Raw genomic sequence first — 56,111 nt, 5'->3', positions numbered from 1 at the left:
CGGGCGAGGCGCACGACCCGGACGCGCCCAAGCGCCGCCAGATGCTCCCGCCCGGCGTGCCGGACCCGAACGACTGGGGCCCCCTCAAGGGCCAGCTGCCCCCCGCCCCCGCCCGGCCCGCCCGCACCCCGCGCGCCGCCGGGGCCGGCCCGGCCCGCACCCCGCGCGAGGGCGCCCCGGTGCGCCGCGCCCGCTCGGTGACGGAGGGCTCGGCCACCCAGGCCGCGGCCCCCGACGCCCCGGAGACCCCGCCGCGCCCCGCCCGCCGTACCCGCTCGGTGGCGGACGGCTCCGCCAGCCAGGCCGCCCCGGCCCCGACCCCGGCCCCGGCGGCCGACGCGGCGGACGCCCCGGAGACCCCGCCGCGTGCCGCCCGCCGCACCCGCTCGGCCTCCGACGGCTCCGCCGGCCAGGCGGCCCCGGCGGAGTCGGGCACTCCGGATGCCCCAGCCGATGCCCCCGACGCCCCGCGCCCCGCCCGGCGCACCCGCTCCGCCGCGGCCGGCTCGGCGAGCCAGGCCGTCCCGGCGGGCGAAGGCGCCGGACAGCAGGACCCCGCGCCGGAGCCGCAGGCTCCCGGGCGCCCGGCACCGCGCAGCGCCGACGCCCCCTGGCACAACCCGAAGCCCGCCTTCGAGGAGCCCCCGGCCGCCACCCCGCCGCAGCCGGACCCCCAGCCTGAACCCAAGCCCAAGCCCAAGCCCCAGTCCCAGCCCGAGACCGAACCCGACACCACCGGAGGCGACGCGTGAACGACGTCCTCGACGTCGCCCTGCGACTGATCGTCGTCTTCGCCGTCTTCCTCGTGCTCCCGCTCGTCATCGGGCAGACCGAGCACAAGGTGATGGCGCACATGCAGGGCCGGCTCGGCCCCATGTACGCCGGCGGCTTCCACGGCTGGGCCCAGCTCGTCGCCGACGGCGTGAAGTTCGCGCAGAAGGAGGACATCGTCCCGGCCAACGCCGACCGGCGGATCTTCCAGCTCGCCCCCGCCGTCGCGCTGCTGCCGTACCTCCTCGTCCTGATCGCCATCCCCATCGGCCCGGGCGACAGCTGGATCGGCCAGGTCATCGACGCCGGCCTCTTCTACGCGCTTGCCGTCATGGGCGTCGGCGTGCTCGGCAGCCTCATGGGCGGCTGGGCCTCCGCCAACAAGTTCTCCCTGCTCGGCGGCCTGCGCACCGCGGCCCAGCTGCTCGCGTACGAGCTGCCCATGCTGCTCGCCGCCGCCTCGGTCGCGATGGCCGCAGGGACCGTGTCCCTGCCGGGCATCGTCGGAGCCTTCGAGTGGTGGTGGCTGCCCTGGCAGATCATCGGCGCTGTCGTCTTCTTCACCGCAGGCCTCGCCGAGCTCCAGCGGCCCCCGTTCGACATGCCCGTCGCCGACTCCGAGATCATCTTCGGCGCGTACACGGAGTACACGGGCCTGCGCTTCGCGCTGTTCCTGCTCGCCGAGTACGCCGGCATCGTCGTCCTGTGCGGCCTCACCACCGTCCTCTTCCTCGGCGGCTGGCACGGCCCCTTCGGCGGTGACGGCCTCGGCTGGTTCTGGACCCTCCTCAAGACCGCCGTCCTCGCCTTCGTCGTCATCTGGCTCCGGGTGAGCTACCCGCGCCTGCGCGAGGACCAGCTCCAGAAGCTCGCCTGGACCGTACTCATCCCGCTCGCGCTCGCCCAGATCGCGCTCACCGGCATCGTGAAGGTGGCGATCCAGTAATGCCCCCGATTCCCGGATCCGGCCTCGCCAAGGGCCTGGCCGTCACCCTGCGCACGATGACCAAGCGCGCGCACACCGCCCAGTACCCCGAGGTGCAGCCCGAGCTCCCGCCCCGCAGCCGCGGGGTCATCGGCCTGTTCGAGGAGAACTGCACGGTCTGCATGCTCTGCGCCCGCGAGTGCCCCGACTGGTGCATCTACATCGACTCCCACAAGGAGACGGTGCCCGCCGCCACCCCCGGCGGCCGCGAGCGCAGCCGCAACGTCCTCGACCGCTTCGCCATCGACTTCTCCCTCTGCATGTACTGCGGCATCTGCATCGAGGTGTGCCCCTTCGACGCCCTCTTCTGGTCGCCGGAGTTCGAGTACGCGGAGACCGACATCCACGAGCTCACCCACGAGCGCGACAAGCTGCGCGAATGGATGTGGACCGTGCCGGCCCCGCCCGCCCTCGACCCCGCGGCGGAGGAGCCCAAGGAGATCGCGGCCGCCCGCAAGGCCGTGGAGAAGGCGGAAGCCACCGCGGCGGCGGCCGCCGCCGCGGCCCAGGCCGAAGCGGCCCCGCCCGCCGACGGCACCCCCGCCGACGGCACCCCCGACACCCCGGCGGGAGGCACCGCCTGATGTACCCCGCCCACCTCGCAGCCGCCGCGGCCGCAGGCGCCCCGGTGCCCGGCCCCGGCTTCCTCTCGCCGACCGGCGTCGAGATCGCCTTCCTCCTCGTCGGCCTCGCCACCCTCGGCGCGGCCGTCATCACGGTCACCACCAAGCAGCTCGTGCACGCCGCCCTCTGGCTGGTCGTCGCGCTCGGCGGGATCGCCGTCGAGTACCTGCTGCTGACCGCCGAGTTCATCGCCTGGGTCCAGGTCCTGATCTACCTCGGCTCCGTGGTCGTCCTCCTCCTCTTCGGGCTGATGCTCACCAAGGCCCCCATCGGGCGCTCCCCGGACGCCGACTCCGGCAACCGCTGGGTCGCGCTCGGCGTCGCGGGTGCCGCCGGGGCCGCGCTCGTCTGGGTGGTCGTCGACGCCTTCCGCACCACCTGGATCGACCTCGACGGCCCCGCCCAGGGCTCCACCAAGGTCTCCGGAGAGATCCTCTTCCAGCACTGGGTGCTCCCCTTCGAGGCGCTCTCCGTGCTCCTCCTCGCCGCCCTGATCGGCGCCATCGTGCTCTCCCGCCGCAACACCCCCGCCGAGGACGCCGCCGACGCGGCCCACGCCGCCGCCCGCACGGGCGGCCAGGAGGGACAGCGCTGATGCACCTCGCCTACCCCGCGGTCCTCGCGGCCCTCCTCTTCGCCACCGGCCTCTACGGAGTGCTCGCCCGCCGCAACGCCATCCTGGTCCTGATGTCCGTCGAGCTGATGCTCAACGCCGTCAACCTCAACCTGGTGGCCTTCGACGTCTGGCTGCGCGACACCCTGCACGCCGGCCAGGCCCTCACCCTCTTCACGATCGCCATCGCCGCCGCCGAGATCGGCATCGGCCTCGCCATCGTGCTGATGGTGTACCGCAACCGCGGCACCTCGGACGTCGACAAGCTGCGCGACACCGCCGAGGGCCACGAGAGCGGCCGACCCGATGACACCGCTGCCCCCACTGCCCGGCCGGAGGTCGCCGCGTGAGCACCACGACCCTCGCGGTCCTCGTCCCCGTCCTCCCCTTCCTCGGCGCCGTCGCCGGCCTGCTCCTGGGCCGCACCGCCCCCGGCTTCGTCAGGCCGCTCGCCGTCCTGCCGACGCTGGCCACCGCCGTCCTGGCCGTGCTCGTCGCCGTCCGCCACGGAGGCGGCCCGGCCATCGACACCGCGACCGAACTCACCCCGACCGGCTCGGTCCCGATCGAGCTGTCGCTCCACCTGGACGGCTTCGCCGTACTGGTCGCCGTCCTCGTCGGGGTCGTCGCCACCTGCGTACAGCTCTACTCGACGGCGTACCTGCGCGAGGACCCGCGCTACCCGTCCTACGCCGCCCTCGTCTCCCTGTTCACCTCCGCCATGCTGCTCGTGGTCTACTCCGGCGACCTGATGGTGCTGCTGGTCGGCTGGGAGATCATGGGCATCTGCTCGTACTTCCTCGTCGGCCACTACTGGGAGACCGAGGCGGCCCGCTCCGCCTCCCTCAAGGCCTTCCTCGTCACCAAGCTCGGCGACGTCCCCTTCCTCATCGGACTGTTCGCGCTCGCCGCCGACGCCGGCTCCTTCCGGATCACCAAGATCCTCGGCACCGTCGCCGCGGGCGGACTCGACCACCCGACGCTCATCGCGCTGCTCCTGCTCGCCGGCGTCGCCGGCAAGTCCGCGCAGTTCCCGCTCCACACCTGGCTCCCCGACGCCATGGCCGGCCCCACCCCGGTCTCCGCGCTGATCCACGCCGCGACGATGGTCGCCGCCGGCGTCTACTTCATCGCCCGCCTGCTGCCGGTCTTCGCGGCCTCCCGGGCCGCACTCGTGGTCATGGCCGTCATGGCCGCCGTCACGATGATCGGCTCCGGCCTCGCCGCCCTCGCCCAGGACGACATCAAGCGCGTACTCGCCTACTCCACGGTCGGCCAGCTCGGCTACATGACCGGCGCCCTCGCCGTCGGCGACCGCGGCGCCGCCGTCTTCCACCTCCTGTCCCACGGCGCCTTCAAGGCGCTCCTCTTCCTCGGCGCGGGCGTCATCATCCACGCCGCCGGAACGAACTCCCTGGCCGCCATGTCCCGCATGGACGGCCTGGCCAAGCGCATCCCCGACGCCTTCTGGACGATGACGATCGCGCTGCTCGCGCTCGCCGCCATCCCGCCCTTCGCCGGCTTCTTCTCCAAGGAAGCCGTCCTCGTCGCCGCCGAGCACGCCGCCGGCGGACACTCCGACCTCGCACCCGGCGCGGCCGGCTGGATCGTCCTCGTCGCCGGAGTGGTGACCGCCCTGCTCACCGCCGCCTACGCCACCCGGCTGTGGCTGATGGCCTTCCGGGGCCGCGGCGCCGCCGCCCCCGACCACGGCAGGGAACCCGTCGCGATGACCGGCGTGCTGTGGCTGCTGGCGGTCCCCTCGACCGCCTTCGGCCTCGCCGCCGGCCCCCTCGCCGACTGGTTCGACGGCGAGGAACTCACCCCGTCCGTGACCACTTCGGTCCTCGGCACCGGCGCCGCGCTCATCGGCATCGTGCTCACCTACGGCCTCTGGCAGCGGGCCACCGCCCGCGCCGCCGCCGGGATCCGCAACGGTGCCGCCGTGCCCGCGTCCGTCGCCGCCGCCGAATCCGCCGCCGAGACCCCCGAGGTGGCCGAGGTGACCCACGACCACCCCGCCGTCCCGGCCATCCCCGCGGCCGACCCCGGCCGGGCCCTCCTCGGCCCGCTGCACCGCCACGCCGCCGACGGCTTCCACCTCGACGCCGTCTACGACCGGCTCTTCGTCCGCCCCACCCGGGCGGCCGCGGGCCTGGTCCGCTTCCTGGACCGCGAGGTCGTCGACACGTACGTCCGCGGCGCGGGCGCCGGCCCCCGGCTGCTCGGCAGCCTCGTACGCCGGGCCCAGACCGGCAACGTGCAGAGCTACCTGAGCGCCCTGCTCGCCGGCGCCGTGGTCCTGGCGATCGCCACCGCCGTCCTCGCCAACGTCAACGCCGGATCGTGAGCCGAGAGTCAGCCGTGATCGATATCAGCCCGTCCGTGATGCAGTTCCTTCTGGCGTTCACCGTCGCCGCACCGCTCCTCGGCGCCGTCGCGGCCCTCCTGCCGGCCCCGCCCGGGCTCAAGGGCAGGAGCCCCGAACAGGCCGTGCTCCGCCACGGCGTCACCGTCACCGGAGTCGTCCTCGCCGCGGCCGTCGCCCTCACCCTGGGCTTCGACCACGACGCCCCGTCCCGCTTCCAGGCGACGACGGACATCAGCTGGATCCAGGCGCTGAACATCCGGATCCACCTCGGCATCGACGGCATCTCGCTCCCCCTCCTCCTGATGACCGCGCTGCTGTTCTTCCTCTGCGCGGTGTACAGCTACTTCAAGCTCCCCGAAGGCCCTTCCCCGAAGGCCTTCGTCGCGCTGCTCCTCGTCCTCGAGTCCGGCACCCTCGCGACCTTCGCCGTACTCGACCTGATGCTCTTCTTCCTCGCCTTCGAGATGGTCCTCATCCCGATGTACTTCCTCATCGCCCGCTGGGGCGGTGCTCAGCGGCAGGCCGCCGCCTGGAAGTTCATCCTCTACACCCTCCTCGGGTCCGTGGTCATGCTGCTCGGGCTGCTGCTGATCGGCGTGAACAGCGGCACTTTCGACATGGTGGCACTCGCCTCTGACAACGGCCGCGGACTGAGCCACACCACCCAGCTCCTGGCCGTCCTCGCCATCGGCATCGGCCTCGCCGTGAAGACCCCGATGTGGCCGCTGCACACCTGGCTGCCCGACGCCCACACCGCCGCCCCCACCGTCGGCTCCGTGCTCCTCGCCGGCGTCATGCTGAAGATGGGCACCTACGGGTTCGTCCGCATCCTGCTGCCCGTCACCCCCGACGGCATGCACACCTTCGCCCCCTACCTGGGCGCCTTCGCCGCCGTCGGCATCGTCTACGGATCCCTCGCCTGCCTCGCGCTGACCCGCAAGAACGGCAAGGGCGACCTCAAGCGCCTCATCGCGTACTCCTCCGTCGGACACATGGGCTTCGTCCTCCTCGGCATCGCGTCCATGACCCCCACCGGGGTCAACGGCGCGCTCTTCGCCAACATCGCCCACGGCCTGATCACCGGCCTCCTCTTCTTCCTCGTCGGCGCCCTCAAGGACCGCTACGGCAGCAGCGACCTCGACACCCTCGCCGGAGCCACCGGCGCCGCCCTCTACGGCCGCGCCCCCCGCCTCGGCGCCCTCCTCGCCTTCGCCGCCGTCGCCTCCCTCGGCCTGCCCGGCCTGGCCGGGTTCTGGGGCGAGATGCTGGCCCTCTTCGGCGCCTTCGACCCCGCCGAGGGCCTCTCCCGCCCGGCCTTCCTCACCTACACGGCCGTCGGCGCGTTCGGCACCCTGCTCACCGCCGCCTACCTGCTGATCGTCGTACGGCGCGTCTGCATGGGCGACCCGAAGGCCGGTCCCGAGATCACCGTCGCCGACGTCCAGCGCTACGAGTTCGCCGCCTGGACCCCGCTCGTCGCCCTCACCGTCCTCGCCGGCCTGTGGCCGGCGGTCCTCCTCGGCCTCACCGACCCGGCCGTACAGAAGCTCCTCGCAGGAGGCAACGCATGACGGCCACGACGGTCCTCGCCGCCGACACCCCCAGCCTCGTCCAGTCCGTCGACTGGCTCGCGATCGCGCCCGTGGGCATCACCGCCGCCGTCGCCGTGTTCGTCCTGGTCGCCGACCTCTTCGTACCGGAGGGCCGCAAGCCGCTCCTCGGCTGGATCTCCGTGGCCGGCCTGGCCGCCGCGACGGCCGTCCTGCTGCCGCTGCGCGCCGGCGACCGCACCACCTTCTGCCTCACCACCGACCCGGCCGCGTGCAGCTACACCGCCGACCACTTCACGCTCGTCGTGCAGTTCCTGGTGCTGGCCGGGGCCCTGGTCACCGCGCTGCTGTCGGTCACCGCCGTCCGCGACGCGCGCACCCCGGCCGGCGAGTACTGGTTCCTGCTGCTGTCCTCCGCCGCCGGAGCCGCCCTGCTGCCCGCCTCCCGCGACCTCGCCACCCTGATCGTCGCCCTCGAAGTGGCCTCGCTGCCCGCCTTCGCCCTCGTCGGCATGCGCCGCGGCGACCGCCTCTCCTCCGAGGCCGCCCTCAAGTTCTTCCTGTCCTCGGTCACCGCCACCGCCGTCTCCCTGATGGGCGTCAGCTTCGTCTACGCCGCCACCGGCTCCCTGCACCTCTCGCAGGTCGCGGGACGGCTCGAAGAGGTACCCGGGCAGCTCGACACGCTCGCCATGGCGGGCGTCGCGCTCACCCTCGTCGGCTTCGCCTTCAAGACCGCCGCCGTCCCCTTCCACTTCTGGGTCCCCGACACCTACGTCGGTGCCCCGCTGCCCGTCGCCGGATACCTCTCGGTGATCGGCAAGGCCGTCGGCTTCACCGGCCTCATCCTCGTCACGGTGATCGCCTTCCCCGCGTACTCCGACATCTGGGGCCCGGCCCTGGCCGTGCTCGCCGCGCTCACCATGACCCTCGGCAACGCCGCCGCCCTGCGCCAGTCCGCCGACCGCGCCCACGGCGCCGTACGCCTCCTCGCCTGGTCCTCCGTCGGCCAGGCCGGGTACCTCCTGGTCCCGATCGCCGCGGCCGCGTACACCGGCCGTGACCAGATCGGCTCCACCGTCGCCTACGCGCTGATGTACGCGGCCGTGAACCTCGGCGCCTTCGCCGTGGCCGCACTGGTGGCCCGTACGAAGCCGCTGAACCGGATCAGCGACTACCGGGGCCTGTACGCGCAGCGGCCCGCCGCCGCCCTCGCGATGGCCTTCTTCCTGCTCTGCCTGGCCGGGCTGCCGCCGGGCATCATCGGCCTCTTCGCCAAGGTCGCCGTCTTCCGGTCGGCCGTCGACGCGGGCCTGGGCTGGCTGGCCGTGCTCATGGCCGTGAACGTCGTCGTCGCCCTGTACTACTACCTGCGCTGGACCGCGCTCCTGTTCCGCACCCCGGAGCCGGAGCCCGCCGCGGGCGTGCCCGCCCGTACGAAGGCGCCCTGGCCCGTCGCGGCCGCGATCGCCCTCACCGCCGTGACCGCCCTGGTCCTCTCGGGCGCCCCGCAGCTCGTCCTGCGCTTCGCCTCCGGCAGCCTCTTCCCGCTGTAGCCCTCACGGCCGCGCCCTCACGGCCGCGCCCTTGGGTACGGGCTCACCCGTACGGAGCAACGCCCGCCGCCGCCCCCCGGCCCGTGCCACGGGGGCGGCGGCCCCGCCGTGCCCTGGGAACCAGACGCCGCCACCTCGCGTTGACCAGGAAGGGAGGGTCCACTGGACCGAAGTCCCTCAGATCCACGACGGGGCTCCCCTGCCGCACCACTTGGAGGGCGTACCGTGCACCGCCGGCACAACGGGCTGAAGACCGCCGTACTCCTCGGCGGGCTGTCCGCACTCATCATCCTCATCGGAAGCTTCTTCGGACGGGGCGGCCTGATAGTCGCCGTCCTCGTCGCCCTGGGGACGAACGCCTACGCGTACTGGAACAGCGACAAGCTGGCTCTACGCGCGATGCGCGCCCGCCCCGTCAGCGAGTTCGAGGCCCCCGAGCTCTACCGCATGGTGCGCGAGCTCTCCACCTCCGCGCGCCAGCCCATGCCCCGGCTCTACATCTCCCCGACCGAGGCGCCCAACGCCTTCGCGACGGGCCGCAACCCGCGCAACGCCGCCGTCTGCTGTACCGAGGGCATCCTGCGCATACTCGACGAGCGCGAACTGCGCGGGGTCATCGGGCACGAGCTGAGCCACGTCTACAACCGCGACATCCTCATCTCGTCCGTCGCCGGAGCCCTCGCCTCCGTGATCATGTTCCTGGTGAACTTCGCCTGGCTGATCCCGGTCGGCCGCTCCAACGACGACGAGGGCCCCGGCATCTTCGGCATGCTGCTCATCATGATCCTCGGCCCCCTGGCCGCGTCCGTGATCCAGCTCGCCGTCAGCCGCTCGCGCGAATACGAGGCCGACGCCTCCGGCGCCCAGCTCACCGGCGACCCGCTCGCCCTGGCCAGCGCCCTGCGCAAGCTCGACGCCGGCACCAAGCAGCTCCCGCTGCCTCCCGAACCCCGCCTGGAGACGGCGAGCCACATGATGATCGCCAACCCCTTCCGGCCCGGCCAGGGGCTCTCCAGGATGTTCTCGACGCACCCCCCGATGGCCGAGCGCATCGCCCGGCTCGAACAGATGGCAGGACACAGCCGGTGAAAACCATCCTGAACGTCATATGGCTCGTACTCAGCGGGATCTGGCTGTTCGTCGGGTACTGCGTGGCGGGCCTGATCCTCTGCATCACCATCATCGGCATCCCCTTCGGGATAGCCGCCTTCCGCATAGCCCTCTACGCCCTCTGGCCCTTCGGCTACACCACGGTCGAACGCCACGACGCGGGCGCGCCGTCCTGCGTCGGCAACGTCCTGTGGCTGGTCCTGGCCGGCTGGTGGCTGGCCCTCGGCCACATCGTCACCGGCATCGCGCTCTGCGTCACGATCATCGGCATCCCGTTCGGCATCGCCAACTTCAAGATGGTCCCCCTCTCCCTGCTCCCCCTGGGCCGCGAAATCGTCCCGACCGACGCCCCCTTCGCCTCCCGGTGACGGCGGGCACGCGCTTCGCCCTGTGGGGCGAGAACGAGGACCGGTACGAGGAACAGCTGTGGGCGCTGTGCGAGGAGGCGGAGAACCTCTTCGCCGACCCGCCGGAGCCGGTGCGGCGGCGGTACGAGCTGCGCGGCTTCACCGCGGAGGCCGAACTCCCGGCCGCGCTGGGATTCCTCGTGCTGACGCCGGTCCACCGGGACGGCGACCCCGCCAGGGAGTGGTACCTGGAGGACGCGCGCGTCCTCGCGACCCGGCCCGGCGGCGCCTCGCGGCTGGACGTGACCGTCGAGGCCGTCCGCTCCGAACATCAGCCGCCCTACCCGGCCGGGGCGCCCCTGGCCGCGGGTTTCAACCTGTCCGACCTCCAGGACCGGTTCCTGGGCCACTTCCGCGAGCTCGCCGAGGTGATGCCCGTCGAGGAGCCGCCGCCGCACGTCGTACGGCTCCTTGGGTGCACCCTGCACGGGCCGCTGCGCGAGGTCCTGGAAGGCCGGGACGAACGGCCGCTCGGCTACCGGCGTCTGGACGTCCTGAACGCCCGCGGAAAGGCCCTCGCCCCGGCGGGGACCCCGGACGTCGTCGACTGGCAGCCGTCCCCGCGGGCACCCGGCCTCTACGACCTGACCGTGCACATGGAACCCCAGCCACCCGTCGTCGCCGAGATCTGGCCGCTGTGGAGCGAAGGCCGTCCGGCCGTCCCCAACCTGTGGGCGAGGTTCGACGGTGAGGGCCGGGCCCGCTGGCTGGACCCGGCCCTGAAGCACCACAACGGCCCGGACCGGCCGGCCGGAGGCACCTACCACCTCGACGGGAGGCACGTCACCGACGCGGACGGCTTCTTCTGCGCCCTCGGCGAGGCGGTCAACGGGCCGGCCGGGTACTTCGGGCGCTGCCTGAACGGCGTCTCGGACACCCTGGGCGGCGGCTTCGGAGCCAAGTGGCCTTTCACCCTCGTCTGGCACGACCACGAGGTGGCCCGTCGCTGCCTGGGCGTACAGCCCCTGACCCAGGGCCCCGCCGCCTTTTCCGAGCTGCTCTCCTTCTTCCGAGAGAAGGGCGTCGACGTCGTCCTGGCCTGAGTTGTCCACAGGCCGGGGCGGCTGTCAGTGGGGTGCGCCACCATGAACGCATGAACGAAACCGAGCAGTTGCTGGAGCAAGTCACCGATCGAGTGCGCGACTCCGCGCGCGGGCACGGAAACCTCCCGGGAGGGGTTCAGGTCCCGGACCTGAGCCGCGCCCGTCCTCCGTAGACCAGCGCGCCCAGCGCCAGCACCGCCGCCCCCGGAACCGCCGACGCGAGCGGCAGCGTGCAGGCCAGCACCACACAGCCGGACAGCCCGACCGCTGCCACGGCCCGGCCCTTGACACCTGAACCGAGAGTCCACGCGGAGGCGTTCGCGATCGCGTAGTAGACCAGCACTCCGAAGGAGGAGAAGCCGATCGCGCCCCGCAGATCGGCGGTGGCCGCCAGCACCGCCACGACCGCACCCACCGCGAGCTCCGCGTGGTGCGGCACCTGATGCCGGGGATGTACGGCGGCCAGTGCGCGCGGCAGATGGCCGTCCCGGGCCATCGCCAGGGCCGTGCGCGACACCCCGAGCACGAGGGCCAGCAGAGAGCCCAGCGCGGCCAGCGCCGCGCCCGCCCGGACGACCGGGGACAGTCCGGGCCACCCGGCCGCGCGCACCGCGTCGGCCAGCGGGGCGGCCGACACCGCCAGGCCGCCGCTGCCGAGCACCGACAGGGCCGCCACCGCCACGGCCGCGTACACCAGCAGGGCGATCCCCAGCGCGAGCGGCACCGCGCGCGGGATCGTGCGCCGCGGATCACGCACCTCCTCGCCCAGGGTGGTGATCCGGGCATAGCCCGCGAAGGCGAAGAACAGCAGCCCCGCCCCCTGCAACAGCCCGGCCGCCCCCCACTCCCCGCCGGCCAGAGCCCCCGGATCCGACGCGCCGGAGGTCAGGCACACCACGACGACCCCGGCCAGCACCGCCAGTACCGCCGCCACGATCAGCCGGGCGATCCGGGCCGACTTCTGCACCCCGCCGTAGCCCGCGGCGGTCAGCGCCACCACCGCCGCGACGGCCACCGCGTGCTGCCGCCCCGGCCACACGTACGCCCCGACGGTCAGGGCCATCGCCGCACAGGAGGCCGTCTTGCCGACCACGAAGCCCCAGCCGGCCAGATACCCCCAGAACGGGCCGAGCCGCTCGCGGCCGTAGACATAGGTCCCGCCGGAGGCCGGATACCGGGCGGCCAGCCGGGCCGAGGACAGGGCGTTGCAGTACGCCACCAGGGCCGCCACCGCGAGGGCGGCGAGCAGCCCGCCGCCGGCCGCACGCGCCGCCGGGGCGAGGGCGGCGAAGATCCCCGCGCCGACCATGGCGCCGAGTCCGACCACGACGGCGTCGGAGACCCCCAGACTGCGCTTCAGCTCGTTGTCCACGGGCGGAGGGTAGCCGGGCCGGGTGACGGGCTGGGGGTGCCAGGCGTCCCGGGCCCGGCCCTGATCGCCCGGACAGGACCTAGCTGACACCCTCCCGGCCCGGGAGCGGCATGCGCCCACGCTCCCACCCCTCCAGGGCGGTCAGGCAGGCGTGGTCCAGGTGCCGCAGCCCGCTGAGGTCGAGCCGCACCGACGGCCCGAGCGGCAGCGCCTCCAGCGCGTCCAGCAGCTTCGGCAGCCGCAGGAAACTGGCGTTCCCCACGACCCGGACGCACAGCTCGTCGCCCTCCCAGGCCTCCTCGATGTGCACGTGCGAGGTCTCCCAGGCCGCCTTGGCCACCGCCAGGCCCAGCCCGATCAGCACCCCCTCGAAGAGGCTGGTGGCCACGATCGACACGGCAGTCACCACCAGGACCACCGCCTCGCCCCGGTGGGTCCGCCACAGGGCCGCCACCGCCCGGGCCGGCAGCAGCTTCCAGCCCGCGTGCAGCAGCACCCCGGCGAGCGCGGCCAGCGGGACCACCTCCAGCACCTGCGGAAAGGCCACCGCGAACAGCAGCAGCCACCCGCCGTGCATGATCCGGGCCGCCCGGGTGCGGGCCCCGGCCTCCACGTTCGCCGAGCTGCGCACGATCACGGCGGTCATCGGCAGCGCCCCGAGCAGCCCGCACACGGTGTTCCCGATGCCCTGCGCCACCAGTTCCCGGTCGTAGTCGGTGCGCGGCCCGTCATGCATCCGGTCGACGGCCGCGGCACTGAAGAGGGTCTCGGCGGAGGCGATCAGCGCGAGCGCGATCACGGTCCCGGCGGCTCCGACCGACCCCAGCACCCCGAAGCCGGACCATCCCGGCGGCGCCACCGCGTCCAGCACCCCCGTCACCCGGACCCTCTCGACGGGCAGCCGCAGCACCGCGGCCACGGCGGTGGCCGCCGCCACCCCGACCAGCGCGCCCGGCACGAGCCGCGCCCGGGCCGGCACCCGGCGCCAGAGCACCAGGACGGCGATGGTCCCCGCACCCAGCGCCACGGCGGCCCAGTCGGCCCGCGCGCCGAGCTCGTGCACCGCGGCCATCTTGGCCAGGGTCTGGCCGGGAGCCTCCACTCCGCCCACGGCGTAGAGCTGCCCGGCGATCAGCACGAGCCCGATGCCGGCCAGCATCCCGTGCACCACGGCGACTGAGATCGCCCGGAACCACCGCCCGAGCCGCAGCACCCCCATGCCCAGCTGGAGCACCCCGGCGGCCAGCACCAGCACCCCGAGCGCGGCCAGTCCGTAGCCGTGCACGGCCTCGTAGACCAGCACGGTCAGTCCGGCCGCGGGACCGCTGACCTGGAGGGCACTGCCCCGGAACCAGCCGGTGACCAGCCCCCCGACCACCCCGGTGACGATCCCCAGCTCGGCCGGTACACCCGAGGCGACGGCCACCCCCACACAGAGCGGAAGCGCGACCAGCGCGACGACGACGGACGCGCCGAAGTCCGCTCGGAAATTGCCGGCCCCGGGCATGCGGGAACCCCCTCGTCACACGGTGATGGATGTCACCCAGCGTGGTGGGCGCATCCGCCCCCGCCTAGTGACCACCGGGAGGCCGGGCAGGAGCACGCGCCGCTCACGCCCCGCACACACCTTGCGCTCCCCGCCGGGCGCCCATGACGAAGGGCACAACGCGGGCGGCCGCCGGAGAGCCCGGCGATCCGCCCCCGTTGTGCCCCACGGGTCCGCTCAGTGACGCTCTCGCGCCTCAGCGGTGGTTCAGCGGTAGTTCACGAACTGGATCGCGAAGTCCAGGTCCTTGCCCTTGAGGAGGGCCTGGACGGCCTGGAGGTCGTCACGGCTCTTGGAGCTGACGCGCAGCTCCTCGCCCTGGACCTGGGCCTTGACGCCCTTGGGGCCCTCGTCCCGGATGATCTTCGCGACCTTCTTGGCGTTCTCCTGCGAGATGCCCTCCTCGATCGACGCGAAGATCTTGTACTCCTTGCCGGACAGCTGCGGCTCGCCGGCGTCCAGCGCCTTCAGCGAGATCCCGCGCTTGACCAGCTTGGTCTCGAACACGTCGAGGACGGCCTTGACGCGCTCCTCGGAGACCGCCTCCATCAGGATCTTGTCGCCGGACCAGGCGATGGTGGCGCCGGTGCCCTTGAAGTCGTAGCGCTGCGAGAGTTCCTTGGCGGCCTGGTTGAGGGCGTTGTCGACCTCCTGCCGCTCGACCTTCGAGACGATGTCGAAACTGGAGTCGGCCATGTGCTGTGGCTCCTTGAAATCGGCTGTGATGGGCCCCGGAGGGCCGCGGCCGGACATCCCCGGACCGCTCCGCAAAGCCTAGCCACCACGCCCACGTGGAGGGCTGATCAATCCGGTGGCGAACCACCCCCGAGCATCAGGTATCGTTTACGTCGTTGCCAGGGAACAACGCCGAAAGGCGGGGGAACCGAAGCGACATCCCATGGCGGTGTGCCCGAGTGGCCAATGGGAGCGGACTGTAAATCCGTCGGCTTAGCCTACCCAGGTTCGAATCCTGGCGCCGCCACGCGAGTGGAACCCCCGTTCATCTGCGGAAACGCAGTGGACGGGGGTTTCTTCGCATACCCGGGCAGATGCCCCGGACCGGCCCCCGGCTCAGGGCCGGGGCGCGGTGACCGTCAGGTGGTAGGTCGTGTCGATCCAGAAGCCGTTCGCCGCCGCCGCCTCGACCTCCAGGACGAACTGGCCCGGCGGGAGGGGTTCGAGGGCGCACCACAGCCCCCAGGCCACCTGCGGCACCCCCCTCAAGGGGAAGGGCTTCGAGGAGAACTCGCTCAGCTTCAGCGGCGAGCTGTTCAGGGCCGCCGACGCCCGGGTCACCTCCAGCCTCCACGGCCTGGTCAGGAACGGCACCGCCGCCCGCCTGGTGTTCAGCACCGGGAAGAACAGCGGCCGGCCCGACGGGATGCTGCACCGGCGGACCACCCGGCCGCCGTAGGTCCCCGCGAGGAACCACAGGTCCCGGGGCTGACGCCACCCGGCGTACGCCCCCGTCGTGTCCCCCACCGGACTCTCCTCGTCCGGCGCGGACAGGGCCCACCGCCACCAGCGGGCCGCGAGCCGGCCGCCCTCCGCCGCGCTGACGCGCCACTCGCCGTCGCCCATGCCCCACCCCGGAACCCCGTACGGCCGCCCCCTGCGGCCGATTTCGGAGTGACCCTATCGGCCCCCCGCCGCGCACCGAAGCGGTCGGCCGGTCGTTTCACGGGGCATGACATGGACTTCGGACAAACGCGGCAAAGCCGGAGGCGGCGTACTGCTCGCCCTGCTCGGCGCCGGCATCCCGGCCCTGGTCGGAGCCGCACTGCACGGCCCCACCGGGGAGCCCTACCGGGAGACCCGGCTGTACTTCGCCGCGCAGCGCCCCGACGGCCGGGAACCGGTCGCCAAGGGGGAGTTCACCCGGTTCCTCGACCACGAGGTCACCCCGGCCTTCCCCGAAGGGCTCACCCTCCGGGACGGGTACGGCCAGTGGCGCGACGACGAGGGCGCCATCGTCCGCGAGCCCGGCTACGAGGTCGTGCTGCTCTACCCCCAGAAGGAGGCCGACGAGCGCGGTGCCCGCGTCGAGCGGATCCGCCGGCAGTACGAGAAGCAGTTCCGGCAGCACTCCGTCCAACGCACCGACGGCGAGGTGCAGGCCGGTTTCTGACAGCCGGTCGGCAGGCAGACAGGCAGACAGGCAGACAGGTCGGCAGGTCGCACGCCCCCGCCGGCCCCACCCCGCGTCAGTTCCCCGCCACGTCCTTCACGGCCACCGAGACCGGCGCCGAGCCCGAGACGAGCTCCAGCGTCAGCCCCGCCGTCGCCGGGGTCTCGACCAGCTCCGCCAGCACCGCCGCCACGTCGTCGCGCGGCACGGGACCCCGGCCCGTGCGGGCCTCCAGCCGGACCAGCCCCGTACCGGCGTCGTCCGTCAGCTGCCCCGGGCGCAGCACCGTCCACTCCAGCCCCAGCCGGGTCCGCAGATGGGCGTCGGCGTCGCCCTTCGCCCGCAGGTACACGTCGAAGACCTCCTCGCCCTCGTGCCGCGGGTCCGCGCCCATCGTGGAGACCATCAGGAAGCGGCGTACGCGCGCCCGTTCGGCGGCGTCGGCGAACAGCACCGCCGCGGCCCGGTCCACGGTGTCCTTGCGCGCCGCACCGCTGCCGGGACCGGCCCCGGCGGCGAACACCGCCACGTCCGCGCCCTGCAGGATCCCCGCGACGTGCTCGACCGAAGCCGACTCCAGGTCGCACAGCACCGGTTCGGCACCGGCCTCCCGCAGGTCGCCGCCCTGCTCCGGGTCGCGGATGACGCCCGCGACCTCGTACCCGCGCGCGGCGAGCAGGCGCTCCAGCCGCAGCGCGATCCGACCGTGTCCACCCGCGATGACGATGCGCATGTCCCGACCGTACGACGAGCCGCCCGCCCCCGCCCGCGAACACCCGGCAAACGGCTAGGGTCCCGGCTCCGTACGGCCCTGTCGGGGCAGGTCCAGGGCCACGGCGACCGCCGAGTCGCAGTACTCCCGTACGGCACTCGTACGGGCGACCACGCGCCCCCGGTGGATCACGACGCGGCTGTACGCCAGCGACAGCACCCCGGCGATCCGGTCCCCGCGCACGGCGAGCAGCTCCGCGGGGAAGCCGGCCTCCACCCGCACCTCCGGCAGCCCCATGGCCTCCCGGGCGGCGGCGCTGACCGTCTCGTAGGCCTCGCCCGCGCGCAGGCCGCCCTGGGAGGCCAGCAGGTACGCGGCTTCGAGCGGGTCGCCCCGGCCGACCGGGTTCCCGGCGTCCCGCAGCGCCCCGCTGCCGGCCGCGACGCGGACCCCGGCCGAGCGCAGGAGGCGGACGGGGGCGGTGCGCAGCCCGCGGCGCTCCAGGGCCGCGCAGTCGCCCTGGGGCAGGCAGGTGACGCGTACGCCGGCGGCGGCGAGCCGGTCGGCCGCGCGGGTGGCCGAGTCCAGCGGGAGCCGGGACAGTCCGCCGCACGGGCCGATGGTCACCCCGGGCCGCAGCCCCCCGGCCATGACCGCCAGCCGGGCCAGCCGGCCCGGGTCGTCACCGTCGGTGTGGAGGTCCACCGGGCAGCCGTGCTCCGCGGCCAGCTCCAGGACCGCCTCCAGGAAGCCCGTCGGGTCGGGGTCGAGGTCGGGACAGCCGCCGATGACCGAGGCGCCCATCTTGACGGCGTCGCGCAGCATGGCGAGCCCGTCCGCGCCGGCCACCCCGGTCAGCAGCCGGGGGACGGCCACCGTGGTCAGGTCCGCGAGCCCGCGCAGGGAGCGCCGGGCCTGGAGCACGGCCTCCATGGGCCCCAGCCCGTGCACGTCGCCGATCCGGACGTGGGAGCGCACGGCGGTGGCGCCGTGGCCGAGCTGGAGCAGGGCCGCCTCGGTGGCGCGGCGCTGCACCTCGTCGGGGGCGTACGAGACCGGCCCCTCGCCGTCGGCGGTCAGCGCGGTGTCCCCGTGGGCGTGGGGCTCGGCTGGGGCGGGCAGGAGCAGGTAGCCGCGCAGGTCGACCCGGGACAGGGCGGGGGCGGGCAGGCTGCCGGCGGTGCCCACGGCCTGGATGCGGCCGCCGCTGAGCCGGACGTCGACGGTACGGCCGTCGGTGAGCCGGGCCCCGGTGAGCAGGAGCCCCGTGGCCTCGGGGGCGGGTCCGCCGACGGGATTGCGCGGGGAGGGGGAGGGCTGCTGCGGCTGGCTGTCGGACATCGCGCTCCTGCGGTGGCTCGGGCGGTTCCTGTGCCGTGGCCGCAGCCGGCGGCCCAAGATCACGCAGCGTGCTCAGAGCCTAGGGCGCGGGGGTCCCCGGTTCGCGGAAGAGGGCAATAGTCGTACCGGTGTGGTCCCCGTGTGGCCTGCGCGTACGCAGGGAGGCGCGGGAGACGCCGGAGAGGGCGGGGCCCAGGGGGCCGGAGCGGGCCGGGATGTGACCCCGGGCACAAACGGGCCGTTATGCGGGCCGGGAGGGGCCGGAGAGCCCCGTGGAATGGCCTGGTGGCGGCTTCGGAGCCCAGTCCTCCCAAAGGATTTGGGCGATGGGCGCGCAACCGTGTAATGTCTTCCTCGCTCGCCCCAATAGCTCAGTCGGTAGAGCGTCTCCATGGTAAGGAGAAGGTCTGCGGTTCGATTCCGCATTGGGGCTCTGGTGAGAGAGGTTCCCCACCCTCGGGTGGGGAACGGATCTCATCAAAGCGGCGTAGCTCAGTCGGTAGAGCAAGCGGCTCATAATCGCTGTGTCACCGGTTCAAGTCCGGTCGCCGCTACACCCAGTAGCCGATTGCGGGGTCGGTCTCCCGATCGGCTACTCTTTTATGCGTTCATCCGTCCCATAGTCCGTCAAGGAGCACTCACGTGGCTGCCACCGACGTCCGCCCGAAGATCACGCTGGCCTGCGTGGAGTGCAAGGAGCGGAACTACATCACCAAGAAGAACCGGCGTAACAACCCGGACCGCATGGAGATGAAGAAGCACTGCCCGCGCTGCAACTCGCACACCGCGCACCGCGAGACCCGCTAGTCACTGGCGAAGTCTCCAATATAGGCACCGTCATGAGGTCGTCCCCTTCAATGGGGGCGGCCTTGTGTCGTTTCCGCGCCGGATCTTGATCAGGTGCGCGGTACACCGGACCGGGTGCGGCCGGAGTACTTGATTCGCGCCGCCTTCAAACGCGCCCCTTCAACGTGTCCCTGCAACAGGAGGCAGTGAGCCATGGCCCTCGATCAGACCTTCGTGGGGCGGACCTACCCGCCCACCGAGCCGTACGAGGTCGGCCGGGAGAAGATCCGCGAATTCGCGGTCGCGGTGGGTGACGAGAATCCCGTCTACACCGATCCCGAAGCCGCCAAGGCGTTCGGTCACCAGGACGTGATCGCCCCGCCGACTTTCGTGTTCGCCATCACCTTCGCGGCGGCGGGCCAGGTCATCGAGGACCCGCAGCTGGGGCTGGACTACAGCCGCGTCGTGCACGGCGACCAGAAGTTCGCGTACGTCCGCCCCGTGCGGGCGGGTGACCGGCTCACCGTGACCTCCACCATCGAGGCCGTGAAGTCGCTCGCCGGCAACGACATCATCGACATCCGCGGCGAAGTCCACGACGAGTCCGGCGAGCACGTGGTGACCGCGTGGACCAAGCTCGTGTCCCGCGCCCCCGAGGAGGCCTGAGATGACCGCGCAGATCCACTACGCCGACGTCGAGGTCGGCACCGAGCTCCCGGCGGCGTCCTTCCCCGTGACCCGCGCCACGCTCGTCCGCTACGCCGGCGCCTCGGGTGACTTCAACCCGATCCACTGGAACGAGAAGTTCGCCAAGGAGGTCGGACTGCCGGACGTGATCGCACACGGCATGTTCACCATGGCCGAGGCGATCCGCGTGGTGACCGACTGGGTGGGCGACCCGGGCGCGGTCGTCGAGTACGGCGTCCGCTTCACCAAGCCGGTCGTCGTCGCGAACGACGACCAGGGCGCGCTGATCGAGGTCACCGCGAAGGTCGCCGCCAAGCTGGACGACAACCGCGTACGGGTCGACCTGACGGCGATCAGCGCCGGCCAGAAGGTCCTGGGCATGTCCCGCGCCGTGGTGAAGCTGGCCTGACCCGCCGGCCCCCTGGGGGCGCGGGTGAAGTGGTACGCCGCCCCGCGGGGCGGAGGCTGCGCCAGTGACGCGGCACCGCCCCGGGCCGGCGGTGGCCCGCACCCGCGCGGAGCGCGAACGCCCCCGGCCTCGCGGCACAGGCACCCCCGCGGCCCGGGCCGACCCGGGGGAGGCGGGGCGGGGCGCGCGGCTTCACGGTTCGGGCCCGCCATCTCCCCCTCGAGGGGGTGGGGGCCGGGCGGTGGCTGCCCACCCGCCCCCTTGTCTGCGGGGCGGTGGGTGGGGAGCGTGTCCTGCCTGGGCGGTCTCACAGCCGGTTTGGGGGTTTCCCGTCAGTCCCATCGTCCTTCCGTGTTGGGCCGGTCCCTCAAGGGCGCTCCCTTCGGTCGCGTCACTGCGTGATCGCCTTCGGCGACCCTTGACCGACCGTCCCGCCCCGGAAAGACAAAGGACTGCCGGGAAACCCCCAAAAGAACGGCACGGTCGATGGTGGGAGGGACGGGTCTCTCAGCGATGAGGCGAGGGGACGGGCCGTGCCCCGCCGGGCAGCCGGGCGGCCTTCATTCCTGACCCAGGGCCGGGGGCGCGGTTACCCGCACCACATGCCGACCAGAGCCTCGTGCGGAGCACCCAGGCGCGGCAGATCGCTACGCGCTCCTCTTTTCTCGGCGTCCGGCGACCGTCTTGGGCTGATACCCGCACCACGTGTTGATCAGAGCAGCGCGGGAAGCGGATGGGCGCGGCAGATCGCTACGCGCTGCCGAGATCTCGGCGTCCGCAGCCCGTCTGGGGCTGATATCTGCACGTGAGGGCGGAGAGAGACCCCTTCGGCAGCGGCAGGCGCGGCAGATCGCTACGTGCTTCCCCCGTCTCGGCGTCCGTCGGCCGTCTGCGGCTGATCATGGGCCGACAAGGACTTCGGCGCCCCCTTTGTCCGTTTCTGTGGGCTGTGGCGGGGCCTGAAGGGCCCCTGTCGGACTCTGCGGTTGAAGAAAGCAACCCCAGACTCCGACAGGCGGGTGATTGGTCTCCGGGAGGGCCGATTCGCCCTCCCGAAGGCCCTCATCCGCCCTTCTTTCACCCGTCCCGGCCCAAGACGGCCGCCGGACGCCGAGAAAATGAGGAGCGCGTAGCGATCTGGTGCGCCTGTCGTGCCCGGATGGGGTCCTGCGCATCATTTGGTGCGGGTATCAGCCCCAGACGTGCTGCCGGACGCCAAGCGATGGGCAGCGCGTAGCGTTCTGCCGCGCCCATCCGCTTCCCGCACTCCTCTGGTCGTCCTTGGGTGCGGGTATCAGCCACGGACGGCCGCCAGTCGCCGAGATCTGAGGAGCGCGTAGCGATCTGCTGCGCCTGGGTGGTCCGCAGGGGGCTCTGGTCGGCATGTGGTGCGGGTAGTCGGACCCCTGGCCCGGGATCGCGACGTCTGAGGGCCCGGATGCCCGGCGCGCCGGGCCCCGGCTCCTCGCCTCATCGCTGACGGACCCGCTCGTCCAACCATGGACCGTGCCGTTCTTTTGGGGGTTTCCCGGCAGTCTTTCGGCTTTCCGGGGCGGGACGGTCGGTCAAGGGTCGCCGAAGGCGATCACGAAGTGACGCGACGAAGGAGCGCCCTTGACGGGCCGGCACGACACGGAAGGACGATGGGACTGACGGGAAGCCCCCAAACCGGCCGTGAGGCGGGCCCGCTGGGACTCCGCCCGGTACCCCGACCGGCATTCCGCCCCCGCCCCGCCGGAACCCCGCCCCCGCTCCCGCCCCCGCCCCGCCCTCCGAAACCCCGCCCCGCCCGCCCCTTGACCGAGTTAGTGATTGAGTACTAACTTCGAACCATGGCAAGGATGAGTGCGGACGAGCGGCGTGAGAGCGTCATTCGCGCGGCGATTCACGAGTTCGCGCGCGGCGGGTACTACGGGACTTCGACCGAGGTGATCGCCAGGCGGGTCGGGGTCTCGCAGCCGTACCTCTTCCGGCTGTTCCCCGGCAAGCAGGCGATCTTCCTCGCCGCCGCCGCCCGCTGCATCGAGCGGACGCGGGACGTGTTCGCCCGGGCGGCGGACGGGCTCGGGGGTGACCAGGCGCGGGAGGCCATGGCCGAGGCGTACCACCGGCACATCACCGACGACCCGCAGGTCGTGCAGATGCAGCTCCAGATGTACGTCACCGTCGCCGCCGCCGAGGCGGCCGGCGACCGGGAGTTTGGCGAGCTCGTACGGGCCGGCTGGCTGGAGCTCTGGGACACCGTGCGGGTGCCGCTCGGCGGGGACGCCGGCGAGACGACCACCTTCATGGCCTACGGCATGCTCATCAACACCCTCACCGCGATGGGCTTCCCGCCCGGTCACCGCGTCTGGGAGGGGTTCCACGGGCTGGGTCGGTCCGAGGCCCGGCCCGAGGCGTAGCGCCACCCCTGACGGCTCCGCCGTCTTTTTCTGCCCACGAAAGTTAGTCAGCAATAACTAACAATCCTCAGGGGGAACCGTGACCCAGCAAGCCGAGACGAAGCTCCGCGGGCCCGCCCGCTGGGCGCTCGTGCTCACCGGGGCCGCCAGTTTCATGGCGGCCCTCGACAACCTCGTCGTCACCACCGCCCTCCCCGCCATCCGCGCCGACCTCGGCGGCGGGCTGGAGGACCTGGAGTGGACGGTGAACGCCTACACGCTCACCTTCGCCGTCCTGCTGATGTTCGGCTCCGCCCTCGGTGACCGCTTCGGCCGGCGGCGGCTCTTCATCGCCGGTCTCGCCGTCTTCACCGCGGCCTCCGCGGCGGCCGCGCTCTCGCCCGGGATCGACCAGCTCATCGCCGCCCGCGCCGTCCAGGGCGTGGGCGCGGCGGTCATGATGCCGCTCAGCCTCACCCTGCTCACCGCCGCCGTTCCCGCCGCGCGGCGGGGGATGGCCCTGGGGATCTACGGAGCCGTGAGCGGGCTGGCCGTCGCCAGTGGCCCCCTCATCGGGGGCAGCCTCACCGAGCACATCTCCTGGCAGTGGATCTTCTGGCTCAACGTTCCCATCGGGCTCGCCGTGATCCCGCTCGCCCGCCTGCGCCTGGCGGAGTCCACCGCTCCGAACGCCCGTCTCGACCTGCCCGGCACCCTCCTCATCAGCGGCGGCCTCTTCGGCATCGTCTACGGCCTGGTCAACGCCAACGCCGACGGCTGGACCAGCGCCCCCGTCCTGACCGGCCTGATCGCGGGCGCAGCCCTCGTCGCGGGCTTCGTCCACCACGGCTTCCGGAGCGCGAACCCGATGCTCCCCATGCGGCTCTTCCGCAGCCGGGGCTTCTTCGGGATCAACTTCGCCAGCCTGCTGATGTACCTCGGCATGTTCGGGTCGATCTTCCTGCTCAGCCAGTTCCTCCAGGGGGTCGCCGGCTACTCGCCCACCGAGGCCGGCCTGCGCATGCTGCCCTGGACCGGGATGGGGATCCTCGTCGCGCCGATCGCGGGAATGCTGTCCGACCGGATCGGCGGCCGGCCCGTCGTCGTCGCGGGGCTGGCCCTGCAAGCGCTCGGGCTCGGCTGGTTCGCGGTGATCCTGAGCGCGGACGTCTCGTACGCCGCGCAGCTGCCCGCGCTCGTCCTGAGCGGGATCGGCATGTCGCTGTACTTCGCCCCCGCGAGCAACGTGCTCATGTCCACCGTGGCCCCCGCCGACCAGGGCAGGGCCTCCGGTACCAACAGCGCCCTGCGCGAGGTCGGCGGCGCCCTCGGGGTCGCGGTCCTGGCCTCCGTCTTCTCCGCCCGGGGCGGCTACGAGACCCCGCGGACCTTCACCGACGGCACCGTTCCCGCCCTGTGGATCGGCGCCGCCGCAGTGGCCACGGCCGCCGCCCTCGCCCTGCTCCTCCCGCGCAGCGCGAGGACCGCCCCCGCCGCCGTGCCGGAGCCGGTCCCCGCCCCCGCCCGCGTCGCCTGACCACAGAAGGAGACTCCGTCATGCCCGACATCCCGTGGCTCACGCCCACCCAGGCCGCCCCCGGGGCCGAGGTCTACGTCATGGCCTCCCGCTTCGAGACCGCCACCCTCCTCGGCGCCGTCAGGTTCTTCCTCAAGGCGCCCGGCATCATCGGCCAGATCCGCAAGGCCCCCGGCGCCCACGGCGCGGCCCTCCGGGCCCGCGTCCTCGGCCGGACCTTCCTCACCCTCTCCGCCTGGGAGGACCGGGACGCGCTCTACCGCTTCGCCCGCAGCGAGCCGCACCGCTCCAGCTCCCGCGCCGCCAGCGCGTACATGAAGGAATCCGCCTTCACCTTCTGGACCGTCCCGGCCTCCGAACTCCCCATCACCTGGGCCGAGGCCGAGCGCCGACTGGCGGAGCAGAAGCAGGGCTACTGAGTGCCCCGCCGGGATGCGAGGGGGACGGACCGTACTCTTGTCCACGTGCAGGAACTCCACGACGCCCCCCTCGCCCCGCTGACCACCTTCCGCCTCGGCGGCCCCGCGGCCCGGCTGGTCACCGCGACCACCGACGCCGAAGTGGTCGAAACCGTGCGCGCCGCGGACGAGAGCGGCACCCCGCTCCTGGTCATCGGCGGCGGCAGCAACCTGGTCATCGGAGACCAGGGCTTCGCCGGAACCGCCCTGCGCATCGCCACCACCGGCTTCACCCTCGACGGCACCACCCTGGAGCTCGCCGCCGGCGAGAACTGGAGCGACGCCGTCGCCCGCACCGTCGAGGCCGGGCTCGCCGGCATCGAGTGCCTCGCCGGGATCCCCGGCTCGGCCGGCGCCACCCCGATCCAGAACGTGGGCGCGTACGGCCAGGAGGTCTGCGACACGATCACCGAGGTCGTCGCCTACGACCGCACCACCGGCGAGACGGTCACCCTGACCGCCGCCGAGTGCGCCTTCCGGTACCGCAACAGCACCTTCAAGGACCAGCCCGACCGCTACGTCGTCCTGCGCGTGCGCTTCGCCCTGGAGGACGCGGGGGGCCTCTCCGCTCCGATCAAGTACCCCGAGACGGCCCGCGCCCTCGGCGTCGAGGCCGGCGACCGGGTCCCGGCCGCCCTCGCCCGCGAGACCGTACTGCGCCTGCGTGCGGGCAAGGGCATGGTCCTGGACCCCGCCGACCACGACACCTGGTCGGCCGGTTCCTTCTTCCACAACCCGATCCTGACCGACGAGGCCTACGCGGCCTTCCTGGCCCGCGCCCAGGACCGCCTCGGCGCCGACACCGCCCCGCCCGCCTACCCGGCCGGCGAGGGCCGTACGAAGACCAGCGCGGCCTGGCTGATCGACAAGGCCGGCTTCACCAAGGGCTACGGCAGCGGCCCCGCCCGCATCTCCACCAAGCACACCCTCGCCCTCACCAACCGGGGCGAGGCCACCACCGAGGACCTGCTGACCCTCGCCCGGGAGGTCGTCGCGGGCGTCCACGCGGCGTTCGGCGTCACCCTCGTCAACGAGCCGGTGACGGTCGGCGTCGACCTCTGACATGCACTGCCCCCTGCACGGGGCCGGTACGGACCCCACACGACTGGTGGGGCGCGAGATCCGCCGGGTCGTCGCGTCCTGGCACATCTGCGAAGGCGAGCGCTCCGAGGCGCCGCTCGACGTCTGGCTGATCGACAGCGTCGGCGACTGCACGCGCATCACCACGGGGTCCGACCAGTGCCTCATCGTCGAGTGCGCCGAGCCGCACGAGCCGTACGACCTGGGGGAATGGGGCCGGATCGAGGTCGGCGAGGACCTCGGCGAGCACCCCTTCCTGCGCCACCTCGGCCAGACCGTCGAATCGGTCGCCGAGTTCGCGCTGCCCGAGCAGGGGCGCACCCACCTGGAGATCGGCTTCCCCGACGGTCACCGGGTACGGGCCGACTGCCACGAGGGCGACCTGCGGCTCACCCGGCCAGCCAGTGCTCGATCCCGTCCAGCAGCTTCGCCTTGACCTCCTCCGGAGCGGCCGACCCGCGCACCGACTGACGGGCCAGCTCGGCGAGCTCCGCGTCCGTGAAGGCGTGGTGGCGGCGGGCGATCTCGTACTGGGCCGCGAGCCGCGACCCGAAGAGCAGCGGGTCGTCCGCGCCCAGCGCCATCGGCACCCCGGCCTCGAAGAGGGTGCGCAGCGGCACGTCCTCGGGGCGTTCGTAGACGCCGAGGGCGACGTTGGAGGCAGGGCAGACCTCGCAGGTGACCTGCCGGTCGGCGAGCCGCTTCAGCAGCCGGGGGTCCTCGGCGGCGCGTACGCCGTGCCCGATGCGGGAGGCGTGCAGGTCGTCGAGGCAGTCGCGGACGGAGGAGGGTCCGGTCAGCTCTCCGCCGTGCGGGGCCGCGAGCAGGCCGCCCTCACGGGCGATGGCGAAGGCGCGGTCGAAGTCGCGGGCCATGCCGCGGCGTTCGTCGTTGGAGAGGCCGAAGCCGACGATGCCGCGGTCGGCGTAGCGGACGGCGAGCCGGGCGAGGGTGCGGGCGTCGAGGGGGTGCTTCATGCGGTTCGCGGCGATCAGGACCCGCATGCCGAGGCCGGTCTCGCGGGAGGCGCTGTCGACGGCGTCGAGGATGACCTCGACGGCCGGGATCATCCCGCCGAGGAGGGGCGCGTAGGAGGTGGGGTCGACCTGGATCTCCAGCCAGCCGCTGCCGTCCCGCACGTCCTCCTCGGCCGCCTCGCGGACCAGCCGCTGGATGTCCTCGGGCTCGCGCAGGCAGTTGCGGGCGGCGTCGTAGAGCCGCTGGAAGCGGAACCAGCCGCGCTCGTCGGTGGCCCGCAGCTTGGGCGGCTCCCCGGCGGTCAGGGCGTCGGGGAGGCGGACGCCGTACTTGTCGGCGAGCTCCAGCAGGGTCGACGGGCGCATCGAGCCCGTGAAGTGCAGGTGGAGGTGGGCCTTCGGCAGAAGCGTGAGATCGCGTACGTGCTCCATCTGGTGATCCTGCCGCATCGGTCACCCGATTGGCAGCGGATTACCTGAACGGGACGTTGCCCGAACATGAATCTGACGCGGGCGGGAGTGGGGCCGGGAACGCCGGAGCGGCGCCACCCCTCGGGGTGACGCCGCTCCGTACCGCGGAACCGCCGGAGGCCTAGGCCTTGGCCTCCGCGAGGAGCTTCTGGATGCGGGACACGCCCTCGACCAGGTCCTCGTCGCCCAGGGCGTAGGACAGGCGCAGGTAGCCGGGGGTGCCGAAGGCCTCGCCCGGGACGACCGCGACCTCGACCTCGTCGAGGATCAGCGCGGCGAGCTCGACGGAGTCCTGCGGGCGCTTGCCGCGGATCTCCTTGCCGAGCAGCTCCTTGACCGACGGGTACGCGTAGAACGCGCCCTCGGGGGTCGGGCAGAAGACGCCGTCGATCTCGTTGAGCATCTTCACCATCGTCTGGCGGCGGCGGTCGAAGGCCTTGCGCATCTCGGCGACGGCGTCCAGGTCGCCCGAGACGGCGGCCAGCGCGGCGACCTGGGCCACGTTGGAGACGTTGGAGGTGGCGTGCGACTGGAGGTTGGTCGCGGCCTTGATGACGTCCTGCGGGGCGATGACCCAGCCCACGCGCCAGCCGGTCATGGCGTACGTCTTGGCGACGCCGTTGACGATGATGCACTTGTCGCGCAGGGCCGGGACCAGCACGGGCAGCGAGGTGAACTTCGCGTCGCCGTAGACCAGGTGCTCGTAGATCTCGTCCGTGAGGACCCACAGGCCGTGCTCGGCGGCCCACTCGCCGATCGCCTTGGCGTCCGCCTCGCTGTAGACCGCGCCGGTCGGGTTGGAGGGGGAGACGAACAGGACGACCTTGGTGCGCTCGGTGCGGGCGGCCTCCAGCTGCTCGACGGAGACGCGGTAGCCGGTGGTCTCGTCGGCGACGACCTCGACCGGGACACCGCCGGCGAGGCGGATCGACTCCGGGTAGGTGGTCCAGTACGGGGCGGGGACGATGACCTCGTCGCCCGGGTCGAGGATCGCCGCGAAGGCCTCGTAGATGGCCTGCTTGCCGCCGTTGGTCACCAGGACCTGGGAGGCGTCGACCTCGTAGCCGGAGTCGCGCAGCGTCTTGGCGGCGATGGCCTTCTTCAGCTCGGGGAGGCCGCCGGCCGGGGTGTAGCGGTGGAACCGGGGGTCGCGGCAGGCCTCGACCGCCGCCTCGACGATGTAGGCCGGCGTCGGGAAGTCGGGCTCGCCCGCGCCGAAGCCGATCACCGGGCGCCCGGCGGCCTTGAGGGCCTTGGCCTTGGCGTCGACGGCGAGGGTGGCGGACTCGGAAATGGCGCCGATGCGGGCAGACACCCGGCGCTCGGAGGAAGGCGTTGCAGAGGTCATGGGGCCAATCGTCCCAGACGGCCGAGAGGGCCCGCACACCGTTTCAGTCACCGGACGGAGCAGATCCGGATGTCTTCTGTTCGACGTCACGGCCCGGACCACGTACACTCACCTGTCGTTGGTCCTCAACAGCCGCCCCAGAGCGTGAGCACTCCGTGCACTCGCCCGGATGCGGTAGGTTGGGGGACGCAACAAAGGGTCGTAGCTCAATTGGTAGAGCACTGGTCTCCAAAACCAGCGGTTGGGGGTTCGAGTCCCTCCGGCCCTGCTCCACACTCCTTCTCGGATGTGTGCGCAGGTACGTACTTCGATGCAACGCCGTGCGGCGCAACCGGGCGCGGCTACGGCCACGACCCGGATTCAGGTGAGAGACGTGACGGACGCCCTGGGCTCCATCGACATGCCTGACGCCGACAGCGACACTCGCGAGAAGAAGGCCCGCAAGGGCGGCAAGCGCGGAAAGAAGGGCCCCTTCGGGCGCCTCGCGCTGTTCTACCGCCAGATCGTCGCGGAACTCCGCAAGGTCGTATGGCCCACCCGCAACCAGCTCACGACGTACACCACCGTGGTGATTGTCTTCGTCGTCATCATGATCGGTCTGGTGACCGTGATTGACTATGGGTTCCAGGAAGCCATCAAGTTCGTCTTCGGCTGATCCCCGCGGAGGGCGGCGCCTTGATGGGTGCCGCCTTTTTTCGCATGTTCGACCACCTTTTGTATCCAGGAAGAAGCAGCCACCGTGTCTGACCCGAACCTGAACGCGAGCCACGACTCCGTCGAGTCCGTCGAGGACCAGCTCGACATCGTCGAGGCGGCGGACGCTGTGGACCCCGACGAGGTCGAGCTCGCCGACGCCGAGGCCGGCATTGCCGCCGAGGAAGCCGCGCTGCACGTCGAGGACGAGGTCGACGCCGAGGCTGACACCGACGAGTTCGCCGACGAGGACGCCGAGGACGAGGGCGACATCGAGGCCGAGGCCGACGCCGACGTCGAGATCGAGGACGCCGAGGAGGCCGAGCCCGCCGAGCCCGTCGACCCCATCCAGGCCCTGCGCGACGAACTGCGCCTGCTGCCCGGCGAGTGGTACGTGATCCACACCTACGCGGGCTACGAGAAGCGCGTGAAGGCCAACCTGGAGCAGCGCGCCGTCTCGCTGAACGTCGAGGAGTTCATCTACCAGGCCGAGGTGCCCGAGGAAGAGATCGTCCAGATCAAGAACGGCGAGCGCAAGAACGTCCGGCAGAACAAGCTGCCCGGTTACGTTCTCGTCCGCATGGATCTGACGAACGAGTCCTGGGGCGTCGTCCGCAACACCCCGGGTGTCACCGGCTTCGTCGGCAACGCGTACGACCCGTACCCGCTGACCCTCGACGAGATCGTCAAGATGCTCGCCCCCGAGGCGCAGGAGAAGGCCGCCAAGCAGGCCGCCGAAGAGGCCGGCCTGCCCGCGCCCGCCGTCAAGCGCACCATCGAGGTCCTGGACTTCGAGGTCGGCGACTCGGTCACCGTCACCGACGGCCCGTTCGCCACGCTCCAGGCGACGATCAACGAGATCAACCCGGACTCGAAGAAGGTCAAGGGCCTCGTCGAGATCTTCGGCCGCGAGACCCCGGTCGAGCTCAGCTTCGACCAGATCCAGAAGAACTGATCTTCCGGATTCAAAGCTTCCGAACCAGGTCAGACCAGCCCGTAAAGGGCGGTCTGACCTGCTCGGTTTTTAGCCCCGCGCCCATACCCGTTATCGTGGTGCGGTATGCCTCCATCCGGATGACCGGACGGACGGCTGAAAACTCTCACTAGGACCCGGAGAGAGCAATGCCTCCCAAGAAGAAGAAGGTCACGGGGCTTATCAAGCTCCAGATCAAGGCCGGTGCGGCCAACCCGGCTCCGCCGGTCGGCCCCGCGCTCGGTCAGCACGGCGTCAACATCATGGAGTTCTGCAAGGCCTACAACGCCGCGACCGAGTCGCAGCGTGGCATGGTCGTGCCGGTGGAGATCACGGTCTACGAGGACCGCTCCTTCACCTTCATCACCAAGACGCCGCCGGCCGCGCGCCTCATCCTGAAGAGCGCCGGCATCGAGAAGGGCTCTGGCGAGCCGCACAAGACCAAGGTCGCGAAGCTCACGCGTGACCAGGTCCGCGAGATCGCCACGATCAAGATGCCCGACCTCAACGCGAACGACATCGACGCCGCCGAGAAGATCATCGCCGGCACCGCCCGTTCGATGGGTATCACGGTCGAGGGCTGATCCAGCCCCTCGCAGTTCCCCAGTGGTAGGGCCAAGCGCTGGTCCGTACCACGACTCCATGCCTGAAGCACTTACACAGGAGCAGAAGTGAAGCGCAGCAAGACTCTCCGCGCTGCGGACGCCAAGGTCGACCGGGAGAAGCTCTACGCTCCCCTCGAGGCCGTCCGTCTCGCCAAGGACACCAGCACCACCAAGTTCGACGCCACCGTCGAGGTTGCCTTCCGCCTGGGTGTCGACCCGCGCAAGGCCGACCAGATGGTCCGCGGCACCGTGAACCTCCCGCACGGCACCGGCAAGACCGCCCGGGTCCTGGTCTTCGCGACCGGTGACCGTGCTGCGGCCGCGGAAGCCGCCGGCGCCGACATCGTCGGCGACGACGAGCTGATCAACGAGATCGCCAAGGGCAACCGCCTCAACGAGTTCGACGCCGTTGTGGCCACCCCGGACCTCATGGGCAAGGTCGGCCGCCTCGGCCGCGTGCTCGGTCCGCGTGGTCTGATGCCGAACCCGAAGACCGGCACCGTCACCATGGACGTCGCGAAGGCTGTCACCGAGATCAAGGGTGGCAAGATCGAGTTCCGCGTCGACAAGCACTCGAACCTGCACTTCATCATCGGCAAGGTCTCCTTCTCCGATGAGCAGCTGGTCGAGAACTACGGCGCGGCCCTGGACGAGATCATCCGTCTGAAGCCGTCCGCCGCCAAGGGCCGCTACATCAAGAAGGCCGCCCTGAGCACCACGATGGGCCCCGGCATCCAGCTGGACTCCAACCGCACCCGGAACCTCCTCGTCGAGGAAGACCCGGCTGCTGTCTGAGCCTCACGGCTCGCCTGAGTGGCTGAACGGGCCCCTCGCTCCCTCGGGAGCGGGGGGCCCGTTTCCGTGCGTCCCGTGGCCGGGACGCGTCCGGTGAGCGGTATCTCGGGAGCGCTCACCGTGCGCTGCCCCGTATGGTCATACGGCTATCGATCAACACCAGGGGTGGGGACTCCATGCTGACGCACCGCAAGAAGACCGCAGGCGCCGCGCTGGCCGCCGTACTGCTCGTGGGCGGGGCCACGACGGCGTGCGAGGACGGGAAGAAGGCGGAGGGCGGCAAGGCGGCTTCCGCGCCGTCCGCGCAGGCCTCCCCGTCGGCCGCGGCCTCCCCGGCCGCGAAGGGGGCCGCGGACGCGACCCCTGCCGCGTTCCTGCAGAAGACCAGGAAGAAGTCCGAGGAGATCACCTCCCTGCGCTACAGCATGTCCGGGACCGTCGCGGGCCAGCAGGTCTCCGTGGAGACCTCCATGCGGCTCAAGCCGTCCGCGGCGATGTCGATGAAGACGAGCTCCCAGGGCGGCGCAGAGTCCGGCACCGTGGAGATCCGGCTGATCGACGGGACCATGTACCTGGGCTCCGAGGGCACGTGGCTGAAGTTCGACACGAAGGCCCTCGACCCGGCGACGGCGAAGAAGATGGAGACCGCGCGGGGCGGTGCCAACAGCTCCGGCGAGAACCCGGGGGACCGGGCCGACCAGCTGATGGGCGCCAAGGACCTCAAGACCGTCGGTGAGGAGACCGTCGACGGCGTGAAGACCACGCACGTCTCCGGGACCGTCACGACGGAGCAGATGCGCGCCGGCATCGCGACGACCGCCACTCCGGAGGCCAAGGAGCGCCAGGAGAAGAGCGTCAAGCAGCTGGAGGGCGAGGGCATCAAGAGCCTCAACGTCGACATGTGGGTCGACGAGTCGGGCCACACCAAGCAGGTCCGCACCCGCGGTGAGGGCACCAAGGGCCCGATGGACACGACGATCAAGTTCCTGGACTACAACAAGCCGGTCGAGGTCACCGCCCCGCCGGCCGACCAGGTCGTGGACCTCGCCGAGATGATGAAGCGCTCCGGCTCCGGCCCCGGCACCCAGCAGGGCTGACCGGGCAGAACCCGTGGAGCGGATCCGCCGTACGGGCGGATTTGCTCTGCAACGGATGGTTCGCGTACGCTTCCCCGGAAGCCAAAGACCGCTGGTCGTTGCCGTGCCTGTAAGGGTGCGGTGGCCGAAGGATCCGCTGAGTGCGGACGACCCGCGCAGGTGACTGTGGAAGGTTCCCGGAAGTCATTCCGGTTGAGCCACGCCCTGGCGCCTGCGCCGGGGCGTTTCGTTTTTCAGCCCCTTCTGAGCGGTCCTCATCACCCGGAAGGAGGCGAACGCACCATGCCGACGCCCAACAAGGCTGCATCGGTAGCCGAGCTCAAGGACGCGTTCCAGAGCTCGAACGCCGCCGTGCTGACCGAGTACCGGGGTCTCACCGTCGCGCAGCTCAAGACGCTGCGTCGCTCCCTTGGTGAGAACGCCCAGTACGCCGTGGTGAAGAACACGCTGACCAAGATTGCGGCCAACCAGGCCGGGATCACCGCGCTGGACGAGCACTTCGCTGGTCCGACCGCGGTCGCCTTCATCACCGGTGACCCGGTGGAGTCGGCGAAGAGCCTGCGTGACTTCGCCAAGGAAAACCCCAACCTGATCATCAAGGCGGGTGTCCTTGATGGTAAGGCGCTCTCCGCCGATGACATCAAGAAGCTTGCGGACCTCGAGTCCCGCGAGGTTCTGCTCAGCAAGCTGGCCGGCGCGTTCAAGGGCAAGCAGACCCAGGCTGCTCAGCTCTTCCAGGCGCTGCCGACGAAGCTCGTCCGCACCGTGGACGCGCTCCGTGCCAAGCAGGCCGAGCAGGGCGGTGCCGAGTAATTCGGCTCGCGCACTGATCCACGCCGCCTAGTGCGTGGGTCGTAGCGGGCCGCTACGCCCGCCTCTCTATACATCCGGCACCTGCCGAATTAGTGGAAGGATCGCCCATCATGGCGAAGCTCTCTCAGGAAGACCTGCTCGCTCAGTTCGAGGAGATGACCCTCATCGAGCTCTCCGAGTTCGTCTCCGCGTTCGAGGAGAAGTTCGACGTCAAGGCCGCCGCGGCCGTCGCCGTTGCCGCCCCGGGTGCCCCGGGCGCCGGTGCCGTCGCCGAGGTCGAGGAGAAGGACGAGTTCGACGTCATCCTCACCGGCGCCGGCGACAAGAAGATCCAGGTCATCAAGGTCGTGCGCGAGCTGACCTCCCTGGGTCTGAAGGAGGCCAAGGACCTCGTCGACGGCACCCCGAAGCCGGTCCTCGAGAAGGTCAACAAGGAGGCCGCTGACAAGGCCGCCGAGGCCCTCAAGGCTGCCGGTGCGGCCGTCGAGGTCAAGTAACACCTCTGAGGCCGCCTGACGGCCTCTGCGAAGGGCGATCACCCGTAAGGGTGGTCGCCCTTTGGCGTACCCGCAGTGCCTGACTTGCCCTCGTCTCGTTGGGGAGTAGGGTGATCTTCGTTGTCCCGAAGCAGGGTCCGGAGATGATCCGCTCGGAGCACGGGGCCTTGACGAACGGCCAGCGGCGCGCAATTCTCAGTCCCGTCGTGAGGTCGGCCAGCTCGATCCGGGATCCGAGGCATGGATCGACTACGAAGAGGGCAGTACTGATACGCGCTCTGTGTACGAGAGCCCGCAGCGTGTTGGTTGAACAACGTAGGGAAGGGCCTGTTGCCGGTTTCCGGAAACCTGGTCTGGACATCAGTGAGCCGAGTGGCTACACTGACCCTTTGCGCTGCCTGTTAGCTGTCCCCTGCCCGTCGCCAGGGGCATGCCCACGCTCGAGCACATCTGACTGACCGCCTCTGACCTGGTCTTTTGGCCAGATCGGAAGCACCTTGTCTTCTGTGTCGGCTGGGACCGGTACGCGCGTAGTGAGTCCGAGCCCTCGGAAGGACCCCCTCTTGGCCGCCTCGCGCAACGCCTCGACCAATACGAACAACGGTGCCAGCACCGCCCCGCTGCGCATCTCCTTTGCAAAGATCAAGGAGCCCCTCGAGGTTCCGAACCTCCTGGCGCTGCAGACCGAGAGCTTTGACTGGCTGCTCGGCAACGCCGCCTGGAAGTCCCGCGTCGAGTCGGCGCTTGAGAGTGGACAGGACGTCCCCACCAAGTCCGGTCTGGAAGAGATCTTCGAGGAGATCTCGCCGATCGAGGACTTCTCCGGGTCGATGTCGCTGACGTTCCGCGACCACCGGTTCGAGCCGGCGAAGAACTCCGTCGACGAGTGCAAGGAGCGCGACTTCACGTACGCGGCGCCGCTCTTCGTCACGGCCGAGTTCACGAACAACGAGACCGGTGAGATCAAGTCTCAGACGGTCTTCATGGGCGACTTCCCGCTCATGACCAACAAGGGCACCTTCGTCATCAACGGCACCGAGCGCGTCGTCGTGTCGCAGCTCGTCCGTTCCCCGGGTGTCTACTTCGACTCCTCCATCGACAAGACGTCCGACAAGGACATCTTCTCCGCCAAGATCATCCCGTCCCGGGGTGCCTGGCTGGAGATGGAGGTCGACAAGCGCGACATGGTCGGCGTCCGCATCGACCGCAAGCGCAAGCAGTCCGTCACCGTCCTCCTCAAGGCCCTCGGCTGGACCACCGAGCAGATCCTCGAGGAGTTCGGCGAGTACGAGTCCATGCGCGCCACCCTGGAGAAGGACCACACCCAGGGCCAGGACGACGCGCTGCTCGACATCTACCGCAAGCTGCGCCCGGGCGAGCCGCCGACCCGCGAGGCCGCTCAGACGCTGCTCGAGAACCTCTACTTCAACCCGAAGCGCTACGACCTCGCGAAGGTCGGCCGCTACAAGGTGAACAAGAAGCTCGGCGCCGACGAGCCGCTCGACGCCGGTGTGCTCACCACCGACGACGTCATCGCGACGATCAAGTACCTCGTCAAGCTCCACGCGGGCGAGACCGAGACCATCGGTGAGTCGGGCCGTTCGATCGTCGTCGAGACCGACGACATCGACCACTTCGGCAACCGTCGTCTGCGCAACGTCGGCGAGCTCATCCAGAACCAGGTCCGCACGGGTCTGGCTCGTATGGAGCGCGTCGTGCGCGAGCGCATGACCACCCAGGACGTCGAGGCGATCACGCCGCAGACCCTGATCAACATCCGGCCGGTCGTCGCCTCCATCAAGGAGTTCTTCGGCACCAGCCAGCTGTCGCAGTTCATGGACCAGAACAACCCGCTGTCGGGTCTGACGCACAAGCGTCGTCTCTCGGCTCTGGGTCCCGGCGGTCTCTCCCGTGAGCGGGCCGGCTTCGAGGTCCGTGACGTGCACCCGTCGCACTACGGCCGCATGTGTCCGATCGAGACCCCCGAAGGCCCGAACATCGGTCTGATCGGCTCGCTCGCGTCCTACGGCCGCGTCAACGCGTTCGGTTTCATCGAGACCCCGTACCGCAAGGTCGTCGACGGCCAGGTCACCGACGAGGTCGACTACGTCACCGCCGACGAGGAAGACCGCTTCGTCATCGCCCAGGCGAACGCACGCCTGGACGACGAGCTGCGCTTCACCGAGGGTCGCGTCCTGGTCCGCAAGCGTGGCGGCGAGGTCGACTACGTCGAGCCGTCCGACGTGGACTACATGGACGTCTCGCCGCGCCAGATGGTGTCCGTCGCCACCGCGATGATCCCCTTCCTCGAGCACGACGACGCCAACCGCGCCCTCATGGGCGCGAACATGATGCGCCAGGCCGTTCCGCTCATCAAGGCGGAGGCCCCGCTCGTCGGCACCGGCATGGAGTACCGCTGTGCGGTCGACGCCGGCGACTCGATCAAGGCGGAGAAGGACGGTGTCGTCCAGGAGGTCTCGGCCGACTACATCACCGTCGCCAACGACGACGGCACGTACACCACGTACCGCGTCGCCAAGTTCTCCCGCTCGAACCAGGGCACCTCGGTCAACCAGAAGGTCATCGTCAACGAGGGTGACCGGATCATCGAGGCCCAGGTCCTCGCCGACGGTCCGGCGACCGAAGAGGGCGAGATGGCCCTCGGCAAGAACCTGCTCGTCGCGTTCATGCCGTGGGAAGGCCACAACTACGAGGACGCGATCATCCTGTCGCAGCGCCTCGTGCAGGACGACGTCCTCTCCTCGATCCACATCGAGGAGCACGAGGTCGACGCCCGTGACACCAAGCTGGGCCCCGAGGAGATCACCCGGGACATCCCGAACGTCTCCGAGGAGGTCCTCGCCGACCTCGACGAGCGCGGCATCATCCGCATCGGTGCGGACGTCGTCGCCGGCGACATCCTGGTCGGCAAGGTCACGCCCAAGGGCGAGACCGAGCTGACCCCCGAGGAGCGCCTGCTCCGCGCGATCTTCGGTGAGAAGGCCCGCGAGGTGCGTGACACCTCGCTCAAGGTTCCTCACGGTGAGATCGGCAAGGTCATCGGTGTCCGCGTCTTCGACCGCGAGGAGGGCGACGAGCTTCCTCCGGGCGTGAACCAGCTGGTCCGCGTCTACGTCGCCCAGAAGCGCAAGATCACCGACGGTGACAAGCTCGCCGGCCGCCACGGCAACAAGGGTGTCATCTCCAAGATCCTTCCGATCGAGGACATGCCCTTCCTCGAGGACGGCACGCCGGTCGACATCATCCTGAACCCGCTGGGTGTCCCGTCCCGAATGAACCCGGGACAGGTCCTGGAGATCCACCTCGGCTGGCTCGCCAGCCGCGGCTGGGACGTCTCCGGCCTCGCGGACGAGTGGGCGCAGCGCCTCCAGGCGATCGGCGCCGACCAGGTCGCCCCCGGCACCAACGTCGCCACCCCCGTCTTCGACGGTGCGCGTGAGGACGAGCTGGCCGGCCTGCTCCAGCACACGATCCCGAACCGCGACGGCGAGCGCATGGTGCTCCCGACCGGTAAGGCGCGTCTGTTCGACGGCCGCTCCGGCGAGCCGTTCCCGGACCCGATCTCGGTCGGGTACATGTACATCCTCAAGCTGCACCACCTGGTCGACGACAAGCTCCACGCCCGTTCGACCGGTCCGTACTCGATGATCACGCAGCAGCCGCTGGGTGGTAAGGCGCAGTTCGGTGGTCAGCGATTCGGTGAGATGGAGGTGTGGGCGCTTGAGGCATACGGCGCCGCTTACGCGCTCCAGGAACTCCTGACGATCAAGTCCGACGACGTGACCGGCCGCGTGAAGGTCTACGAGGCCATCGTCAAGGGCGAGAACATCCCCGAGCCGGGCATTCCCGAGTCCTTCAAGGTGCTCATCAAGGAAATGCAGTCGCTCTGCCTCAACGTGGAGGTGCTGTCCTCGGACGGCATGTCCATCGAGATGCGCGACACCGACGAGGACGTCTTCCGCGCGGCGGAGGAGCTCGGTATCGACCTGTCCCGGCGCGAGCCGAGCAGCGTCGAAGAGGTCTGACGGGCCTGACGGGGGCTCCTCACGGAGCCCCCGTCGCCCCCGGGACCGTTCAGACCATGATTGAGACTCGACCCCGAAAGAGGGATTGACGCACAGTGCTCGACGTCAACTTCTTCGACGAGCTGCGGATCGGCCTTGCCACCGCGGACGACATCCGAACCTGGTCACACGGCGAGGTCAAGAAGCCGGAGACCATCAACTACCGCACCCTCAAGCCCGAGAAGGACGGACTCTTCTGCGAGAAGATCTTCGGTCCTACCCGGGACTGGGAGTGCTACTGCGGCAAGTACAAGCGTGTCCGCTTCAAGGGCATCATCTGTGAGCGTTGTGGCGTCGAGGTCACGCGCGCCAAGGTGCGTCGTGAGCGCATGGGCCACATCGAGCTCGCCGCTCCCGTCACCCACATCTGGTACTTCAAGGGCGTCCCGTCGCGCCTGGGCTACCTGCTGGACCTCGCGCCGAAGGACCTCGAGAAGGTCATCTACTTCGCCGCGTACATGATCACGTTCGTCGACGACGAGCGCCGTCAGCGCGACCTGCCGTCGCTGGAGGCCCACGTCTCCGTCGAGCGCCAGCAGATCGAGAACCGCCGCGACGCGGACCTCGAAGGCCGTGCCAAGAAGCTCGAGAGCGACCTGGGCGAGCTCGAGGCCGAGGGCGCCAAGGCCGACGTGCGCCGCAAGGTGCGCGAAGGCGCCGAGCGCGAGATGAAGCAGCTCCGCGACCGCGCCCAGCGCGAGATCGACCGCCTCGACGAGGTGTGGAACCGCTTCAAGAACCTCAAGGTCCAGGACCTGGAGGGCGACGAGCTCCTCTACCGCGAGCTGCGTGACCGCTTCGGCACGTACTTCGACGGTTCCATGGGTGCGGCTGCTCTGCAGAAGCGCCTGGAGTCCTTCGACCTCGAGGAGGAGGCCGAGCGCCTCCGCGAGATCATCCGTACCGGCAAGGGCCAGAAGAAGACCCGTGCGCTCAAGCGCCTCAAGGTCGTCTCCGCGTTCCTGCAGACCAGCAACAGCCCCAAGGGCATGGTTCTGGACTGCGTCCCGGTCATCCCGCCGGACCTGCGTCCGATGGTGCAGCTGGACGGTGGCCGCTTCGCGACCTCCGACCTGAACGACCTGTACCGCCGCGTGATCAACCGCAACAACCGCCTGAAGCGCCTTCTCGACCTCGGTGCCCCCGAGATCATCGTGAACAACGAGAAGCGCATGCTCCAGGAGGCGGTCGACGCCCTCTTCGACAACGGCCGTCGTGGTCGCCCGGTGACGGGCCCCGGCAACCGTCCGCTGAAGTCCCTCAGCGACATGCTGAAGGGCAAGCAGGGTCGATTCCGTCAGAACCTTCTCGGTAAGCGTGTGGACTACTCCGCGCGTTCCGTGATCGTCGTCGGTCCGCAGCTGAAGCTGCACCAGTGTGGTCTGCCCAAGGCCATGGCGCTGGAGCTCTTCAAGCCGTTCGTGATGAAGCGCCTGGTCGACCTGAACCACGCGCAGAACATCAAGAGCGCGAAGCGCATGGTCGAGCGCGGCCGCACGGTCGTGTACGACGTGCTCGAAGAGGTCATCGCCGAGCACCCGGTGCTGCTGAACCGTGCGCCCACGCTGCACCGTCTCGGCATCCAGGCCTTCGAGCCCCAGCTGGTCGAAGGCAAGGCCATCCAGATCCACCCGCTCGTCTGCACCGCGTTCAACGCGGACTTCGACGGTGACCAGATGGCCGTCCACCTGCCGCTCTCCGCGGAGGCGCAGGCCGAGGCCCGCATCCTGATGCTGTCCTCGAACAACATCCTCAAGCCGGCCGACGGCCGTCCGGTCACGATGCCGACGCAGGACATGGTCCTGGGTCTGTTCTTCCTGACCACCGACGGTGAGCTCCGTGACGTCAAGGGCGAGGGCCGCGCGTTCGGCTCGACCGCCGAGGCGATCATGGCGTTCGACGCCGGCGAGCTCGCGCTGCAGTCGTCCGTCGACATCCGCTTCCCGGTGGGCACCATCCCGCCGCGCGGCTGGGTGGCGCCGGTCGCCGAGGAGGGCGAGCAGGAGTTCCAGCCGGGCGACAGCTTCCGTCTGAAGACGACCCTGGGTCGCGCGCTCTTCAACGAGCTGCTGCCCGAGGACTACCCGTTCGTCGACTACTCGGTGGGCAAGAAGCAGCTCTCCGAGATCGTCAACGACCTGGCGGAGCGCTACCCCAAGGTCATCGTGGCGGCGACGCTCGACAACCTGAAGGCGGCCGGCTTCCACTGGGCGACCCGTTCGGGCGTCACCGTGGCCATCTCCGACGTCGTCGTGCCCGAGGCCAAGAAGGCCATCGTCGCGGGCTACGAGGCGCAGGACGAGAAGGTCCAGAAGCAGTACGAGCGCGGTCTGATCACCAAGGACGAGCGCACGCAGGAGCTCATCGCGATCTGGACCAAGGCGACCAACGAGGTTGCCGAGGCGATGAACGCGAACTTCCCCAAGACGAACCCCATCTTCATGATGGTTGACTCGGGTGCCCGAGGAAACATGATGCAGATGCGACAGATCGCCGGTATGCGTGGTCTGGTGTCGAACGCGAAGAACGAGACCATCCCGCGTCCGATCAAGGCGTCCTTCCGTGAGGGCCTCACCGTTCTGGAGTACTTCATCTCCACGCACGGTGCCCGTAAGGGTCTGGCGGACACCGCCCTGCGTACCGCCGACTCGGGTTACCTCACCCGTCGTCTGGTGGACGTCTCGCAGGACGTCATCATCCGCGAGGAGGACTGCGGCACCGAGCGCGGCCTCAAGCTCAAGATCGGTGTCAAGGACGAGGCGGGTGTCCTCCGCAAGGCGGACGACGTCGAGACCTCCGTGTACGCCCGCATGCTGGCCGAGGACGTCGTCATCGACGGCAAGGTCATCGCGCCGGCGAACGTGGACCTCGGCGACGTGCTCATCGACGCCCTCATCGCGAACGGCGTCGAGGAGGTCAAGACCCGCTCGGTCCTGACCTGCGAGTCCGCGGTCGGCACCTGTGCCTTCTGCTACGGCCGCTCGCTGGCCACCGGCAAGCTCGTCGACATCGGCGAGGCGGTCGGCATCATCGCCGCCCAGTCCATCGGTGAGCCCGGTACCCAGCTGACGATGCGTACCTTCCACACCGGTGGTGTGGCCGGTGACGACATCACGCAGGGTCTGCCGCGTGTCGTCGAGCTCTTCGAGGCCCGTACCCCGAAGGGTGTCGCCCCGATCTCCGAGGCCGCCGGCCGCGTGCGGATCGAGGAGACCGAGAAGACGAAGAAGATCGTCATCACGCCCGACGACGGCAGCGAGGAGACGGCCTTCCCGATCTCCAAGCGCGCCAAGGTCATCGTGCACGAGGGCGACCACGTCGAGGTGGGCCAGAAGCTCACCATGGGTGCCACCAACCCGCACGACGTGCTGCGCATCCTCGGCCAGCGTGCCGTCCAGGTCCACCTGGTCGGCGAAGTCCAGAAGGTCTACAACTCGCAGGGCGTGTCGATCCACGACAAGCACATCGAGATCATCATCCGGCAGATGCTGCGCCGCGTGACGATCATCGAGTCCGGCGACGCGGAGCTCCTGCCGGGCGAGCTCGTCGAGCGCTCGAAGTTCGAGACCGAGAACCGTCGTGTGGTCACCGAGGGCGGTCACCCCGCCTCCGGCCGTCCGCAGCTGATGGGTATCACCAAGGCCTCGCTGGCGACGGAATCCTGGCTGTCGGCCGCCTCCTTCCAGGAGACGACCCGAGTCCTGACGGACGCGGCGATCAACGCCAAGTCCGACAGCCTCATCGGCCTCAAGGAGAACGTCATCATCGGTAAGCTCATCCCGGCCGGTACGGGTCTGTCCCGCTACCGCAACATCCGGGTCGAGCCCACCGAGGAGGCCAAGGCCGCGATGTACTCGGCCGTCGGCTACGACGACATCGACTACTCGCCCTTCGGCACCGGCTCCGGCCAGGCTGTCCCGCTGGAGGACTACGACTACGGCCCGTACAACGGCTGACAGCTCGTATGACGAAGCCCCCCACCGCTCCGAGAGGAGCGGTGGGGGGCTTCGTCGTGTCCGGGGGCCGGACGCGGGCGCAAGCGGCCGTACGGGGCGGCCCGGGGCCGCCCGGGGGCGGCCTCTCCGTCAGCCCCGCTCGCGGCGGCGTCTGAAGTAGCCCGCCGTGGTGGCCGAGGCCAGGGTGAGGAGGGCCAGGGCGGCGGCTGCGAGGCCCGGGGTGAGGCCCTTCGGGGTGAAGGTGCAGGAGAGGGTGCGCGTGCTCGGGGTGACGGGGACGGAGAGGAGGCCGTGGAAGTCGCGGATCGGGGCCGAGCACTGCCAGCCGGGGATGTTCGTCACCGCCAGGACGGCGGTGCCGGTGGTGTTCGGGGGGAGGGTGGCTTCGAGGGTGTGGCCGCCGACGCGGACCGAGGTGGCGCCCGTCGCCTTCAGGGTGCCGACGGTGCGGTCCAGGGCCGCGCGGTCCAGGCAGCCGATGGGGTGGGCGCCGGCCGTGGCGTTCTCCGTGCGGGTTTCCACCGTCGCGGTGACCTCGCCCGAGGCGGGGACCGGGCCCAGGGGGACGACGCCCGTCATGCGGTCCATGAGGGGGAGTTCGGAGGTCGGGGTGCGAAGGGTGCCGTACAGGGAGGGGGAGTACCAGTAGGCCTCGGAGCCCGGGGTGCACCGGGCCGCGTACGTCTGGGTGGTGGGGGTGCCCGTTCGGGTGGTCGCCGGGACCTCGTAGACCGTGGTGCCCAGGACGTCCTCCTGGTGGGCGTAGACCGAGTCGGCGGGGTTGGGGGAGGCGTACGGGGCCGTGCGGAGCGTGACCAGGGGCGGGGCGGGGTGTTTCGTCGCCGTCCAGGTACCCGGGGTGGTGCCCGGGCGGACGCGGGCGCCGATCGAGAAGATCGCGTCGAGCACCGGGTTGTCGGCGCCGAAGAAGGTCCGGCCGTCGTTCTTGAAGCCGTAGCCGAGGGGTTCGAGGGCCTGGTACGTGGCTTCCGGGAGGTAGCTGCTGTAGTACTGCGGGCCCTCCGCCCGGAGGGCGAGGGCGTCGTTGTACGAGGTCTGCGGCGCGCCCGAGTCCGTCCGGTAGGCGGGCCAGCCGTCCACGTCGCGGACGGCTTCGAAGTGGTTGGTGATCGAGCGGTTCGAGGTCGGCACGGGAGCCGCCCAGCGCTCGCGGGAGCGGCGGGCGTCCGCGTTGGCGGCCGCGACCGTCGATTCGGCGAAGACCACGCCGGTCATGAGGAGGGCGGCGAGGGGGAGCAGGACGCGGTGCTTCTCCGCCCGGGTGAGCAGCAGCAGGGCCAGCAGGGAGGCCGCGCCGCCGCCCAGGACGGCCGGCCAGGTCCAGCCGCCGAAGTCGTTCGTGTGGCGGAGCACGAAGGTGGCCACGAGGAGCAGGGCCGCCGACAGGGCCAGGTGCAGGGGGCGGGGGCGGTTGGCCAGGGCGAGCCAGGCCAGGATGACGACCATCCCGCTGAACACGAACGCCTCGCGGTACGGGTTGCCGTTCGGCACCGCCAGGCCGTGCCACACGTACTGCGTCGGGGGGAACTGGAAGGAGACCAGGACCAGGAGGGTGGCCGCCGCCCAGACCAGGCGGGTGCGGGCCGCGATGCGGGTGTTGAGGAGGAAGCTGCCCGCCAGGATCAGCCCGAGGGAGGCCACGTACAGGCGCGGGCGTCCGCCCCACAGGTGCGTGGCCGGGAGCATGCCGGAGAGGAAGATCTCGATCCGGACGGGGTCGAAGGCGCCGGCCTTGGTGGGCTGCGCCGCCCCGCTGGACAGGAACGACGGCAGCAGGAGGGGGAGGGTCAAGAGGATGCCCACCGCCGCCGCGGTCGCCGCCCGCCACAGGGCGCGCAGCCGCTGCGCGCCCGTCATGTCCAGGGTGACCAGGCGGATGGCCAGCAGGACGCAGGCCGCCATCGTGGCCATCATCGCCGTGTAGAAGTTCCCGAACCAGGCGAGGGCGACCAGCAGCGCCACCCCCGGCCAGCGGCGTCCCTCCAGGCACCACTCGACGGCGATGCCGAGCAGCGGGAGGGCGACCAGGCCCCACAGCCACATCGGGATGTACGAGGCGTCGCTGAGGGCCCAGCCGCACAGTCCGTACGTCGCCCCGAGCACCCCGCGCTGCCACCACGGCCCGGGGTGCAGCTTGCCGAGGTAGACGGTCATCACGGCGGCGGCCGTACCCATGGTGACCGGGGTGATCACGAAGACGGCGAGGTCGACGTGCTCGCGCGGGACCAGCACGGCGAGCCAGGAGAAAGGATTGCCCAGGTAGGTGTAGTAGTCGGACAGGAACTGCTGTCCGAAGCCTCCCCGCCAGGTGAACAGCACGTCGCCGGCGGCCTGGCCGTGGACCAGGTCCCACAGGGCGCGGTGGAAGGGGACGTACTGGTTGGCCTGGTCGTTGATGGCCCGGCCCTTGTCCCCGAAGGGGAAGGTGCCCCGCGCCGCCCAGGCCGCGCAGAAGGCGCCCGAGGTGACGAGGAAGGCCAGCAGGGGGCCGTACAGCCGGGAGAGTGCGGCGCGCCGCCGTGACGAGGGGGTCCGGCCGCCGTCCGGGGGCGGGTTTTCCGCCGTCGTCGGCTCCGAGGTGACCGTCCCCAATGTCCTGCTCCTGGCGCTCGTACGTTTTGGAATGACTCGCTGGGATTCGCTGGGCAGTGTAGTTCGCCCTCTCTAGCACGCCGGTGCGCGATCCGCGCGCCCACCCCGGCCCGGGCCCTCCCGCCCGTGCGGCGCCTGAGCTGTGCGGTCGTCGCGGCGGTGGCGGTGCGGCTTATGTTTTGACCGGAGTGGATGCGGTGGGTACGCTCAGACCTTGTGCCTGGGGTGTGCCTGGGCTCCCGTGCGTGTCCATCAACCGCACGTGAGAGTCAACGGCCACCGCGATCCATGCGTCTTTCCGCGCTTGCGGAGGGGTCCGCCGGATCCGACACACCCGACCGCGTGGGTCGGCAAAGTTCCAGGTTAGCTTCACTACACGGCACACAGAAACCGGAGAAGTAGTGCCTACGATCCAGCAGCTGGTCCGTAAGGGCCGGCAGGACAAGGTCGAGAAGACAAAGACCCCCGCGCTCGAGGCTTCGCCCCAGCGTCGCGGCGTCTGCACGCGTGTGTTCACGACCACCCCGAAGAAGCCGAACTCGGCGCTCCGTAAGGTCGCGCGTGTGCGTCTGACCTCCGGCATCGAGGTCACCGCTTACATTCCGGGTGAGGGACACAACCTGCAGGAGCACTCGATCGTGCTCGTGCGTGGTGGCCGTGTGAAGGACCTGCCGGGTGTTCGTTACAAGATCATCCGCGGTGCGCTTGACACCCAGGCTGTCAAGAACCGCAAGCAGGCCCGCAGCCGCTACGGCGCCAAGAAGGAGAAGTAAGAATGCCTCGTAAGGGCCCCGCCCCGAAGCGCCCGGTCATCATCGACCCGGTCTACGCATCTCCTCTGGTGACCTCGCTCATCAACAAGATCCTGCTGAACGGCAAGCGCTCCACCGCCGAGCGCATCGTCTACGGCGCCATGGAAGGCCTCCGCGAGAAGACCGGCAACGACCCGGTCATCACGCTGAAGCGCGCGCTGGAGAACGTCAAGCCGTCCCTCGAGGTCAAGTCCCGCCGTGTCGGTGGCGCGACCTACCAGGTCCCCGTCGAGGTCAAGCCGGGTCGCCAGTCGACCCTGGCCCTCCGCTGGCTCGTGGGTTACTCCCGCGCCCGCCGCGAGAAGACCATGACCGAGCGCCTGATGAACGAGCTTCTCGACGCCTCGAACGGCCTCGGTGCGGCCGTCAAGAAGCGCGAGGACACGCACAAGATGGCCGAGTCCAACAAGGCCTTCGCGCACTACCGCTGGTAGTCCCAACCCACATCGAGACCGAGAGAAGACTGAGCCGATATGGCTACCACTTCGCTTGACCTGGCCAAGGTGCGCAACATCGGCATCATGGCCCACATCGACGCGGGCAAGACGACCACCACCGAGCGCATCCTGTTCTACACCGGTGTGTCGTACAAGATCGGTGAAGTCCACGACGGCGCTGCCACGATGGACTGGATGGAGCAGGAGCAGGAGCGCGGCATCACGATCACGTCCGCCGCGACGACCTGCCACTGGCCGCTCGAGGACGTCGACCACACCATCAACATCATCGACACCCCGGGTCACGTTGACTTCACGGTCGAGGTGGAGCGTTCGCTCCGCGTCCTCGACGGTGCCGTCACCGTGTTCGACGGTGTCGCCGGTGTGGAGCCGCAGTCCGAGACCGTTTGGCGTCAGGCGGACCGCTACGGCGTCCCGCGCATCTGCTTCGTCAACAAGCTCGACCGTACCGGCGCCGAGTTCATGCGCTGCGTCGACATGATCAAGGACCGCCTCGGTGCGGTTCCGATCGTCATGCAGCTCCCGATCGGTGCCGAGGCCGACTTCCAGGGTGTCGTCGACCTCGTCCGCATGAAGGCTCTCGTGTGGTCCGCCGAGGCCACCAAGGGCGAGATGTACGACGTCGTCGACATCCCGGCCACGCACACCGAGCTGGCCGAGGAATGGCGCGGCAAGCTCGTCGAGCAGGTCGCCGAGAACGACGAAGAGATGATGGAGCTCTTCCTCGAGGGCGAAGAGCCCTCCGAGGAGCAGCTGCACGCCGCCGTGCGTCGCATCATCCTCGGCTCCGGCAAGGGCAAGGGCGAGCCCACGATCACCGCGGTGTTCTGCGGTACGGCGTTCAAGAACAAGGGCGTTCAGCCCCTGCTCGACGCCGTCGTGCGCTACCTCCCGTCGCCGCTCGACATCGAGGCCATCGAGGGCCACGACGTCAAGGACGCCGAGGTCGTCGTGAAGCGCAAGCCGTCCGACGAGGAGCCCCTCGCCGCGCTCGCGTTCAAGATCATGAGCGACCCGCACCTCGGCAAGCTCACCTTCGTCCGGGTTTACTCGGGCCGCCTGGAGGCCGGCACCGCGGTGCTGAACTCCGTCAAGGGCAAGAAGGAGCGCATCGGCAAGATCTACCGCATGCACGCGAACAAGCGTGAGGAGATCGACGCGGTGGGCGCCGGCGACATCGTCGCCGTCATGGGCCTGAAGCAGACCACCACCGGTGAGACGCTGTGCGACGACAAGGCGCCCGTGATCCTGGAGTCCATGGACTTCCCGGCTCCGGTCATCCAGGTCGCCATCGAGCCCGCCTCCAAGGGCGACCAGGAGAAGCTGGGTGTCGCCATCCAGCGTCTCGCGGAAGAGGACCCCTCGTTCCACGTCCACTCGGACGAGGAGACGGGCCAGACCATCCTCGGCGGTATGGGCGAGCTGCACCTCGAGGTGCTGGTCGACCGTATGAAGCGCGAGTTCAAGGTCGTCGCCAACGTCGGCAAGCCGCAGGTCGCGTACCGCGAGACGATCCGCAAGGCCGTCGAGCGTCACGACTACACCCACAAGAAGCAGACCGGTGGTACCGGTCAGTTCGCCAAGGTGCAGATCGCGATCGAGCCGATCACGGACGCCGATGGCCCGGCGTACGAGTTCGTCAACAAGGTCACCGGTGGCCGCGTGCCGAAGGAGTACATCCCTTCGGTCGACGCCGGTGCGCAGGAAGCCATGCAGTTCGGCATCCTGGCCGGCTACGAGATGACTGGCGTCCGCGTCACGCTTCTCGACGGTGGCTACCACGAGGTCGACTCCTCCGAGCTCGCCTTCAAGATCGCCGGTTCGCAGGCCTTCAAGGAGGCCGCGCGCAAGGCTTCTCCCGTGCTCCTCGAGCCGATGATGGCCGTCGAGGTCACCACGCCGGAGGAGTCCATGGGCGACGTCATCGGTGACATCAACTCCCGCCGTGGCCAGATCCAGGCCATGGAGGACCGTCACGGAGCCAAGATCGTCAAGGGCCTCGTGCCGCTTTCGGAGATGTTCGGCTACGTCGGAGACCTCCGCAGCAAGACCTCGGGTCGCGCCAGCTACTCGATGCAGTTCGACTCCTACGCCGAGGTTCCCCGGAACGTCGCCGAGGAGATCATCGCGAAGGCCAAGGGCGAGTAACTCTTCCGAGTACACGCTTTAGGCTTGTCACCGGAGCCTCTGGGGCAACAGGAGCAAACACTCCCGTTGCCCCGGGGAACCCGGCTTTCCAGCAAAGATCACCTGGCGCCGATCTGTAAGGCGTACAGAACCACTCTCCAGGAGGACCCCCGTGGCGAAGGCGAAGTTCGAGCGGACTAAGCCGCACGTCAACATCGGCACCATCGGTCACATTGACCACGGTAAGACGACCCTCACGGCCGCCATTACCAAGGTGCTGCACGACGCGTACCCGGACCTGAACGAGGCCTCGGCCTTCGACCAGATCGACAAGGCTCCTGAGGAGCGCCAGCGCGGTATCACCATCTCCATCGCGCACGTCGAGTACCAGACCGAGGCGCGTCACTACGCCCACGTCGACTGCCCGGGTCACGCGGACTACATCAAGAACATGATCACCGGTGCCGCGCAGATGGACGGCGCCATCCTCGTGGTCGCCGCCACCGACGGCCCGATGCCGCAGACCAAGGAGCACGTGCTCCTGGCCCGCCAGGTCGGCGTTCCGTACATCGTCGTCGCCCTGAACAAGGCCGACATGGTGGACGACGAGGAGATCCTGGAGCTCGTCGAGCTCGAGGTCCGTGAGCTGCTCTCCGAGTACGACTTCCCGGGCGACGACCTGCCGGTCGTCCAGGTCTCCGCGCTGAAGGCGCTCGAGGGCGACAAGGAGTGGGGCGAGAAGCTCCTCGGCCTCATGAAGGCCGTCGACGAGTCGATCCCGACCCCGCCGCGTGACACCGACAAGCCGTTCCTGATGCCCGTCGAGGACGTCTTCACGATCACCGGTCGTGGCACCGTCGTCACCGGTCGCATCGAGCGTGGTGTCCTCAAGGTCAACGAGACCGTCGACATCATCGGCATCAAGACCGAGAAGACCACCACCACGGTCACCGGCATCGAGATGTTCCGCAAGCTGCTCGACGAGGGCCAGGCCGGTGAGAACGTCGGTCTGCTCCTCCGTGGCATCAAGCGCGAGGACGTCGAGCGCGGCCAGGTCATCATCAAGCCCGGTTCGGTTACGCCGCACACCGAGTTCGAGGCCGCCGCGTACATCCTGTCGAAGGACGAGGGTGGCCGTCACACCCCGTTCTTCAACAACTACCGCCCGCAGTTCTACTTCCGTACCACGGACGTGACCGGCGTCGTGACCCTCCCCGAGGGCACCGAGATGGTCATGCCGGGCGACAACACCGACATGACGGTCGCGCTGATCCAGCCGGTCGCCATGGAGGAGGGCCTGAAGTTCGCCATCCGTGAGGGTGGTCGCACCGTCGGCGCCGGCCAGGTCACCAAGATCACGAAGTAATTCGTGCTCTGACCTGGTAGCTCGCGGCAGCGGGCACCATGTTTGACGCGAGGGCCCCTTTCCCACCGCTCCGGCGGCGGGGGAGGGGCCCTTCGTCGTACCCCCCTGTAAAGGCCGCATAAAGACCGTGTGAGAGGCTCCGCAACAGTACGAACGGGCGATCGACCAGGGTGGGAAACGCATGGGACAGCAGGGCGGCGGCAGACACGACGAGCCGCAGGGGTGGCGGACCGGGCCGGCGTGGCGGGAGAGGGAGGGCCGCGGCCCGGGCAAGCGGCGCCTGAAGGCCGCGGCGGCGCTCGTCGCCGTCGGGGCGGCCGCGCTGATCGTCGTACGGCCGGAGCTGGTCATCGACCGGGTGACGGGGAAGGCGGAAGCCCGCAAGGCGGCCGCTGAGGCCTCGCCGCTGCCGGCCGAGTCGGTACGTCCGACCGCGGCCCCGGAGGCCGCGTACCCGGACCGTCCGACCCTGAAGGAGCCGTTCCGGGGTTCGCCGGCCGCCCAGTGGGCCGATGGCGCCGCCGGTATCGAGGTCCCGGAGGCGACCGCCGTCGGCGGCATGTCCCGGGAGGCCGTGGCCGACGCGCTGGTGAAGGCGAAGCAGTTCCTGGTCGGGGCCAACCTGGATCCGGCCACCCTGCGGGGGGAACGTCCGGGGGCGGCGATGGCCCTGCTGGACCCGAAGGACGAGAAGACCCGGACGGCGATGGCGAAGGCCTTCGAGCGGCCCGGACGGGACCAGGACCCGCTGGACTGGTTCACCCGGTACGACCCGGCCGAGCTCAAGCCGGCGGGCGACGCGGTCAAGGTCCGGGGCCGGATGTGGGTGGAGGCCGGCGAGGAGCCCGGGCAGGCCCACGTGCGGGCGGACTACTCCTTCGTCTACCCGTTCACGAAGGTCAAGGGGAACCCGGAGGACGTCGCGCGGACCATCGTCCGCCGCGAGTTCACCTTCTCGATCGCGGACCCGGACAAGTGGGAGGGCACCGCGGGCAAGCTGTGGCTCTTCCAGATCAACCGGGACATCGCCAACAGCTCCTGTGACCGCTTCGACGGCTACCTGCACCCGTCGTTCTTCTCGGACGCGGACAACGGCGGAACGGCGCCCTCCGGGCCGCCGGTGGACCCGTACGACCGCAGCAAGGGCATCGCGGTCGAGGGGCAGGAGGGATGCGGGACCGTGTCCCGAACCTGATCAGCGGTCCGGCCTGCGAGAACCCCGCCGGGCGAAGGGTGTGGCGCGGTTTGACGTGTCCGCGCGGCGGGGTATTCTCTTCGGCCCGATTGGCCAGGTACGTGTCTCGTATGGCAGACTACTCAAGTTGCTCGGTTGAGTGCCGATGCTGTGCGCCTCCCGCCGGGAGGACCGGAAGCGAGTCCCACAGTACTCGTCGTCCTTAATCTGCCTTTCGGGGCAGCAATGAGGGCGGACGTACGGGAATCTTCTGGGAAGTGTCAGCACGGTGCCCACCAGGCACTCGGTGGGTGTTTCTCCCCCGATGCGCGGTCAGGACCGCATCCCCTTGGACGAGGGAATTTCCGTATGGGAATTTTCTGTAGAGGGCATGCGACACGCCCGACCGCGTGGGTCGGAGAGAAGCCGCGGAACCCCGTTCCGCAGCCTCCCGGGAGCCAGAGCGTTTCCACACAGAGACAGGACTACGGAGTAGCCATGGCGGGACAGAAGATCCGCATCCGGCTCAAGGCCTACGACCACGAGGTCATCGACTCCTCGGCGAAGAAGATCGTCGAGACGGTGACCCGCACTGGTGCGTCGGTCGCGGGCCCGGTGCCGCTGCCCACTGAGAAGAACGTGTACTGCGTCATCAAGTCGCCGCACAAGTACAAGGACTCGCGCGAGCACTTCGAGATGCGCACGCACAAGCGCCTGATCGACATCCTCGACCCGACGCCCAAGACCGTTGACTCGCTGATGCGCCTGGACCTTCCGGCCGGCGTTGACATCGAGATCAAGCTCTGAGAGGCGTCGAGAAGATGGCAAAGCAGATCAAGGGCGTCCTGGGCGAGAAGCTCGGCATGACCCAGGTCTGGGACGAGAACAACCGTGTCGTCCCGGTGACCGTCGTCAAGGCCGGACCCTGCGTCGTGACCCAGGTCCGTACGAACGACATCGACGGCTACGAGTCGGTCCAGATCGCCTTCGGCGAGATCGACCCGCGCAAGGTGAACAAGCCCCTCAAGGGCCACTTCGCCAAGGCCGACGTGACCCCCCGCCGCCACCTGGTGGAGCTCCGCACCTCCGACGCCAGCGAGTACACGCTCGGCCAGGAGATCACTGCCGAGGTGTTCGAGTCCGGCGTCAAGGTTGACGTCACGGGCAACAGCAAGGGCAAGGGCTTCGCCGGTGTCATGAAGCGGCACAACTTCCGGGGCCTCGGCGCCGGTCACGGTGTGCAGCGCAAGCACCGCTCCCCCGGTTCGATCGGTGGCTGCGCCACCCCTGGGCGTGTCTTCAAGGGCATGCGCATGGCCGGTCGCATGGGTAACGAGCGCGTCACCACCCAGAACCTGACCATCCACGCGGTTGACGCGGAGAAGGGTCTGCTCCTCATCAAGGGCGCGGTCCCCGGTCCGAACGGCGGCCTCGTCCTGGTCCGTACCGCGGCCAAGGGGGCTTGAGGTAATGAGCACCATTGACATCCTTTCGCCGGCAGGCGACAAGGCCGGTACCGTCGAGCTCCCCGCGGAGATCTTCGACGCGAAGACCAGCGTTCCGCTGATCCACCAGGTCGTCGTCGCCCAGCTGGCAGCTGCCCGTCAGGGCACGCACAAGACCAAGACCCGTGGCGAAGTCCGTGGTGGTGGCAAGAAGCCTTACCGCCAGAAGGGCACCGGCCGCGCCCGTCAGGGTTCGACCCGCGCTCCGCAGTTCGCCGGCGGTGGCGTCGTCCACGGCCCGCAGCCGCGTGACTACTCGCAGCGGACCCCCAAGAAGATGAAGGCCGCCGCCCTCCGCGGTGCCCTCTCGGACCGTGCGCGTCACTCCCGCATCCACGTCGTCACCGGCGTGGTCGAGGGTGCCGCCTCCACGAAGGCCGCCAAGACGCTGTTCGGCAAGATCTCGGAGCGCAAGAACCTGCTCCTGGTCGCCGAGCGCTCTGACGAGCTGGCGTGGCTGTCCGCCCGCAACCTGCCCCAGGTTCACATCCTGGAGCCGGGCCAGCTGAACACGTACGACGTGATCGTCTCTGACGACGTGGTCTTCACCCAGGCCGCGCTCGAGTCCTTCGTGTCTGGCCCCAAGGCCGATGAGACCGAAGGGAACGAGGCCTGATGTCTGAGGCGACCGTTACCAGCAAGACCTTCACCGACCCGCGCGACCTGCTGATCAAGCCGGTCGTCTCGGAGAAGAGCTACGCGCTGCTGGACGAGAACAAGTACACGTTCATCGTCGCGCCCGGCGCCAACAAGACCCAGATCAAGCAGGCCGTCGAGGCGGTCTTCTCGGTCAAGGTCACCGGGGTCAACACGATCAACCGTCAGGGTAAGCGCAAGCGCACCAAGACCGGTTTCGGCAAGCGCGCCAACACCAAGCGCGCCATCGTGACCCTTGCCGAGGGCAACCGTATCGACATCTTCGGCGGCCAGGCCTCCTAACGGAGGTCTAGTCGTCCGGAATCGGACGAGGACTGAGAAATGGGTATCCGCAAGTACAAGCCGACGACCCCGGGCCGTCGTGGCTCCAGCGTCGCCGACTTTGTCGAGATCACGCGGTCCACGCCGGAGAAGTCGCTGGTTCGCCCTCTGCACAGCAAGGGCGGCCGTAACAACACCGGCCGGATCACCGTTCGCCACCAGGGTGGTGGACACAAGCGCGCCTACCGTGTGATCGACTTCCGTCGTCACGACAAGGACGGCGTGCCGGCCAAGGTCGCGCACATCGAGTACGACCCCAACCGCACCGCGCGCATCGCGCTGCTGCACTACGCCGACGGCGAGAAGCGCTACATCATCGCGCCGCGCGGTCTGCAGCAGGGTGACCGGATTGAGAACGGCCCCACGGCCGACATCAAGCCGGGCAACAACCTCGCGCTCCGCAACATCCCGGTCGGTACCACGATCCACGCGATCGAGCTCCGTCCCGGTGGCGGCGCGAAGTTCGCCCGCTCCGCTGGTGCCTCCGTGCAGCTGCTCGCGAAGGAGGGCGTGATGGCCCACCTCCGCATGCCGTCCGGTGAGATCCGTCTCGTCGACGCGCGCTGCCGCGCCACCGTCGGCGAGGTCGGCAACGCCGAGCAGTCGAACATCAACTGGGGCAAGGCCGGCCGTATGCGCTGGAAGGGCGTTCGCCCGACCGTCCGCGGTGTCGCGATGAACCCGGTTGACCACCCGCACGGTGGTGGTGAGGGCAAGACCAGCGGTGGTCGCCACCCGGTCTCCCCGTGGGGTCAGAAGGAGGGTCGTACTCGCTCGCCGAAGAAGGCTTCGAGCAAGTACATCGTCCGCCGCCGCAAGACGAACAAGAAGCGCTAGGAGCGGGTTTAGATGCCGCGCAGTCTCAAGAAGGGGCCCTTCGTCGACGACCACCTCGTAAAGAAGGTGGACGCCCAGAACGAAGCCGGCACCAAGAACGTCATCAAGACCTGGTCCCGTCGCTCGATGATCATCCCCAGCATGCTGGGTCACACGATCGCGGTGCACAACGGCAAGACCCACGTCCCGGTGTTCGTCACCGAGTCGATGGTCGGCCACAAGCTCGGCGAGTTCTCGCCGACTCGCACCTTCCGCGGCCACGTCAAGGACGACCGGAAGTCGAAGCGCCGCTAATCGCGGGGTGGTTACGACTATGACTAACACCGAAGGGACAACCATGGAAGCCAGGGCCCAGGCGCGGTACATCCGCGTCACGCCCATGAAGGCCCGCCGAGTGGTGGACCTCATCCGTGGCATGGATGCCACGGAGGCTCAGGCGGTCCTGCGTTTCGCCCCGCAGGCCGCGAGCGTGCCGGTCGGCAAGGTGCTTGACAGCGCCATTGCCAACGCCGCGCACAACTACAACCACCCGGACGCCTCCACGCTGGTCATCAGCGAGGCGTACGTGGACGAGGGCCCGACCCTGAAGCGGTTCCGTCCGCGTGCCCAGGGCCGTGCCTACCGGATCCGCAAGCGGACCAGCCACATCACCGTGGTCGTCAGCAGCAAGGAAGGTTCCCGGTAATGGGCCAGAAGGTAAACCCGCACGGGTTCCGACTCGGCATCACCACGGACTTCAAGTCCCGCTGGTACGCCGACAAGCTGTACAAGGACTACGTCAAGGAAGACGTCGCCATCCGTCGGATGATGACGTCCGGCATGGAGCGCGCCGGCATCTCGAAGGTTGAGATCGAGCGCACCCGTGACCGCGTGCGTGTGGACATCCACACCGCCCGTCCCGGCATCGTCATCGGCCGCCGTGGTGCCGAGGCCGACCGCATCCGCGGTGACCTCGAGAAGCTCACGGGCAAGCAGGTCCAGCTGAACATCCTCGAGGTCAAGAACCCCGAGCTCGACGCTCAGCTCGTTGCCCAGGCCGTTGCCGAGCAGCTCTCCTCCCGCGTCTCCTTCCGTCGTGCCATGCGCAAGAGCATGCAGGGCACCATGAAGGCCGGCGCCAAGGGCATCAAGATCCAGTGCGGTGGCCGCCTCGGCGGCGCCGAGATGTCCCGCTCCGAGTTCTACCGCGAGGGTCGTGTGCCGCTGCACACGCTGCGCGCGAACGTGGACTACGGCTTCTTCGAGGCCAAGACCACCTTCGGCCGTATCGGCGTGAAGGTCTGGATCTACAAGGGCGACGTCAAGAACATCGCCGAGGTTCGCGCCGAGAACGCTGCGGCCCGTGCGGGTAACCGCCCGGCCCGTGGTGCCGGCGCTGGCGACCGTCCCGCCGGCCGTGGTGGCCGTGGTGGCGAGCGCGGCGGCCGTGGTGGCCGCAAGCCGCAGCAGGCTGCTGGCGCCGAGGCCCCCAAGGCCGACGCTCCCGCCGCCGCTCCGGCCGAGAGCACCGGAACGGAGGCCTGACCGACATGCTGATCCCTCGTAGGGTCAAGCACCGCAAGCAGCACCACCCGAAGCGCAGCGGTATGGCCAAGGGCGGTACTGAGGTCTCGTTCGGCGAGTACGGCATCCAGGCGCTCACCCCCGCCTACGTGACGAACCGCCAGATCGAGGCGGCTCGTATCGCGATGACCCGCCACATCAAGCGTGGCGGCAAGGTCTGGATCAACATCTACCCGGACCGCCCGCTGACGAAGAAGCCTGCCGAGACCCGCATGGGTTCCGGTAAGGGTTCCCCCGAGTGGTGGATCGCGAACGTGCACCCGGGCCGGGTCATGTTCGAGCTGTCCTACCCGAACGAAAAGATTGCGCGTGAGGCTCTCACTCGTGCGGCCCACAAGCTGCCGATGAAGTGCCGCATCGTCAAGCGCGAGGCAGGTGAGTCGTGATGGCGACGGGAACCAAGGCGTCCGAGCTCCGCGAGCTCGGCAACGAGGAGCTCGTTGCCAAGCTGCGCGAGGCCAAGGAGGAGCTGTTCAAGCTCCGTTTCCAGGCGGCCACCGGCCAGCTGGAGAACAACGGCCGGCTCAAGTCCGTCCGTAAGGACATCGCTCGCATCTACACCCTGATGCACGAGCGTGAGCTCGGTATCGAGACGGTGGAGAACGCCTGATGAGCGAGAACAACGTGACTGAGAAGACCGAGCGCGGTTTCCGCAAGACCCGTGAGGGTCTGGTCGTCAGCGACAAGATGGACAAGACCGTCGTCGTCGCCGTCGAGGACCGTGTGAAGCACGCGCTGTACGGCAAGGTCATCCGCCGTACGAACAAGCTCAAGGCGCACGACGAGCAGAACGCTGCCGGCGTCGGCGACCGCGTCCTCATCATGGAGACGCGTCCGCTGTCGGCGACGAAGCGCTGGCGCATCGTCGAGATCCTCGAGAAGGCCAAGTAATTACTTGAAG

General features: G+C 69.9%; 53 protein-coding genes and 4 tRNA genes. 48 read left to right on the top strand and 9 right to left on the bottom strand.

Annotated features, from left to right (window positions below; translation table 11 throughout):
• Positions 1 to 748 precede the first annotated feature (748 nt).
• The 10 genes from ACZ7IF_RS12710 to ACZ7IF_RS12665 all read left to right on the top strand — a co-directional run bounded on the left by ACZ7IF_RS12710 (position 749) and on the right by ACZ7IF_RS12665 (position 11,030).
• Complete coding sequence (locus ACZ7IF_RS12710; RefSeq protein WP_125598587.1) at positions 749 to 1,717, top strand: complex I subunit 1/NuoH family protein; 969 nt, start codon at positions 749 to 751, stop codon at positions 1,715 to 1,717.
• A complete protein-coding gene (locus ACZ7IF_RS12705; RefSeq protein WP_470968142.1) occupies positions 1,717 to 2,340 on the top strand; it encodes a NuoI/complex I 23 kDa subunit family protein in 624 nt (207 codons plus the stop codon). The genes ACZ7IF_RS12710 and ACZ7IF_RS12705 overlap by 1 nt, the downstream gene beginning before the upstream one ends.
• Positions 2,340 to 2,975, top strand: a complete 636-nt coding sequence (locus tag ACZ7IF_RS12700) for an NADH-quinone oxidoreductase subunit J family protein (protein ID WP_470968137.1) — start codon at positions 2,340 to 2,342, stop codon at positions 2,973 to 2,975. Before ACZ7IF_RS12705 ends, ACZ7IF_RS12700 begins: the two co-directional genes overlap by 1 nt.
• Positions 2,975 to 3,343, top strand: a complete 369-nt coding sequence (gene nuoK / locus ACZ7IF_RS12695) for an NADH-quinone oxidoreductase subunit NuoK (protein WP_470968131.1) — start codon at positions 2,975 to 2,977, stop codon at positions 3,341 to 3,343. The genes ACZ7IF_RS12700 and nuoK overlap by 1 nt, the downstream gene beginning before the upstream one ends.
• Complete coding sequence (locus tag ACZ7IF_RS12690; RefSeq protein WP_470968123.1) at positions 3,340 to 5,343, top strand: NADH-quinone oxidoreductase subunit 5 family protein; 2,004 nt, start codon at positions 3,340 to 3,342, stop codon at positions 5,341 to 5,343. The genes nuoK and ACZ7IF_RS12690 overlap by 4 nt, the downstream gene beginning before the upstream one ends.
• Positions 5,344 to 5,381: 38 nt before the next feature.
• Positions 5,382 to 6,935, top strand: coding sequence for a complex I subunit 4 family protein (locus tag ACZ7IF_RS12685; RefSeq protein WP_470968218.1), 1,554 nt, complete (start codon positions 5,382 to 5,384; stop codon positions 6,933 to 6,935).
• Positions 6,932 to 8,470 carry an NADH-quinone oxidoreductase subunit N gene (locus ACZ7IF_RS12680; RefSeq protein ID WP_470968116.1) on the top strand — a complete coding sequence of 513 codons (1,539 nt, stop codon included), beginning with the start codon at positions 6,932 to 6,934 and terminating at the stop codon, positions 8,468 to 8,470. Before ACZ7IF_RS12685 ends, ACZ7IF_RS12680 begins: the two co-directional genes overlap by 4 nt.
• Before the next feature lie 225 nt (positions 8,471 to 8,695).
• The gene (gene htpX, locus ACZ7IF_RS12675; protein ID WP_470968110.1) at positions 8,696 to 9,559 is read left to right on the top strand and encodes a zinc metalloprotease HtpX; all 864 of its coding nucleotides are present in this window, start codon (positions 8,696 to 8,698) and stop codon (positions 9,557 to 9,559) included.
• On the top strand, positions 9,556 to 9,948 hold the full coding sequence (locus ACZ7IF_RS12670; protein WP_470968104.1) for a YccF domain-containing protein: 393 nt from the start codon (positions 9,556 to 9,558) through the stop codon (positions 9,946 to 9,948). The genes htpX and ACZ7IF_RS12670 overlap by 4 nt, the downstream gene beginning before the upstream one ends.
• Positions 9,945 to 11,030 carry a barstar family protein gene (locus ACZ7IF_RS12665; protein WP_470968097.1) on the top strand — a complete coding sequence of 362 codons (1,086 nt, stop codon included), beginning with the start codon at positions 9,945 to 9,947 and terminating at the stop codon, positions 11,028 to 11,030. Before ACZ7IF_RS12670 ends, ACZ7IF_RS12665 begins: the two co-directional genes overlap by 4 nt.
• Positions 11,031 to 11,166: 136 nt before the next feature.
• On the opposite strand, the gene ACZ7IF_RS12660 is transcribed toward ACZ7IF_RS12665, so the two are convergent.
• From ACZ7IF_RS12660 to ACZ7IF_RS12650, 3 genes are all read right to left on the bottom strand, one after another.
• On the bottom strand, positions 11,167 to 12,402 hold the full coding sequence (locus ACZ7IF_RS12660) for an APC family permease (RefSeq protein WP_470968091.1): 1,236 nt from the start codon (positions 12,400 to 12,402) through the stop codon (positions 11,167 to 11,169).
• Between the two features lie 79 nt (positions 12,403 to 12,481).
• The gene (locus ACZ7IF_RS12655) at positions 12,482 to 13,909 is read right to left on the bottom strand and encodes a SulP family inorganic anion transporter (RefSeq protein ID WP_470968085.1); all 1,428 of its coding nucleotides are present in this window, start codon (positions 13,907 to 13,909) and stop codon (positions 12,482 to 12,484) included.
• A 246-nt stretch (positions 13,910 to 14,155) separates the two neighbouring features.
• On the bottom strand, positions 14,156 to 14,644 hold the full coding sequence (locus tag ACZ7IF_RS12650; RefSeq protein WP_470968081.1) for a YajQ family cyclic di-GMP-binding protein: 489 nt from the start codon (positions 14,642 to 14,644) through the stop codon (positions 14,156 to 14,158).
• Between the two features lie 204 nt (positions 14,645 to 14,848).
• Between ACZ7IF_RS12650 and ACZ7IF_RS12645 the strand changes: the two genes are divergently transcribed.
• Positions 14,849 to 14,930 (top strand) — tRNA-Tyr (locus ACZ7IF_RS12645).
• Positions 14,931 to 15,019: 89 nt separating this feature from the next.
• On the opposite strand, the gene ACZ7IF_RS12640 is transcribed toward ACZ7IF_RS12645, so the two are convergent.
• Positions 15,020 to 15,529, bottom strand: a complete 510-nt coding sequence (locus tag ACZ7IF_RS12640; protein WP_470968078.1) for a hypothetical protein — start codon at positions 15,527 to 15,529, stop codon at positions 15,020 to 15,022.
• A gap of 106 nt (positions 15,530 to 15,635) precedes the next feature.
• On the opposite strand from ACZ7IF_RS12640, the gene ACZ7IF_RS12635 reads away from it, so the two are divergent.
• Complete coding sequence (locus ACZ7IF_RS12635) at positions 15,636 to 16,076, top strand: DUF3574 domain-containing protein (protein WP_470968073.1); 441 nt, start codon at positions 15,636 to 15,638, stop codon at positions 16,074 to 16,076.
• A gap of 76 nt (positions 16,077 to 16,152) precedes the next feature.
• Here the strand turns inward: ACZ7IF_RS12635 and ACZ7IF_RS12630 are convergent, their stop codons facing one another.
• Positions 16,153 to 16,809, bottom strand: a complete 657-nt coding sequence (locus ACZ7IF_RS12630; RefSeq protein ID WP_470968068.1) for an SDR family oxidoreductase — start codon at positions 16,807 to 16,809, stop codon at positions 16,153 to 16,155.
• A gap of 54 nt (positions 16,810 to 16,863) precedes the next feature.
• A complete protein-coding gene (locus tag ACZ7IF_RS12625; protein ID WP_470968063.1) occupies positions 16,864 to 18,129 on the bottom strand; it encodes an amidohydrolase family protein in 1,266 nt (421 codons plus the stop codon).
• A 360-nt stretch (positions 18,130 to 18,489) separates the two neighbouring features.
• On the opposite strand from ACZ7IF_RS12625, the gene ACZ7IF_RS12620 reads away from it, so the two are divergent.
• The 10 genes from ACZ7IF_RS12620 (at position 18,490) to ACZ7IF_RS12575 (ending at position 25,903) form a co-directional block, all read left to right on the top strand.
• A tRNA-Thr gene (locus tag ACZ7IF_RS12620) sits at positions 18,490 to 18,562 on the top strand.
• 48 nt (positions 18,563 to 18,610) lie between these two features.
• Positions 18,611 to 18,683: transfer RNA gene (locus tag ACZ7IF_RS12615), tRNA-Met, on the top strand.
• 88 nt (positions 18,684 to 18,771) lie between these two features.
• On the top strand, positions 18,772 to 18,936 hold the full coding sequence (rpmG, locus tag ACZ7IF_RS12610) for a 50S ribosomal protein L33 (protein WP_007265873.1): 165 nt from the start codon (positions 18,772 to 18,774) through the stop codon (positions 18,934 to 18,936).
• A 192-nt stretch (positions 18,937 to 19,128) separates the two neighbouring features.
• Positions 19,129 to 19,581, top strand: coding sequence for a MaoC family dehydratase N-terminal domain-containing protein (locus tag ACZ7IF_RS12605; RefSeq protein ID WP_007265874.1), 453 nt, complete (start codon positions 19,129 to 19,131; stop codon positions 19,579 to 19,581).
• Between the two features lies 1 nt (position 19,582).
• Entirely contained in the window at positions 19,583 to 20,011 is a 429-nt protein-coding gene (locus ACZ7IF_RS12600) for a MaoC family dehydratase (protein WP_470968054.1), read from the top strand.
• Between the two features lie 1,832 nt (positions 20,012 to 21,843).
• A complete protein-coding gene (locus tag ACZ7IF_RS12595; RefSeq protein ID WP_470968047.1) occupies positions 21,844 to 22,413 on the top strand; it encodes a TetR/AcrR family transcriptional regulator in 570 nt (189 codons plus the stop codon).
• Between the two features lie 79 nt (positions 22,414 to 22,492).
• Positions 22,493 to 23,929, top strand: a complete 1,437-nt coding sequence (locus ACZ7IF_RS12590; protein ID WP_470968042.1) for a DHA2 family efflux MFS transporter permease subunit — start codon at positions 22,493 to 22,495, stop codon at positions 23,927 to 23,929.
• A 20-nt stretch (positions 23,930 to 23,949) separates the two neighbouring features.
• Positions 23,950 to 24,348: a DUF3291 domain-containing protein gene (locus tag ACZ7IF_RS12585; RefSeq protein WP_470968037.1), complete on the top strand. Its 399-nt coding sequence runs from the start codon at positions 23,950 to 23,952 to the stop codon at positions 24,346 to 24,348.
• Complete coding sequence (locus tag ACZ7IF_RS12580) at positions 24,349 to 25,449, top strand: UDP-N-acetylmuramate dehydrogenase (protein WP_470968034.1); 1,101 nt, start codon at positions 24,349 to 24,351, stop codon at positions 25,447 to 25,449.
• 1 nt (position 25,450) lies between these two features.
• Positions 25,451 to 25,903, top strand: coding sequence for a hypothetical protein (locus tag ACZ7IF_RS12575; protein ID WP_470968030.1), 453 nt, complete (start codon positions 25,451 to 25,453; stop codon positions 25,901 to 25,903).
• Here the strand turns inward: ACZ7IF_RS12575 and ACZ7IF_RS12570 are convergent.
• Together ACZ7IF_RS12570 and ACZ7IF_RS12565 are read right to left on the bottom strand one after the other, a co-directional pair.
• Positions 25,857 to 26,876, bottom strand: coding sequence for an adenosine deaminase (locus tag ACZ7IF_RS12570; RefSeq protein WP_470968025.1), 1,020 nt, complete (start codon positions 26,874 to 26,876; stop codon positions 25,857 to 25,859). The two genes, ACZ7IF_RS12575 and ACZ7IF_RS12570, sit on opposite strands and share 47 nt — an antisense overlap.
• A 160-nt stretch (positions 26,877 to 27,036) precedes the next feature.
• Positions 27,037 to 28,263 (bottom strand): pyridoxal phosphate-dependent aminotransferase, encoded by a 1,227-nt coding sequence (locus ACZ7IF_RS12565; RefSeq protein ID WP_470968018.1) that lies wholly within the window; start codon positions 28,261 to 28,263, stop codon positions 27,037 to 27,039.
• A 195-nt stretch (positions 28,264 to 28,458) separates the two neighbouring features.
• Here ACZ7IF_RS12565 and ACZ7IF_RS12560 point away from each other — a divergent pair.
• From ACZ7IF_RS12560 to ACZ7IF_RS12515, 10 genes are all read left to right on the top strand, one after another.
• Positions 28,459 to 28,531: transfer RNA gene (locus tag ACZ7IF_RS12560), tRNA-Trp, on the top strand.
• A gap of 105 nt (positions 28,532 to 28,636) precedes the next feature.
• Positions 28,637 to 28,918, top strand: coding sequence for a preprotein translocase subunit SecE (gene secE / locus ACZ7IF_RS12555; RefSeq protein ID WP_405979196.1), 282 nt, complete (start codon positions 28,637 to 28,639; stop codon positions 28,916 to 28,918).
• Positions 28,919 to 29,002: 84 nt separating this feature from the next.
• Positions 29,003 to 29,911 (top strand): transcription termination/antitermination protein NusG, encoded by a 909-nt coding sequence (gene nusG / locus ACZ7IF_RS12550; protein WP_470968015.1) that lies wholly within the window; start codon positions 29,003 to 29,005, stop codon positions 29,909 to 29,911.
• Positions 29,912 to 30,078: 167 nt separating this feature from the next.
• The gene (rplK, locus tag ACZ7IF_RS12545; RefSeq protein ID WP_007265885.1) at positions 30,079 to 30,513 is read left to right on the top strand and encodes a 50S ribosomal protein L11; all 435 of its coding nucleotides are present in this window, start codon (positions 30,079 to 30,081) and stop codon (positions 30,511 to 30,513) included.
• 87 nt (positions 30,514 to 30,600) lie between these two features.
• The gene (gene rplA, locus ACZ7IF_RS12540) at positions 30,601 to 31,329 is read left to right on the top strand and encodes a 50S ribosomal protein L1 (protein WP_470968012.1); all 729 of its coding nucleotides are present in this window, start codon (positions 30,601 to 30,603) and stop codon (positions 31,327 to 31,329) included.
• A gap of 176 nt (positions 31,330 to 31,505) precedes the next feature.
• Complete coding sequence (locus ACZ7IF_RS12535; RefSeq protein WP_470968009.1) at positions 31,506 to 32,426, top strand: SCO4651 family lipoprotein; 921 nt, start codon at positions 31,506 to 31,508, stop codon at positions 32,424 to 32,426.
• A gap of 282 nt (positions 32,427 to 32,708) precedes the next feature.
• Complete coding sequence (rplJ, locus tag ACZ7IF_RS12530; RefSeq protein ID WP_470968006.1) at positions 32,709 to 33,239, top strand: 50S ribosomal protein L10; 531 nt, start codon at positions 32,709 to 32,711, stop codon at positions 33,237 to 33,239.
• Between the two features lie 110 nt (positions 33,240 to 33,349).
• Positions 33,350 to 33,736 carry a 50S ribosomal protein L7/L12 gene (gene rplL, locus ACZ7IF_RS12525; protein WP_470968001.1) on the top strand — a complete coding sequence of 129 codons (387 nt, stop codon included), beginning with the start codon at positions 33,350 to 33,352 and terminating at the stop codon, positions 33,734 to 33,736.
• A 563-nt stretch (positions 33,737 to 34,299) separates the two neighbouring features.
• The gene (gene rpoB, locus ACZ7IF_RS12520) at positions 34,300 to 37,782 is read left to right on the top strand and encodes a DNA-directed RNA polymerase subunit beta (protein ID WP_470967996.1); all 3,483 of its coding nucleotides are present in this window, start codon (positions 34,300 to 34,302) and stop codon (positions 37,780 to 37,782) included.
• Positions 37,783 to 37,877: 95 nt separating this feature from the next.
• Entirely contained in the window at positions 37,878 to 41,777 is a 3,900-nt protein-coding gene (locus tag ACZ7IF_RS12515) for a DNA-directed RNA polymerase subunit beta' (protein ID WP_405979191.1), read from the top strand.
• Between the two features lie 129 nt (positions 41,778 to 41,906).
• On the opposite strand, the gene ACZ7IF_RS12510 is transcribed toward ACZ7IF_RS12515, so the two are convergent.
• Positions 41,907 to 44,390, bottom strand: coding sequence for a YfhO family protein (locus ACZ7IF_RS12510; protein ID WP_470967993.1), 2,484 nt, complete (start codon positions 44,388 to 44,390; stop codon positions 41,907 to 41,909).
• A 401-nt stretch (positions 44,391 to 44,791) separates the two neighbouring features.
• On the opposite strand from ACZ7IF_RS12510, the gene rpsL reads away from it, so the two are divergent.
• The 16 genes from rpsL (at position 44,792) to rpsQ (ending at position 56,101) form a co-directional block, all read left to right on the top strand.
• Positions 44,792 to 45,163 carry a 30S ribosomal protein S12 gene (gene rpsL, locus ACZ7IF_RS12505; RefSeq protein ID WP_007265893.1) on the top strand — a complete coding sequence of 124 codons (372 nt, stop codon included), beginning with the start codon at positions 44,792 to 44,794 and terminating at the stop codon, positions 45,161 to 45,163.
• A 2-nt stretch (positions 45,164 to 45,165) separates the two neighbouring features.
• Positions 45,166 to 45,636: a 30S ribosomal protein S7 gene (gene rpsG, locus ACZ7IF_RS12500; protein ID WP_007265894.1), complete on the top strand. Its 471-nt coding sequence runs from the start codon at positions 45,166 to 45,168 to the stop codon at positions 45,634 to 45,636.
• Between the two features lie 39 nt (positions 45,637 to 45,675).
• Positions 45,676 to 47,808: an elongation factor G gene (gene fusA, locus ACZ7IF_RS12495; RefSeq protein WP_470967989.1), complete on the top strand. Its 2,133-nt coding sequence runs from the start codon at positions 45,676 to 45,678 to the stop codon at positions 47,806 to 47,808.
• Positions 47,809 to 47,959: 151 nt separating this feature from the next.
• Entirely contained in the window at positions 47,960 to 49,153 is a 1,194-nt protein-coding gene (gene tuf, locus ACZ7IF_RS12490; protein ID WP_361606931.1) for an elongation factor Tu, read from the top strand.
• Positions 49,154 to 49,334: 181 nt separating this feature from the next.
• A complete protein-coding gene (locus tag ACZ7IF_RS12485) occupies positions 49,335 to 50,348 on the top strand; it encodes a hypothetical protein (protein ID WP_470967980.1) in 1,014 nt (337 codons plus the stop codon).
• 477 nt (positions 50,349 to 50,825) lie between these two features.
• Entirely contained in the window at positions 50,826 to 51,134 is a 309-nt protein-coding gene (gene rpsJ / locus ACZ7IF_RS12480) for a 30S ribosomal protein S10 (protein ID WP_003948644.1), read from the top strand.
• Positions 51,135 to 51,148: 14 nt separating this feature from the next.
• Positions 51,149 to 51,793 carry a 50S ribosomal protein L3 gene (gene rplC / locus ACZ7IF_RS12475; protein ID WP_007265899.1) on the top strand — a complete coding sequence of 215 codons (645 nt, stop codon included), beginning with the start codon at positions 51,149 to 51,151 and terminating at the stop codon, positions 51,791 to 51,793.
• 4 nt (positions 51,794 to 51,797) lie between these two features.
• The gene (gene rplD / locus ACZ7IF_RS12470; protein ID WP_007265900.1) at positions 51,798 to 52,448 is read left to right on the top strand and encodes a 50S ribosomal protein L4; all 651 of its coding nucleotides are present in this window, start codon (positions 51,798 to 51,800) and stop codon (positions 52,446 to 52,448) included.
• Complete coding sequence (gene rplW / locus ACZ7IF_RS12465) at positions 52,448 to 52,771, top strand: 50S ribosomal protein L23 (protein ID WP_007265901.1); 324 nt, start codon at positions 52,448 to 52,450, stop codon at positions 52,769 to 52,771. Before rplD ends, rplW begins: the two co-directional genes overlap by 1 nt.
• 39 nt (positions 52,772 to 52,810) lie before the next feature.
• A complete protein-coding gene (gene rplB / locus ACZ7IF_RS12460) occupies positions 52,811 to 53,647 on the top strand; it encodes a 50S ribosomal protein L2 (RefSeq protein ID WP_125822122.1) in 837 nt (278 codons plus the stop codon).
• 12 nt (positions 53,648 to 53,659) lie between these two features.
• A complete protein-coding gene (rpsS, locus tag ACZ7IF_RS12455; RefSeq protein ID WP_007265903.1) occupies positions 53,660 to 53,941 on the top strand; it encodes a 30S ribosomal protein S19 in 282 nt (93 codons plus the stop codon).
• Between the two features lie 43 nt (positions 53,942 to 53,984).
• The gene (gene rplV, locus ACZ7IF_RS12450) at positions 53,985 to 54,332 is read left to right on the top strand and encodes a 50S ribosomal protein L22 (protein WP_007265904.1); all 348 of its coding nucleotides are present in this window, start codon (positions 53,985 to 53,987) and stop codon (positions 54,330 to 54,332) included.
• On the top strand, positions 54,332 to 55,171 hold the full coding sequence (gene rpsC, locus ACZ7IF_RS12445) for a 30S ribosomal protein S3 (RefSeq protein ID WP_007265905.1): 840 nt from the start codon (positions 54,332 to 54,334) through the stop codon (positions 55,169 to 55,171). Before rplV ends, rpsC begins: the two co-directional genes overlap by 1 nt.
• Before the next feature lie 5 nt (positions 55,172 to 55,176).
• Positions 55,177 to 55,596: a 50S ribosomal protein L16 gene (gene rplP, locus ACZ7IF_RS12440; protein ID WP_007265906.1), complete on the top strand. Its 420-nt coding sequence runs from the start codon at positions 55,177 to 55,179 to the stop codon at positions 55,594 to 55,596.
• Positions 55,596 to 55,820 (top strand): 50S ribosomal protein L29, encoded by a 225-nt coding sequence (gene rpmC / locus ACZ7IF_RS12435; RefSeq protein ID WP_007265907.1) that lies wholly within the window; start codon positions 55,596 to 55,598, stop codon positions 55,818 to 55,820. The genes rplP and rpmC overlap by 1 nt, the downstream gene beginning before the upstream one ends.
• Positions 55,820 to 56,101 carry a 30S ribosomal protein S17 gene (gene rpsQ, locus ACZ7IF_RS12430; protein ID WP_007265908.1) on the top strand — a complete coding sequence of 94 codons (282 nt, stop codon included), beginning with the start codon at positions 55,820 to 55,822 and terminating at the stop codon, positions 56,099 to 56,101. The genes rpmC and rpsQ overlap by 1 nt, the downstream gene beginning before the upstream one ends.
• Positions 56,102 to 56,111: the final 10 nt, after the last annotated feature.

Source organism: Streptomyces sp. NPDC037421 (assembly GCF_055602105.1).
The sequence above is the reverse complement of the archived record's forward strand: the minus strand, read 5'-3'. Positions and strand labels throughout refer to the sequence as shown.

Bases quoted from the DNA above. Each gene is read 5' to 3' on its own strand.
- ACZ7IF_RS12705 (WP_470968142.1), top strand. From the start codon at position 1,717: ATGCCCCCGATTCCCGGATCCGGCCTCGCCAAGGGCCTGGCCGTCACC.
- ACZ7IF_RS12700 (WP_470968137.1), top strand. From the start codon at position 2,340: ATGTACCCCGCCCACCTCGCAGCCGCCGCGGCCGCAGGCGCCCCGGTG.
- nuoK (WP_470968131.1), top strand. From the start codon at position 2,975: ATGCACCTCGCCTACCCCGCGGTCCTCGCGGCCCTCCTCTTCGCCACC.
- ACZ7IF_RS12685 (WP_470968218.1), top strand. From the start codon at position 5,382: ATGCAGTTCCTTCTGGCGTTCACCGTCGCCGCACCGCTCCTCGGCGCC.
- ACZ7IF_RS12680 (WP_470968116.1), top strand. From the start codon at position 6,932: ATGACGGCCACGACGGTCCTCGCCGCCGACACCCCCAGCCTCGTCCAG.
- ACZ7IF_RS12655 (WP_470968085.1), bottom strand. From the start codon at position 13,909: ATGCCCGGGGCCGGCAATTTCCGAGCGGACTTCGGCGCGTCCGTCGTC.
- ACZ7IF_RS12650 (WP_470968081.1), bottom strand. From the start codon at position 14,644: ATGGCCGACTCCAGTTTCGACATCGTCTCGAAGGTCGAGCGGCAGGAG.
- ACZ7IF_RS12640 (WP_470968078.1), bottom strand. From the start codon at position 15,529: ATGGGCGACGGCGAGTGGCGCGTCAGCGCGGCGGAGGGCGGCCGGCTC.
- ACZ7IF_RS12635 (WP_470968073.1), top strand. From the start codon at position 15,636: ATGACATGGACTTCGGACAAACGCGGCAAAGCCGGAGGCGGCGTACTG.
- ACZ7IF_RS12630 (WP_470968068.1), bottom strand. From the start codon at position 16,809: ATGCGCATCGTCATCGCGGGTGGACACGGTCGGATCGCGCTGCGGCTG.
- ACZ7IF_RS12625 (WP_470968063.1), bottom strand. From the start codon at position 18,129: ATGTCCGACAGCCAGCCGCAGCAGCCCTCCCCCTCCCCGCGCAATCCC.
- ACZ7IF_RS12605 (WP_007265874.1), top strand. From the start codon at position 19,129: ATGGCCCTCGATCAGACCTTCGTGGGGCGGACCTACCCGCCCACCGAG.
- ACZ7IF_RS12600 (WP_470968054.1), top strand. From the start codon at position 19,583: ATGACCGCGCAGATCCACTACGCCGACGTCGAGGTCGGCACCGAGCTC.
- ACZ7IF_RS12595 (WP_470968047.1), top strand. From the start codon at position 21,844: ATGGCAAGGATGAGTGCGGACGAGCGGCGTGAGAGCGTCATTCGCGCG.
- ACZ7IF_RS12585 (WP_470968037.1), top strand. From the start codon at position 23,950: ATGCCCGACATCCCGTGGCTCACGCCCACCCAGGCCGCCCCCGGGGCC.
- ACZ7IF_RS12575 (WP_470968030.1), top strand. From the start codon at position 25,451: ATGCACTGCCCCCTGCACGGGGCCGGTACGGACCCCACACGACTGGTG.
- ACZ7IF_RS12570 (WP_470968025.1), bottom strand. From the start codon at position 26,876: ATGGAGCACGTACGCGATCTCACGCTTCTGCCGAAGGCCCACCTCCAC.
- ACZ7IF_RS12565 (WP_470968018.1), bottom strand. From the start codon at position 28,263: ATGACCTCTGCAACGCCTTCCTCCGAGCGCCGGGTGTCTGCCCGCATC.
- rplK (WP_007265885.1), top strand. From the start codon at position 30,079: ATGCCTCCCAAGAAGAAGAAGGTCACGGGGCTTATCAAGCTCCAGATC.
- ACZ7IF_RS12535 (WP_470968009.1), top strand. From the start codon at position 31,506: ATGCTGACGCACCGCAAGAAGACCGCAGGCGCCGCGCTGGCCGCCGTA.
- rplJ (WP_470968006.1), top strand. From the start codon at position 32,709: ATGCCGACGCCCAACAAGGCTGCATCGGTAGCCGAGCTCAAGGACGCG.
- rplL (WP_470968001.1), top strand. From the start codon at position 33,350: ATGGCGAAGCTCTCTCAGGAAGACCTGCTCGCTCAGTTCGAGGAGATG.
- rpsG (WP_007265894.1), top strand. From the start codon at position 45,166: ATGCCTCGTAAGGGCCCCGCCCCGAAGCGCCCGGTCATCATCGACCCG.
- fusA (WP_470967989.1), top strand. From the start codon at position 45,676: ATGGCTACCACTTCGCTTGACCTGGCCAAGGTGCGCAACATCGGCATC.
- ACZ7IF_RS12485 (WP_470967980.1), top strand. From the start codon at position 49,335: ATGGGACAGCAGGGCGGCGGCAGACACGACGAGCCGCAGGGGTGGCGG.
- rpsJ (WP_003948644.1), top strand. From the start codon at position 50,826: ATGGCGGGACAGAAGATCCGCATCCGGCTCAAGGCCTACGACCACGAG.
- rplC (WP_007265899.1), top strand. From the start codon at position 51,149: ATGGCAAAGCAGATCAAGGGCGTCCTGGGCGAGAAGCTCGGCATGACC.
- rplD (WP_007265900.1), top strand. From the start codon at position 51,798: ATGAGCACCATTGACATCCTTTCGCCGGCAGGCGACAAGGCCGGTACC.
- rplW (WP_007265901.1), top strand. From the start codon at position 52,448: ATGTCTGAGGCGACCGTTACCAGCAAGACCTTCACCGACCCGCGCGAC.
- rplB (WP_125822122.1), top strand. From the start codon at position 52,811: ATGGGTATCCGCAAGTACAAGCCGACGACCCCGGGCCGTCGTGGCTCC.
- rpsS (WP_007265903.1), top strand. From the start codon at position 53,660: ATGCCGCGCAGTCTCAAGAAGGGGCCCTTCGTCGACGACCACCTCGTA.
- rplV (WP_007265904.1), top strand. From the start codon at position 53,985: ATGGAAGCCAGGGCCCAGGCGCGGTACATCCGCGTCACGCCCATGAAG.
- rpsC (WP_007265905.1), top strand. From the start codon at position 54,332: ATGGGCCAGAAGGTAAACCCGCACGGGTTCCGACTCGGCATCACCACG.
- rplP (WP_007265906.1), top strand. From the start codon at position 55,177: ATGCTGATCCCTCGTAGGGTCAAGCACCGCAAGCAGCACCACCCGAAG.
- rpmC (WP_007265907.1), top strand. From the start codon at position 55,596: ATGGCGACGGGAACCAAGGCGTCCGAGCTCCGCGAGCTCGGCAACGAG.
- rpsQ (WP_007265908.1), top strand. From the start codon at position 55,820: ATGAGCGAGAACAACGTGACTGAGAAGACCGAGCGCGGTTTCCGCAAG.